General features: G+C 47.8%; 50 protein-coding genes, 3 tRNA genes and 1 pseudogene (2 of these 54 only partly in view). 20 read left to right on the top strand and 34 right to left on the bottom strand.

The window, feature by feature from the left end; translation table 11 throughout:
* On the top strand, window positions 1-377 hold the 3' end of the coding sequence (lipA, locus tag HMPREF2696_RS02595) for a lipoyl synthase (RefSeq protein ID WP_003683323.1). The gene continues 607 nt to the left of window position 1, outside the view; 377 of the gene's 984 nt are visible here — the last part of the coding sequence; its start codon lies beyond the left edge, outside the window; its stop codon occupies window positions 375-377.
* A gap of 191 nt (window positions 378-568) precedes the next feature.
* Here the strand turns inward: lipA and hemB are convergent, their stop codons facing one another.
* The 5 genes from hemB to ybaK all read right to left on the bottom strand — a co-directional run bounded on the left by hemB (window position 569) and on the right by ybaK (window position 4,438).
* The gene (gene hemB, locus HMPREF2696_RS02600; protein ID WP_003683488.1) at window positions 569-1,570 is read right to left on the bottom strand and encodes a porphobilinogen synthase; all 1,002 of its coding nucleotides are present in this window, start codon (window positions 1,568-1,570) and stop codon (window positions 569-571) included.
* A gap of 32 nt (window positions 1,571-1,602) precedes the next feature.
* Window positions 1,603-2,313, bottom strand: a complete 711-nt coding sequence (locus tag HMPREF2696_RS02605) for a DUF6973 domain-containing protein (RefSeq protein ID WP_004519713.1) — start codon at window positions 2,311-2,313, stop codon at window positions 1,603-1,605.
* Between the two features lie 160 nt (window positions 2,314-2,473).
* On the bottom strand, window positions 2,474-3,346 hold the full coding sequence (locus tag HMPREF2696_RS02610; RefSeq protein ID WP_049344792.1) for a DMT family transporter: 873 nt from the start codon (window positions 3,344-3,346) through the stop codon (window positions 2,474-2,476).
* A 3-nt stretch (window positions 3,347-3,349) separates the two neighbouring features.
* A complete protein-coding gene (locus HMPREF2696_RS02615) occupies window positions 3,350-3,937 on the bottom strand; it encodes a DnaJ domain-containing protein (protein WP_004519715.1) in 588 nt (195 codons plus the stop codon).
* Window positions 3,938-3,952: 15 nt separating this feature from the next.
* The gene (gene ybaK / locus HMPREF2696_RS02620; protein WP_004519716.1) at window positions 3,953-4,438 is read right to left on the bottom strand and encodes a Cys-tRNA(Pro) deacylase; all 486 of its coding nucleotides are present in this window, start codon (window positions 4,436-4,438) and stop codon (window positions 3,953-3,955) included.
* A gap of 99 nt (window positions 4,439-4,537) precedes the next feature.
* Between ybaK and HMPREF2696_RS02625 the strand changes: the two genes are divergently transcribed.
* Together HMPREF2696_RS02625 and ttcA are read left to right on the top strand one after the other, a co-directional pair.
* Window positions 4,538-4,891 carry a RidA family protein gene (locus HMPREF2696_RS02625; protein ID WP_070587699.1) on the top strand — a complete coding sequence of 118 codons (354 nt, stop codon included), beginning with the start codon at window positions 4,538-4,540 and terminating at the stop codon, window positions 4,889-4,891.
* Between the two features lie 128 nt (window positions 4,892-5,019).
* A complete protein-coding gene (ttcA, locus tag HMPREF2696_RS02630) occupies window positions 5,020-5,979 on the top strand; it encodes a tRNA 2-thiocytidine(32) synthetase TtcA (protein ID WP_004519719.1) in 960 nt (319 codons plus the stop codon).
* A 91-nt stretch (window positions 5,980-6,070) separates the two neighbouring features.
* On the opposite strand, the gene HMPREF2696_RS02635 is transcribed toward ttcA, so the two are convergent.
* Window positions 6,071-6,691 (bottom strand): TetR/AcrR family transcriptional regulator, encoded by a 621-nt coding sequence (locus HMPREF2696_RS02635; protein ID WP_070587701.1) that lies wholly within the window; start codon window positions 6,689-6,691, stop codon window positions 6,071-6,073.
* A gap of 393 nt (window positions 6,692-7,084) precedes the next feature.
* Here HMPREF2696_RS02635 and HMPREF2696_RS02640 point away from each other — a divergent pair, with 393 nt between their 5' ends.
* From HMPREF2696_RS02640 to HMPREF2696_RS02655, 4 genes are all read left to right on the top strand, one after another.
* Complete coding sequence (locus tag HMPREF2696_RS02640) at window positions 7,085-9,127, top strand: TonB-dependent receptor (protein ID WP_070587703.1); 2,043 nt, start codon at window positions 7,085-7,087, stop codon at window positions 9,125-9,127.
* 96 nt (window positions 9,128-9,223) lie between these two features.
* Window positions 9,224-9,622, top strand: a complete 399-nt coding sequence (locus HMPREF2696_RS02645) for a hypothetical protein (protein WP_004519722.1) — start codon at window positions 9,224-9,226, stop codon at window positions 9,620-9,622.
* 100 nt (window positions 9,623-9,722) lie between these two features.
* Entirely contained in the window at window positions 9,723-10,958 is a 1,236-nt protein-coding gene (locus HMPREF2696_RS02650) for an MFS transporter (RefSeq protein WP_004519723.1), read from the top strand.
* Between the two features lie 143 nt (window positions 10,959-11,101).
* A complete protein-coding gene (locus HMPREF2696_RS02655) occupies window positions 11,102-11,590 on the top strand; it encodes a DUF456 domain-containing protein (protein ID WP_003746916.1) in 489 nt (162 codons plus the stop codon).
* A gap of 74 nt (window positions 11,591-11,664) precedes the next feature.
* On the opposite strand, the gene HMPREF2696_RS02660 is transcribed toward HMPREF2696_RS02655, so the two are convergent.
* From HMPREF2696_RS02660 to HMPREF2696_RS02685, 6 genes are all read right to left on the bottom strand, one after another.
* Window positions 11,665-12,324 carry a YecA family protein gene (locus HMPREF2696_RS02660; RefSeq protein WP_049348483.1) on the bottom strand — a complete coding sequence of 220 codons (660 nt, stop codon included), beginning with the start codon at window positions 12,322-12,324 and terminating at the stop codon, window positions 11,665-11,667.
* A 34-nt stretch (window positions 12,325-12,358) separates the two neighbouring features.
* Window positions 12,359-13,150: a TrmH family RNA methyltransferase gene (locus HMPREF2696_RS02665; protein WP_070587815.1), complete on the bottom strand. Its 792-nt coding sequence runs from the start codon at window positions 13,148-13,150 to the stop codon at window positions 12,359-12,361.
* A gap of 117 nt (window positions 13,151-13,267) precedes the next feature.
* Complete coding sequence (locus HMPREF2696_RS02670; RefSeq protein WP_070587706.1) at window positions 13,268-13,816, bottom strand: sigma-E factor negative regulatory protein; 549 nt, start codon at window positions 13,814-13,816, stop codon at window positions 13,268-13,270.
* A 5-nt stretch (window positions 13,817-13,821) separates the two neighbouring features.
* Window positions 13,822-14,421, bottom strand: coding sequence for an RNA polymerase sigma factor RpoE (rpoE, locus tag HMPREF2696_RS02675; RefSeq protein ID WP_004519728.1), 600 nt, complete (start codon window positions 14,419-14,421; stop codon window positions 13,822-13,824).
* A 219-nt stretch (window positions 14,422-14,640) separates the two neighbouring features.
* Entirely contained in the window at window positions 14,641-15,966 is a 1,326-nt protein-coding gene (gene tilS, locus HMPREF2696_RS02680) for a tRNA lysidine(34) synthetase TilS (protein ID WP_004519729.1), read from the bottom strand.
* Window positions 15,967-16,054: 88 nt separating this feature from the next.
* Complete coding sequence (locus HMPREF2696_RS02685; protein ID WP_004519730.1) at window positions 16,055-17,014, bottom strand: acetyl-CoA carboxylase carboxyltransferase subunit alpha; 960 nt, start codon at window positions 17,012-17,014, stop codon at window positions 16,055-16,057.
* Between the two features lie 204 nt (window positions 17,015-17,218).
* On the opposite strand from HMPREF2696_RS02685, the gene HMPREF2696_RS02690 reads away from it, so the two are divergent.
* On the top strand, window positions 17,219-17,620 hold the full coding sequence (locus tag HMPREF2696_RS02690) for an RNA-binding S4 domain-containing protein (RefSeq protein ID WP_003679090.1): 402 nt from the start codon (window positions 17,219-17,221) through the stop codon (window positions 17,618-17,620).
* Between the two features lie 93 nt (window positions 17,621-17,713).
* On the opposite strand, the gene HMPREF2696_RS02695 is transcribed toward HMPREF2696_RS02690, so the two are convergent.
* The 4 genes from HMPREF2696_RS02695 to HMPREF2696_RS02710 form a co-directional block, all read right to left on the bottom strand.
* The gene (locus HMPREF2696_RS02695; RefSeq protein WP_070587708.1) at window positions 17,714-18,913 is read right to left on the bottom strand and encodes a hypothetical protein; all 1,200 of its coding nucleotides are present in this window, start codon (window positions 18,911-18,913) and stop codon (window positions 17,714-17,716) included.
* A gap of 96 nt (window positions 18,914-19,009) precedes the next feature.
* Window positions 19,010-20,773: an exodeoxyribonuclease V subunit alpha gene (recD, locus tag HMPREF2696_RS02700; RefSeq protein ID WP_004519732.1), complete on the bottom strand. Its 1,764-nt coding sequence runs from the start codon at window positions 20,771-20,773 to the stop codon at window positions 19,010-19,012.
* 131 nt (window positions 20,774-20,904) lie between these two features.
* Window positions 20,905-21,588: a lipoprotein-releasing ABC transporter ATP-binding protein LolD gene (gene lolD / locus HMPREF2696_RS02705; protein ID WP_004519733.1), complete on the bottom strand. Its 684-nt coding sequence runs from the start codon at window positions 21,586-21,588 to the stop codon at window positions 20,905-20,907.
* The gene (locus tag HMPREF2696_RS02710; RefSeq protein ID WP_004519734.1) at window positions 21,581-22,831 is read right to left on the bottom strand and encodes a lipoprotein-releasing ABC transporter permease subunit; all 1,251 of its coding nucleotides are present in this window, start codon (window positions 22,829-22,831) and stop codon (window positions 21,581-21,583) included. Before HMPREF2696_RS02710 ends, lolD begins: the two co-directional genes overlap by 8 nt.
* Window positions 22,832-23,045: 214 nt before the next feature.
* Here HMPREF2696_RS02710 and HMPREF2696_RS02715 point away from each other — a divergent pair, with 214 nt between their 5' ends.
* Window positions 23,046-23,333, top strand: coding sequence for a hypothetical protein (locus HMPREF2696_RS02715; RefSeq protein WP_003683377.1), 288 nt, complete (start codon window positions 23,046-23,048; stop codon window positions 23,331-23,333).
* Between the two features lie 62 nt (window positions 23,334-23,395).
* Here the strand turns inward: HMPREF2696_RS02715 and recR are convergent, their stop codons facing one another.
* The 4 genes from recR to rnr form a co-directional block, all read right to left on the bottom strand.
* The gene (gene recR, locus HMPREF2696_RS02720; protein ID WP_070587710.1) at window positions 23,396-24,001 is read right to left on the bottom strand and encodes a recombination mediator RecR; all 606 of its coding nucleotides are present in this window, start codon (window positions 23,999-24,001) and stop codon (window positions 23,396-23,398) included.
* An 82-nt stretch (window positions 24,002-24,083) separates the two neighbouring features.
* Complete coding sequence (locus HMPREF2696_RS02725) at window positions 24,084-25,937, bottom strand: SurA N-terminal domain-containing protein (protein WP_070587713.1); 1,854 nt, start codon at window positions 25,935-25,937, stop codon at window positions 24,084-24,086.
* 145 nt (window positions 25,938-26,082) lie between these two features.
* A complete protein-coding gene (locus tag HMPREF2696_RS02730; protein ID WP_004519737.1) occupies window positions 26,083-26,430 on the bottom strand; it encodes an ArsC family reductase in 348 nt (115 codons plus the stop codon).
* 82 nt (window positions 26,431-26,512) lie between these two features.
* The gene (gene rnr, locus HMPREF2696_RS02735) at window positions 26,513-29,008 is read right to left on the bottom strand and encodes a ribonuclease R (protein WP_004519738.1); all 2,496 of its coding nucleotides are present in this window, start codon (window positions 29,006-29,008) and stop codon (window positions 26,513-26,515) included.
* Window positions 29,009-29,087: 79 nt separating this feature from the next.
* On the opposite strand from rnr, the gene HMPREF2696_RS02740 reads away from it, so the two are divergent.
* From HMPREF2696_RS02740 to HMPREF2696_RS02750, 3 genes are all read left to right on the top strand, one after another.
* Window positions 29,088-29,174 (top strand) — tRNA-Leu (locus tag HMPREF2696_RS02740).
* A gap of 38 nt (window positions 29,175-29,212) precedes the next feature.
* Window positions 29,213-29,299 (top strand) — tRNA-Leu (locus tag HMPREF2696_RS02745).
* A gap of 62 nt (window positions 29,300-29,361) precedes the next feature.
* Window positions 29,362-29,452: transfer RNA gene (locus HMPREF2696_RS02750), tRNA-Ser, on the top strand.
* 179 nt (window positions 29,453-29,631) lie between these two features.
* Here the strand turns inward: HMPREF2696_RS02750 and HMPREF2696_RS02755 are convergent.
* The 5 genes from HMPREF2696_RS02755 to dnaQ all read right to left on the bottom strand — a co-directional run bounded on the left by HMPREF2696_RS02755 (window position 29,632) and on the right by dnaQ (window position 33,089).
* Window positions 29,632-30,369 (bottom strand): thermonuclease family protein, encoded by a 738-nt coding sequence (locus tag HMPREF2696_RS02755; RefSeq protein WP_004519739.1) that lies wholly within the window; start codon window positions 30,367-30,369, stop codon window positions 29,632-29,634.
* A gap of 73 nt (window positions 30,370-30,442) precedes the next feature.
* Complete coding sequence (rpiA, locus tag HMPREF2696_RS02760) at window positions 30,443-31,114, bottom strand: ribose-5-phosphate isomerase RpiA (protein WP_003679072.1); 672 nt, start codon at window positions 31,112-31,114, stop codon at window positions 30,443-30,445.
* A gap of 43 nt (window positions 31,115-31,157) precedes the next feature.
* Complete coding sequence (ispF, locus tag HMPREF2696_RS02765) at window positions 31,158-31,637, bottom strand: 2-C-methyl-D-erythritol 2,4-cyclodiphosphate synthase (RefSeq protein WP_004519740.1); 480 nt, start codon at window positions 31,635-31,637, stop codon at window positions 31,158-31,160.
* A 31-nt stretch (window positions 31,638-31,668) separates the two neighbouring features.
* Window positions 31,669-32,355, bottom strand: a complete 687-nt coding sequence (ispD, locus tag HMPREF2696_RS02770) for a 2-C-methyl-D-erythritol 4-phosphate cytidylyltransferase (RefSeq protein WP_004519741.1) — start codon at window positions 32,353-32,355, stop codon at window positions 31,669-31,671.
* Entirely contained in the window at window positions 32,352-33,089 is a 738-nt protein-coding gene (dnaQ, locus tag HMPREF2696_RS02775; protein WP_004519742.1) for a DNA polymerase III subunit epsilon, read from the bottom strand. Before dnaQ ends, ispD begins: the two co-directional genes overlap by 4 nt.
* 340 nt (window positions 33,090-33,429) lie before the next feature.
* Between dnaQ and HMPREF2696_RS02780 the strand changes: the two genes are divergently transcribed.
* The 3 genes from HMPREF2696_RS02780 (at window position 33,430) to HMPREF2696_RS02790 (ending at window position 36,883) form a co-directional block, all read left to right on the top strand.
* Window positions 33,430-33,906: an NGO0322 family iron-responsive protein gene (locus tag HMPREF2696_RS02780; protein ID WP_004519743.1), complete on the top strand. Its 477-nt coding sequence runs from the start codon at window positions 33,430-33,432 to the stop codon at window positions 33,904-33,906.
* A 146-nt stretch (window positions 33,907-34,052) separates the two neighbouring features.
* Window positions 34,053-34,736, top strand: a complete 684-nt coding sequence (locus HMPREF2696_RS02785) for a pseudouridine synthase (RefSeq protein WP_004519744.1) — start codon at window positions 34,053-34,055, stop codon at window positions 34,734-34,736.
* A 782-nt stretch (window positions 34,737-35,518) separates the two neighbouring features.
* The gene (locus tag HMPREF2696_RS02790) at window positions 35,519-36,883 is read left to right on the top strand and encodes a sodium-dependent transporter (protein WP_004519747.1); all 1,365 of its coding nucleotides are present in this window, start codon (window positions 35,519-35,521) and stop codon (window positions 36,881-36,883) included.
* A 60-nt stretch (window positions 36,884-36,943) separates the two neighbouring features.
* Here HMPREF2696_RS02790 and dld read toward each other — a convergent pair whose 3' ends face one another.
* The 4 genes from dld to HMPREF2696_RS02810 form a co-directional block, all read right to left on the bottom strand.
* The gene (gene dld, locus HMPREF2696_RS02795; RefSeq protein WP_070587717.1) at window positions 36,944-38,635 is read right to left on the bottom strand and encodes a D-lactate dehydrogenase; all 1,692 of its coding nucleotides are present in this window, start codon (window positions 38,633-38,635) and stop codon (window positions 36,944-36,946) included.
* A gap of 165 nt (window positions 38,636-38,800) precedes the next feature.
* Complete coding sequence (gene pnp, locus HMPREF2696_RS02800) at window positions 38,801-40,924, bottom strand: polyribonucleotide nucleotidyltransferase (protein ID WP_107697060.1); 2,124 nt, start codon at window positions 40,922-40,924, stop codon at window positions 38,801-38,803.
* A 233-nt stretch (window positions 40,925-41,157) separates the two neighbouring features.
* Window positions 41,158-42,021, bottom strand: a complete 864-nt coding sequence (locus HMPREF2696_RS02805; protein WP_070587720.1) for a phosphoribosylaminoimidazolesuccinocarboxamide synthase — start codon at window positions 42,019-42,021, stop codon at window positions 41,158-41,160.
* 163 nt (window positions 42,022-42,184) lie between these two features.
* Window positions 42,185-43,639, bottom strand: coding sequence for a calcium-binding protein (locus HMPREF2696_RS02810; RefSeq protein ID WP_371444204.1), 1,455 nt, complete (start codon window positions 43,637-43,639; stop codon window positions 42,185-42,187).
* 441 nt (window positions 43,640-44,080) lie between these two features.
* Between HMPREF2696_RS02810 and rfbD the strand changes: the two genes are divergently transcribed.
* The 3 genes and pseudogenes from rfbD to HMPREF2696_RS11980 all read left to right on the top strand — a co-directional run bounded on the left by rfbD (window position 44,081) and on the right by HMPREF2696_RS11980 (window position 49,390).
* Window positions 44,081-44,944: a dTDP-4-dehydrorhamnose reductase gene (gene rfbD, locus HMPREF2696_RS02815; RefSeq protein WP_070587723.1), complete on the top strand. Its 864-nt coding sequence runs from the start codon at window positions 44,081-44,083 to the stop codon at window positions 44,942-44,944.
* Window positions 44,945-45,094: 150 nt separating this feature from the next.
* Complete coding sequence (gene uvrA / locus HMPREF2696_RS02820) at window positions 45,095-47,941, top strand: excinuclease ABC subunit UvrA (RefSeq protein WP_070587725.1); 2,847 nt, start codon at window positions 45,095-45,097, stop codon at window positions 47,939-47,941.
* Window positions 47,942-47,966: 25 nt separating this feature from the next.
* Window positions 47,967-49,390, top strand: a pseudogene (locus HMPREF2696_RS11980) (P-loop ATPase, Sll1717 family).
* A gap of 301 nt (window positions 49,391-49,691) precedes the next feature.
* On the opposite strand, the gene HMPREF2696_RS02835 reads toward HMPREF2696_RS11980, so the two are convergent.
* The 5 genes from HMPREF2696_RS02835 to HMPREF2696_RS02855 all read right to left on the bottom strand — a co-directional run bounded on the left by HMPREF2696_RS02835 (window position 49,692) and on the right by HMPREF2696_RS02855 (window position 55,616).
* The gene (locus HMPREF2696_RS02835; protein ID WP_063068131.1) at window positions 49,692-50,081 is read right to left on the bottom strand and encodes a DUF5339 family protein; all 390 of its coding nucleotides are present in this window, start codon (window positions 50,079-50,081) and stop codon (window positions 49,692-49,694) included.
* A gap of 187 nt (window positions 50,082-50,268) precedes the next feature.
* Complete coding sequence (gene nrdD / locus HMPREF2696_RS02840; RefSeq protein ID WP_083296586.1) at window positions 50,269-52,113, bottom strand: anaerobic ribonucleoside-triphosphate reductase; 1,845 nt, start codon at window positions 52,111-52,113, stop codon at window positions 50,269-50,271.
* A 54-nt stretch (window positions 52,114-52,167) separates the two neighbouring features.
* Window positions 52,168-52,677 carry an anaerobic ribonucleoside-triphosphate reductase activating protein gene (gene nrdG, locus HMPREF2696_RS02845; RefSeq protein WP_004519765.1) on the bottom strand — a complete coding sequence of 170 codons (510 nt, stop codon included), beginning with the start codon at window positions 52,675-52,677 and terminating at the stop codon, window positions 52,168-52,170.
* A 288-nt stretch (window positions 52,678-52,965) separates the two neighbouring features.
* Window positions 52,966-54,108 carry a THUMP domain-containing class I SAM-dependent RNA methyltransferase gene (locus tag HMPREF2696_RS02850; RefSeq protein ID WP_070587728.1) on the bottom strand — a complete coding sequence of 381 codons (1,143 nt, stop codon included), beginning with the start codon at window positions 54,106-54,108 and terminating at the stop codon, window positions 52,966-52,968.
* Window positions 54,109-54,224: 116 nt separating this feature from the next.
* Window positions 54,225-55,616: a nucleobase:cation symporter-2 family protein gene (locus HMPREF2696_RS02855; protein WP_004519768.1), complete on the bottom strand. Its 1,392-nt coding sequence runs from the start codon at window positions 55,614-55,616 to the stop codon at window positions 54,225-54,227.
* A gap of 336 nt (window positions 55,617-55,952) precedes the next feature.
* On the opposite strand from HMPREF2696_RS02855, the gene dapA reads away from it, so the two are divergent.
* Together dapA and bamC are read left to right on the top strand one after the other, a co-directional pair.
* A complete protein-coding gene (gene dapA / locus HMPREF2696_RS02860; protein ID WP_004519769.1) occupies window positions 55,953-56,828 on the top strand; it encodes a 4-hydroxy-tetrahydrodipicolinate synthase in 876 nt (291 codons plus the stop codon).
* A gap of 127 nt (window positions 56,829-56,955) precedes the next feature.
* Window positions 56,956-57,671 carry the 5' portion of an outer membrane protein assembly factor BamC gene (gene bamC, locus HMPREF2696_RS02865; protein ID WP_371444233.1) on the top strand. The gene runs 370 nt beyond the window's last position, so only the first 716 of its 1,086 coding nucleotides appear in the window; its start codon is at window positions 56,956-56,958; its stop codon lies off the right edge, out of view.

Consider the following 57,671-nt stretch of genomic DNA (forward strand, 5'->3'; position numbering starts at 1 on the left):
CCCGTCCGGGTGCCAATTACCAACACTCCCTCGAGCTTCTGCGCCGTTACAAAGAAATGATGCCCCATATCCCGACAAAGTCCGGCATCATGGTCGGCTTGGGCGAAACAGACGAGGACGTACGCGAAATAATGCGCGATATGCGTGCCAACAATATCGAGATGATTACCATCGGCCAATATCTGCAACCTTCAGACGGCCACCTGCCCGTCCTACGCTATGTAACGCCTGACCAATTTAAAGTTTTTGAAAAAGAAGCATACGAATTGGGCTTTACTAATGCCGCGATCGGCGCAATGGTTCGCTCCAGCTACCACGCAGACGAACAAGCAGCCGAAGCTTTGCGTGAAACCCACGGCGGTTGCAGCCACCACTAAGGTTTAAATCATATAAGGCCGTCTGAAAAATCAGGGGACTATTTTTTCAGACGGCCTTTGTTTATGCAAAACTCTTTAGATTTTCAAAAAATAAACCTTAGTCGGGCCCTATTGAGCCAATCTTAAGTAATACAAAAAAGCGGCTAAACAGGATAAACACTGTTTGCCGCTTTTTAATTTATTTCTTTATTTTACTTCTTCAACAATTTTGCCGCTTCAATCGCGTAGTAAGTCAAAATACCATCGGCGCCAGCACGTTTGAATGCCAATAAGCTTTCCAAAATGGTTTTTTCGCCATCCAGCCAACCGTTTTGAATGGCAGCCTGAAGCATGGCATATTCGCCGGAAACTTGGTAAGCATACGTCGGTACGCCGAATTCGTCTTTGACTCGGCGGACGACATCCAGATACGGCAGACCCGGTTTTACCATAACCATGTCTGCGCCCTCTTGAATATCCAATGCTACTTCGTGCAAGGCTTCGTTAGTATTTGCAGGATCCATTTGGTAGGTTTTCTTGTCTGCCTTACCCAGATTGCCGGAACTACCGACGGCATCGCGGAACGGGCCATAGAACGCTGAAGCATATTTTGCCGAATACGCCATAATGCGCGTATGGATATGTCCGGCATCTTCTAAGGCTTCACGGATGGCAAGAATACGTCCGTCCATCATGTCTGACGGGGCAATGACTTGTGCGCCTGCATCGGCATGACACAAAGCCTGTTTTACCAAAACTTCAATGGTTTCATCGTTGAGGACATAGCCATTTTCATCGGTTAAACCGTCTTGACCGTGAATGGTGTAGGGATCCAAGGCAACGTCGGTCATGATACCCAGCTCTGGGAATTTCTCGCGCAGGGTTCGTACTACTGTCGGCACCAAGCCTTCAGGATTATAAGCTTCCTCCGCAAACTCGGTTTTGTTTTGCGTTACCACGGGAAACAAAGCCAGCATAGGAATGCCGAGCTTCAGTGCTTCTTCAGCAGTGAACAACAATTTGTCCAAACTTTGGCGTTTGACACCCGGCATGGATGGGACTGCCTCTTCCTGATTCTGGCCTTCCAATACAAAAACCGGATAGATCAAATCATCTGCCGTCAAAGTATGCTCGCGCATCAGACGACGTGAAAAATCATCTTTACGCATACGGCGCATACGGGTGTTTGAGACATAACGCGGAGGGAAATTCATAACAATTGCCTTTCAATAATGAAGTCTTAAAATCAGTCTTCGACTTGACGTATGGCTTTGACCGAACGTTTGATTTCGCTGAACGTACCGGTTTTATAACTATTACGTTCCTGTTCGGTCATACCGTTTTGATCCAATTTGGCGATATTTTTCAATGCCTCGGCATACTGGCCGTCTGAAAGTTTTTCCTGTTTGATGCGCCAACGGTTGTTCACTTCGGAAGCCGTCCATAAGCCTACTTTGTTGTAGTAGAACAAAATGCTTGCCGCCAGCGTCTTCATATCGCTGTCGGGTTTGGCACTGCCGATACTGCGGCCGATACGGTTATTACGTTGATCGACTGCCTGGTCGGCAAGGTAGCGGCTGAAGTAGTCGTCTTTACCTTCTCGCAACTCCATATCCGTCAGACGCGCATTACCTGCTTTTTCTGCAATAATGCTGTCGAATTTAGAAGCAATCGCCGCCTGCCACAATGCTTGGCGTACGGCATTGACCTGTGTTCCCCTGCTGTCGCCGTTTGCTTTGTCGTCCAAACCTGTACGCTCGGCAAAGCGTGTGGCATTACTGGTCATATTGATTAAGCCTTCGTCTTCCATCCCGATAACTTGGGCGGCCACGGGATGGTTAAGCGCGAATTGAGCCATTTTACTGCGGCGGCTTTGATCTTCCTGATACGATTGGCAACCGGACAATACCAGCATGCCGAAAACGGCGCATTGAATGTGTTTTTTAATATGTTTCATGATGTAACTATCGATATTATTGTGTGAGTTCAACTTCTTTGTTTAACATAGAAACGCCCGTAAGCGCAAAATAATTTCCACACGGCCAAATCAGCGCATGAATGGCTATTTTATAATAAAAATAAGGCCGTCTGAAAACTTTCAGACGGCCTGAGTATTTTTAACCCAGTAAGCTGCGAATCTGCGGCCAATAAAACAGGCAGGCTATCGAGCAAATAGCAATACTGATACCGGCTGCATTAATGCTGCTGATTTTTTCCTTAAATATTGCCGCACCGATCAGCGTACCCAAAACAATCACGCCAATATTCATACCGGCAAAGACCAAGGTTGGATTATCCTTCATGATTTGGTGTGCCGAGATGTAGGTAACAATATTCAAAAAGTTCAGACAGCCCAAAATCATACCGCCCACTATGCCCTCTTTGGTCCATTTGCTTCCTTTGGCAAACAGGTAGCCAAACATCAAGATACCGGCCAAACAAAACGCCACCAGCAAATTACCGGCAAAAGCGGTACCGCTTTTCGCCACTTGTTTGAACAAAATATCGATGACGCCGTAGCCGCACCAGACGCTCAAAAGCAGCATTACTTGCGTGCTGAAGCCGCCGGATTTCTTGCCGCCATCGCTTTTCCAAAGCAAGAAAAACAGTGCCGTAAATGCCAATACCAAACCGATCAGACGGCCTTCGGTCAACTGCTCATGGAAAAGCGTGAATGAAGCGACAATCGGCAGAAACAGCGATAAGCGTTGTGCCGCGTCCGATTTGACGATACCTGCCGCATCTACGGATTTGCCCATAATGACAAACACGCTTGGCAGCAATATGCCCAAGGCCGCAAAAAGCCACCACGTCGGTAAAAATACCTGCGGATTGCTCAAATCGGGTTTTAACACCAGCATGGTCAAAGTGACGGCAACGATATAATTCACCGCCACCGCCTGCTCGATATTGATTTTTTGCTTGCGCGCCACTTTCAGCAAGACAGACACCAACACGCTGCAAACGATACTTGCCAATAAATATGCCATGCTTTAAAACCATCCTTGATTGGAAACAGGCTTATCTTCATTCAGTTTAATCAGTCCGACGACTACACGGTAAATAAACCAAATGGCAGTTACCAATAAAATCAGCCAACCAATTAAGATCAGTGTAGTAAAAGTTCCCAAAACCGTACCCACTAAAGACACCCAAAATGTCTTAATCAAATAATCGATATGACTGGCGTAAATACTGCCTTGAGCCTCATCGCGTTTAACATACGCCATAATCACACCGACAACGGGGGTAAACAAAATCAATAAGCCCACAGCATATGTAACATAAGCAATAAAAACATAGTTTTTTACGTCAGAGCTGGGCGTGTTGACCACATTTGTCGCCGTATTATTGAAGCTGTTGTCTTTGGCTTCCTGACGCTCGTACTGCATAGCCGCATCATAAGCCAAACGTTTTTCCGGATGAGACAATACTTCAAACGCCTGTCCGATGGCTTTGAAACGCTCCGCATCTTTCTGAATATCCGGATTGGCCACCAATTTGCCGTAAGCTTCGCGGATAACGTTGATATCCGCATCCTGAGATACACCCAAGATTTCGTATAAATTCACTTGTTCCATCTGTATTCCCCTCCTTTACGCGTCCACTGCAACATGAACATCTTGCGGATTAAGCGTCCGCAGGTTTTCAGGCTTCATGCCTACGATAAACCCACGTTTGCCGCCATTGATAAAAATCTCGTCCAAAGCCCAAATACTTTCTTCCACATAAACCGGCAACGCGGTTTTCATACCGAACGGCGACGTCCCGCCGACCAAATATCCTGTCCATTTCGCCGCCTGATCTGCCGTTGCCGGTTCGATGTGTTTCAAACCCAGTTCGCGCGCCAGATTGCGGGTGGAAATATGTTTGTCACCGTGCATTAAAACAACCAAACCTTTTTTATGCTCATCCTGCAAAACAATCGTTTTGATGACCTGATGCTCGGGCTTGCCCGTACATTCGGCAAAACGCGCCGTACCACCATGTTCTTCATATGCGTAAACATAAGGGACAAAATCGATTTTCTTACTGCGTAAAAAGCGTACTGCCTGCGTAACCGGATATTCTGCTTTACTCATGGGTTGTTTTCCGCCATCCTTTTCAGACAGCCCCTCTTAAATGTGGAACGTAAACAGTCGCAATGTTACCATACCTTCTTTTTGAAATCAGGAGACAACATGGACATCCGCTATCTTGGCACAAGCAAACGCTATTCGGAAGCCGTCGTGGCCAACGGCTTGGTTTTCCTCTCCGGCATGGTTCCCGAAAATCCTGAAGCCGATGCCAAAGCGCAAACTGAAAATGTTTTGGCGCAAATCGATTCATGGCTCACCCAATGCCAATCCAACAAAGCCCACATTTTAGAAGCCACCATCTATCTGCCCGATATGAACGACTACGCCGCTATGAATGAAGCCTGGGACGCATGGACAGCGCCCGAACGCGCTCCGGCCCGCGCCTGCGTGGAGGCGAAACTGGCTTCGCCCGACTGGAAGGTTGAAATCAAAATCAACGCCCTTCAAATCAAATAAAGCACAAATATCAGGCCGTCTGAAAACGCCGCTTCAACCAAGCAGGCGCAGTTTTTCAGACGACCTTTATTCTTTTGCGGTACAATACCGCCCTTAAATTTTTCTATTATTTCAAAGCACAAACAGCCATGTCCAAAAAAACCAAGCAAGAATTAGAAAACAACAAACTCAGCAAACGCCTGCGCCACGCTGTCGGCGATGCGATTAACGATTTCAACATGATCGAACCGGGCGACAAAATCATGGTCTGCCTCTCAGGCGGCAAAGACAGCTACGCCCTTTTAGACATTCTGCGCCAGCTTCAAGCCAGCGCGCCGATTGATTTCGAACTGGTCGCCGTCAATCTCGACCAAAAGCAGCCGGGCTTCCCCGAAGAAGTATTGCCAACCTATCTCGAAAGCATCGGCGTTCCCTATAAAATCGTTGAAGAAGACACTTATTCCACCGTCAAACGCGTGTTGGACGAAGGCAAAACGACTTGTTCGCTGTGCAGCCGCCTGCGCCGCGGCATCCTCTACCGCACCGCAAAAGAATTGGGCTGCACCAAAATTGCCTTAGGACACCACCGCGACGACATTCTTGCCACTATGTTCCTGAATATGTTCTACGGCGGCAAACTCAAAGCCATGCCTCCCAAACTAGTCAGCGACAACGGCGAACACATTGTCATCCGTCCTCTGGCGTATGTCAAAGAGAAGGACTTGATCAAATACGCCGAGCTGAAGCAATTCCCAATTATTCCATGCAACCTCTGCGGCTCTCAGCCCAACCTGCAACGCCAAGTCATCGGTGACATGCTGCGCGATTGGGACAAACGTTTCCCCGGCCGTATTGAGTCTATGTTCTCCGCGCTACAAAACGTCGTTCCATCACATTTGGCCGATACCGAACTTTTCGACTTTGTCGGCTTGGAACGCGGTCAAAGCCTGAAACACGGCGGCGACTTGGCATTTGACAGCGAAAAAATGCCGGAACGTTTCTCCGACGGCAGCGAAGAAGACGAAAGCGAAATCAAAATCGAGCCGCAAAAAGCTGAACGTAAAGTCATCAATATTTTGGCAAACAAACCCAAAACCTGCGGTTTATAATTCCATTTAATTTTCAGACGGCCTTTTGGTAGCTATTTACCGAAAGGCCGTCTGAATATTCATATTTGAAATTTTTTCTATTCTTTTTTATCTATTCTTTCCCTGACAAACCGTGCAGCAGCAACCCCAATATATCCTGCGGCAGCTTTTGTGGTGCAGCGGTATAAAGTGCAGTCAGTTGCGGATGGTGCATCAATATATCTGCCTGACGGATGAACAAGTCAATGAGCTCCACCGGCAAATCGGGCTGAATCAGGCGGCGTTGTTGTAGAGTATGGAAGAAGCCGCGCATAAAAGCGTATTTTTCTTCGTTCAATTCGTGGAAAAATCGCTCCAGCTCCAAATCGGTGTTCTCTTCAATGTCGCGCAGGAAAGCGGCGGAATAAAGTTCTTCAAACGATTGTTTTTGCAAGACAAACACAGCCTCGGCGGCTTCGCGCAGGCTGCATTGCCGTTCAAGCAGATTTTCAAATTCGGCACGGACGCGGTTTTTCTGCTCGGTAACAATTTCCTGCAAGAGTGCGTTTTTACCGCTGTAATATTTGTAAAAAGTGACGCGGCTGACGCTGGCCTCGGCGCAGATACTGCCTACGAATACGGCGGAAAAGCCATGTTCGCGGAACAGGCGGCGGGCGGTGTCGGCGATGGTTTGTTGTTTGCTGGCGGTCATGATGGTAAGAAGATTTTGATTTTGTTCATAAAGGTTTTTCATTAAAGTTATCCGCAAGTCGGATGCTTATCATATTTCCCCACGGCGGCAATGGCAATACGGCGGCGTTTCAGACGGCCTCTTTCCTTATTCCTTCACTGCCCTACTGATAGAGGCTGTCGGATGCTTAGCAGGCTAAATTCATGAAGATTACAGAATTTCCCTCCTCTAACCTTCTCCCCAAAATAGGAGAGGGATTTTTTTGGACAATTCACGATAAGAGGGGAAACAGAGTGAATGATAAACACTTGCATTCCTGTTTCTTATTTCTTATACTTTACATTAATAGTTTGTTTTATGTAAATGTGTAAACACAAATATTTGCATACTGACGGAGCAATTGGATTACCTGATGTCCAATCCACCCCGACGTATGCCGTCTGAAAGGATAAGGAAATGCAGAAACACACCCTCCGCCGCCTGCTGCTGCTTGCCGCCGCTTTCGCCTCCGAATGGATTTATGCCGCCGATGCGGTGCAAGATGCGGAACAGGTGCAGTTGGAAGAAGTCGTCGTCACCGGCGAACGCACCAACCGCAGCGGCTTTGAAACCGCCACGTCCAACCGCGTTTTCACCGCGCCGAACATCGACCGCAGCGGCCACAACCTTTCCGCAACCGACCTGCTCAAACAGACTGTGAACACGGTGGACTTGGGTAGCGGCAACGATTTGCCGACCGTGCGCGGCGTGGACGGCTCCGGTCCTGCCGTCGGTGCGGTGGCATTTTTTGCGGGCACGCGGCCGCGCCTGAACCTGTCCATAGACGGCCGCTCTGCCACTTACAACGAATACGCTTTCGGCACGCAATCGCTGTGGGACATGCAGCAGGTGGAAGTCTTGCGCGGGCCGCAAAGCCATGTGCGCGGGCAGAACGCGGTGGCGGGCGCGGTGGTGATGCGTTCCAAAGACCCGACCGACGAATGGGAAGGCGCGCTGCGCTTGGGTTTGGGTAACCAGAAAACGCGCAACATCGCCGGCGTAGTGTCCGGCCCGATTGTGAAAAACAACCTTGCCTTCCGCTTGAGCGCGGAACGGCAGCAGCGCGAAAGCTACGAGCCGTTCGTGTCCTACGAGCCAACCGGCAATCCGCGCCGCGTGGAAAACACCAACGTGCGCTTCAAACTTCTGCTCACGCCCGAAAACCATCCCGATTTTTACAGCCGCCTGACGCTGAACCACATCCGTTCGCGCGCGCCGCAAAACGAAATCATGGGCAACACCGCCAGCCGCCGTTTTTTAAAAGAAAAACCCGTGTTCGTAACCGGCTCGACATCGGGTATCTGGGACGTATCGTGGCAACTTAACGACTATCTGAAACTGGAAAACAAACTGGTTTATGGCCGCTACCACAACGAGCGGCTGCACCTGCCGATGACCGTCAGCCCGCAAGGCGTGCCCGCCGAACTAAAAGGCCGCGAACTGCAATGGGAGCCAGTATTGCATTTTTCAAACAAAGGCCGTCTGAAAGGCCTTGCCGGGCTGCACTACATCCGCAGCAAACAAGACGAATGGGTAGATATCCGTAGCATCGGCGGCCGCAACACCTTTGACGACCGCAACAGCGTGCACGCCCTGTTTGCCGAAACCACATACAGCCCCAGCGAAAAATGGGACATCACGGCCGCCGCCCGCCTTGAAAAAGAAACGCACAAAAGAAGCGGCGGCAGCGGCGCACTGCACCTTGATTTAGACAAAGGCCAGACCGTGTTCCTGCCCAAAATCGACATTGCCTTCAAACCCACCGACCAATGGGTCAGCGGCATCAAAGCCGCACGCGGCTACAACCCCGGCGGCGCGGGCATCACCTTCGGCCGCCCCGTCGTAACCTACACTTATGAACCCGAATATGTGAACAACTACGAGTGGTACACCCGCTGGCGCAGCGCAGACCGCCGCCTGCAACTCTCCGGCAACCTGTTCCTGAACCACTACCGCGACATGCAGCTCCCCTTCTATCTCGGTACCAACTCCGTCGTCATCCGCAACGCCAAAAAAGTCCATACCTACGGCGCGGAACTTGCCGCCGACTGGCAGGCGACCGACAGCCTGAAACTCACCACCGGACTGGGGCTGCTCAACACCAAAATCAAAAGCTATCCCGACAGCGGCATCGAAGGCAACAAACTCGGCCGCGCGCCCAAATACACCGCCAACATCGGCGTGAAATACCTGAACGACAAAGGCTGGGAAGCCGGCGGCGACGTGCGCTTCTACGGCGGCTACTACTCCGCCGCCGATAATGCCGAATCGGGCAAAATCGGCGCATACAACCAAGTCAATCTCTACACCGCCTACAACTTCAAACAAGGCCGCGTCTCACTCTACGCCGACAACGTGCTCAACCGCCGCCAACCCATATTCATTTCCAGCGCCGACCGCCAAGACGCGCTCTACCAACGCCCCAGAAGCGTGGGCGTGAGTGCGGAATGGAAGTTTTAAATGAAGCTGAAATGATAGAGGCCGTCTGAAAAAACATAGGTCGGACATTTATGCCCGGCCTACCGTTTATTCCTCCAAAACACCCAAAGGAATCCCATGCACTACTTCACCCCCGCCAAAACCCTGCCCGAAGGCACCATCTACCTGACCGACCTGACCCACGTCGCCGACTTCGCCGGCTGGCTGACCGAATTCGAAACCCTGTTAAACCAAAACCCCCGCTTCGCCACCGTCTGCACCCCGATGCGGCGGCAGGTAAGCGACGAACAGCGCATTGCCGACCGTAAAACTTACATCGAATGGATAAAGGCACATCGGCCGCAACTGTCCGAACGCTGCGCCGCCATGCTCCTTATCGAACCCGACGCGGCACAACTGGCGTTATTCCGCGAACAATCGTCCAAACTCGGCCCCGCGCTGGGCGTGAACTACATCGTTGAAGCAGATGAAACAACCGCCCTACTTCGCGCAGAAGAAGCGTTGAAGGCCGTCTGAAAAGATACTAAACCTATTTAAATACAAATCAAGTATTACCACCCAATATGTTCAGACGGCCTTGTCCCTTTATTTGCCTCATCTTCAAAAGAATCATGTGATGTCCGACAATCAGACTTCCCCAAACTCACGCGACTGGCTGCTGCTTATCGGCGGCAGCACTTACAAATTCACGCTAACCGGTTTTTATCTGGTCGCACTGGTCGCTATTTTGAAAAATCACGGTTATAGCCTGAATCAACTGAGCTGGATTCATTTAATCGGCAGTATCGAAGCAGCGAAGGTATTGTTTGCCGCACTGATGGAACGGCGGCCGGCGGGGCGGTTCGGGCGGTTTCGCGGCTGGCTGCTGGCGGCGACGCTGGGACTTTCGGCAGTGTTCGGGCTGATGGCCTGTACCGACATAACGCAGAACTTCGCGCTGCTTTTGACCTGCTGCGTACTGCTCTCGGCGATGTCGGCGGTGTACGGCTGCGCGATGCTGGGTTTGTCATGCATCGTCCTGCCGCACCGCGAACGCGGTTTCGGCGGCGTGATTCAAACGATGGCCGCACGCGGCGGCAAAATGATCGGCGGCGCGCTGGTATTGTGGCTGTATCAGGAATACGGACAGACGGCGGCGGCTGGCTTTATGCTGGCGTTCAGCCTGCTGATGTTGCTGCAACTCTTGTACTACCGCGAGCCGGAAAGTCCGACTGCGCAAGGTAGTTGGACGGCGTTGGCAACGCGGCTAGTTTCTTTTTGGCAGCAACCTGAAACGGGCTGGCGGTGGCTGGTTTTGCTGTTTGCCGTTGCCGTACCGTATGCGTTTATGGCGGCAACCTTTGTGCCCAAGCTGGCGGATTTGGGCTTCAACCCGAAGCAGACGGGCGGGATTCTGGCGGTGGGCATTCCTGTTGCCTGCCTGATTGTAACGCCGCTGTCGGGCTGGTTTTCGCGCAATTATCCGCGCCGCAAACTCGTATTCCTGCTCTACGCGCTGCAACTGCCGCTTTTGGTGTCCATGACCGCCATCGATACGCTCGCACGTGCCCACCCTTGGCTGCCGCCCGCGCAAATCATCGCCCTGAGCCTGAGCTACACGCTGCTGCTGCCGGTGATACTGGCGTTGGTGATGGACAAATCAGACCGCGCCACCGCTGCACTCGACAGCAGCCTGCAATTTTCCGTCGTCCTGCTCGGCAGTTACGCAGCCGGTTTCGCCGCCCTACGGCTGGCAAAGGCTATTGGTTATACAGATGCGTATTGGGTTGCAGTGTACTTAGCCGTATTGGTAGGCCTGCTTTTATATTTGAATAGAAATTTATTCAATCATTCAGAACATGATTCACAATAATTCGCTTAGATATTTATCCATCAATTTTAATTGAGCGCGCCTCCGGATAATTTTTCATTTTATTGCACAATCCCTCATGAAAATATAACAAAACGTGCCCATAATACTGCCGTTATTACACTCTTAAATTCAAAAGGAACCTCATGACTGCTGTTCTCATCGTTCTCGGCTTGATTGCCATTGTTGTCGGCATCTTAGGCACTATTTATCCCGCCCTGCCCGGATTGGGTTTGATGTTTGGTGGCGCATGGTTGTTGGGTTATGCCGGCGATTATCAAGTGTTTGGCTCGGGTACGCTGACCTTTTTGGCCATCGTTGCCGTATTTGGTACTGCGATGGACTATGTGGCGGGCGCATTGGGTGCAAAATATACCGGCGCAAGTAAAACTGCGGTTTGGGGCGCGTTTATCGGCGGCATCGTCGGCGCATTCTTCTCTATTCCCGGCCTGTTGCTCGGCCCGTTGGCAGGCGCGGCCATCGGTGAATTTATCGCACGCAAAGACACTTGGCAGGCAGGCAAAGTCGGTATCGGTACGTTTATCGGCTTCATCATCGGCACCGTGGCCAAAATCGGCTGCGCCTTGACCATTGCACTGACCATCCTGTTTGTTTGGTTGGCCTCGTTGTTCTAAGACAAAACATTAAAGGCCGTCTGAATTTCAAGCATTCAGACGGCCTTTTTATTTTATTGCACTATTTATTTTTCTTATTTGCCGCAGCAGGCTTTGTATTTTTTACCGCTGCCACACGGGCAAGGATCGTTGCGCCCCACTTTTTCGCCTTCGCGGCGGACGGTTTGCGGTTTATTGATGATGGCCTGCCAGTACCAGTAAATATCCAGCAGGACATGCGGCAAATCAGATTCCAACTGGGTCAGCTCTTTTTCATTCAGATGCAAGATGACTTCGCCGTTTTCCTCATCGTCATAAATACCGCCCAAAGCCATAATCGGATAGAACAAATCTTCAAACTCTTCCTGATCGACTGCTTCAAACCAATCGGTAGGCACAATATCCAGTGCGTAAAGATAGGCGTTACACCAAGTGTAGAAATCCGGATTGCCGGCTTCATCTTCATAAAACCACAAATCAGGCAGGATTTTCTCGTTGAGCTTCATGCGCATATCGGCGGCCATTGCCATGACCAAACGCTCGATTTCAGTACGCTCTTTGGCATCAAACAAAGATTCTTCACCCAAAATCTCAGGCAGCCAGTTGGTCGGATTCAAAGCATCCGGACCGCTCAATAAAGCCATCATAAAACCCTGCACTTCATCACAACGCATGGTGTTGTGGGCTTCGGATTTGGCATCCAGCAATTCCATCAATCGGCTGCGTGCCGCTTCATCAAAAGTCAGTATTTGCATTTTCGTTCCTTAAAATAAACTCATATTATGGTTTTCAGACGGCCTGGGCATGGATACGCTGCCGCATTTGTTCAAACAGACAAACCGTTGCCGCCATCGCGACATTCAAGGATTCGGTTTGCCCCAACATGGGAATTTTGACACAGGCTTCAGCCTTCTCTTTTATTCGTTCACTCACGCCGCTGCCTTCGTTGCCAAATACCCAAGCGCAGGGTTGACTGAGGTTCATTTCATACAACCCGATATTGCGGCCACCCAAGGCGGTTGCCCAAATTGGATGCTGATACTTTTCCATCCAAGCGGATAATTCCACCCGGCTGAAAATAGACAGCAAAAAATGCGCGCCCATTCCCGCCCGCAACACCTTGGGCGACCAAATATCTACGGAATCATTGCTGCACACGATTTGCTTGACTCCGGCTGCCGCCGCGCTGCGCAAAATCGTGCCTGCATTGCCGGGGTCTTGTACTCGCTCCAATGCCACGCAATCGCCGTTTGAAGGCAAGCCTGCCTGTTTCGGAATATCAATCCAAGTCATCACATCATCGGCATCGGTCAGACTGGTGATTTTAGACAGCGCTTCGTTACCGACCCAAGTAATCAATCCCTCGTCCAACTGCGCCGTAATTTCTTGAATTTCAGAATGTTGCTGTTTCTTTTCAGGCAGATAAACCTGTTTGGGCGTACCGCCGCTTTGCAAATAAGTTTGCAGCAGATGTACGCCTTCCAATACGGTTTCACCGCTTTCGCGCCTTGCTTTGGCCTGTGTCAAAAGACGGAATAAATGTTTGAGCTGTTCGTTTTGAGCAGAGGTAATCAGTTTCATGGAACGCATTATAACTGTTTTGACTTCTTTGAAGCTATGCTTTCAGACGGCCTGACGGTTTTACTGCAAAAATAAAAACCCTTGCCATAAAGCAAGGGTTTTGCATGATTTCATTTTTTACTGCACAACAGTCTGCTGCTCATTTTTCTGCTCGGTACGGACAGTCGGACGGTTTTCAATTTTGCCGTCTTTTGCCGCATTCGGCACAACGGTTTCACCTGGTTCGGAAGCCACTTTATCGTCAGGCGTACCGCTTACCGGAATGATATCTTGTGCAGGCTGAACATTAGACTTCTCAGCAACCGGCATAGCGTCACGAGAAGTTTGCGGCGTAAACTGCCATGCCGTCACAGCAATGGCACACACGCTGGCAGCGGCTGCAAAGAATTTAAAGAAGCCGTTATTGGCCGCTTCGCGGTGAGTATATTTTTTCTGTTTGCCTTCAGCTTCGGCTTGAGGCACTGTAAATGCTTTGCTTTGCATACTTTCATCAGCCATCTTCACCGCCGCGCCCTGACGGATACAGTCGCCGATAATGTGGTACTCATGCCAAGCGCGCATAGCTTCCTCGTCTGCCAATACGGCATCCAGCATCTCATCAGTCAATGCTTCACCGTCCATCAATACAGACACATACTCCAATGCTTTATTTGTTTTTTCGTTCATTTTTATTACCACCTTTGATCTTCAGAAGTATCCAACAGCGGCCGCAAATCTTTTGCAATCAGTTCACGCGCTCTGAAAATACGCGAACGTACAGTACCTATCGGACAATCCACTACCCGAGCTATTTCTTCATAAGACAAGCCATCCATTTCCCTAAGCGTAATGGCTTGACGCATATCGTCTGGCAGTTGCGCAATGCTTGCTTCGACGGTCTGCAAGATTTCCCGATTCATCATTTCAGCTTCCGGCGTATGGTAATCCGCAATCTGATCGGTTAAATCAAGAACATCTCCCTCCTCATTGGCTGCTTCCGAGCTGACAAAAAACTGGCGACCCGAAGTGGTCAGAAAATTCTTTGCCGTATTGATACCGATACGGTACAGCCATGTATAAAACGCACTCTCACCGCGAAAATTAACCAGCGCACGATAAGCCCTAATCATTGCTTCTTGGGTTACATCGTGCACTTCATGCTCATCCTGAATAAAACGGGAAATCAGTCTGTTTAGCCGACGCTGATACTTGGACATCAGCATCTCGAATGCCTTATGGTCACCTTTCTGCGCGCGCTCCACCAAAACTTGATCTATTTGGCGATCGTTCATACCCAACCTTTAATCGTTTTACTGCTTTAAACCAAAAAATAGTAAAGCGTGCTGTGCACAATAAAGACAGCATCGCTTTGAAATAGTTCCACAAGATTACATTTAATCGCAAAAGTTTATTCGTGCAGATGCTCTAACATAAGCTGTATTGCTTATTATATATACACTTAGCACAAGTAGTTAAATTACTAATACTTACTAAATTTAAAGTTATTCTCTTTACTTTTCTGCTATATATTTGACCAACTTTTCATGAACAGGCAGATAGCCTTCGCCTATTTGAACATCGCTTCCCACCCGAAGATTAACAACAGCAAGGCACTTGTTGCCCATACTTAGGATAATCGGCCAATATTTACGGACGAGTGGCACAATATGACACTCTTGCAATAGTTTTTCGACTGATTTTTCCCTCTGTCCCGACTGAATCACATCACCTTTGACCACACTTCTAAGTACCGCCGGCTTCTCCAACTCCTCTTCCGACAAACCTCCCTTAAACGGTAATAAAACAAAACCATTTTCGAGCAAAATATCTTTCAGACGGCCTTGAACTTCCCTGCCATTACACCAAGGCAGTTTTTGAAACTCACTTTCCTGACAAACAAACAGCTTGTCCCGATATGCGACCAGTTCCCCATCTGGCAAATTCAACTGCGCCTGATCAGCGGTTTCCAATACTCGGGCAAAATCGGCAATACTGTGATAAGAAGGCAATGATTCCGTTTGCTTTCGCAAAAAATACCAAAGCAGTCGACGACGCAAAAGCGGCGTACATTGCCTCCACAGGCTGATGCTGAATATTCCGTTTGGACTAATGCGCTGGTATTCAGACTCAATCAATTCATCTAAAAGCTGCAAATCTTCCTGCAATAATCGAACATTGGCACAAATTTGCTGCTCAAAATTCGGAATACGCTGCTGCCATTGCGGTAAAGCCTGATTTCTCATCCAATTGCGTAAATAGCCGGAGTCTTCATTACTTTCGTCTTCAACAAAAGATAATCCCCACTGTTGCGCATACTCAGCCAATTCCTGACGAGAAAATGCCAAAAGTGGTCGCCAGATTTGAATTTCTTCATTTAAATTACGCCATACAGGCATGGCTGCCATACCGCGTAATCCGCCCCCGCGCACAGCCGACAACATAAATGTTTCGATTTGATCATTGTGGTGATGGGCCAAAACAATAATTTTCCTCAGGCCGTCTGAAAATGCCTGATATCGGGCAGCCCTAGCTGCCGCTTCCAAACCTTTTCCTTGGTTTTGCACATTAACGCGGCACACCCGCAAGGCAACATCCAGACGCTGACAATAATCCTGACAAAATTTTGCCCAACTGTCGGCATTGGTGCTTAAACCGTGATGAACATGAACGGCACGCAAATCAAAATGGCGAAATTCGCGCATCCGATGCAAAAGATGCAGCAGGACGACAGAATCTAATCCGCCACTCAAGCCAACTTCAAAAACAGTATGGTTCGGCAAATCAGGAAAAGCTGTTTGAAAACTTTTAAATAGGGAATCAGGGGATACTTGCGACATTTCAGACGGCCTGAAATTGTGAATGACTCAAAAATAGAACACAAAAAAAGCAAGCAGCGACATCTGCTTGCTTTTTCAGCAGTCAAACTTATTTATCGGTAAATTTACCGTAAGCCATGATGCGGTCAAAACGGCGAGAAAGCAAGTCAGGCATGGTCATACTTTGCGCTTCGCTTAATTGCTGCTCCAAAACGGTTTTAACGTTTTTCATCGTGGTTTCAAAATCACGGTGTGCGCCGCCCAAAGGCTCATCAATCACTTTGTCGATGACATCCAATTCTTGCAGGCGTTTGGCGGTAATACCCAATGCTTGCGCGGCATCTGCTGCTTTTTCAGCAGTTTTCCAAAGAATAGAGGCGCAACCTTCGGGAGAAATCACCGAATAAGTCGAGTATTGCAGCATATTAACATAGTCGCCGACAGCCACTGCCAACGCGCCACCCGAACCACCTTCGCCAATGATGGTGCACAATACCGGCACATGCAGGCGGGTCAGTTCGTACAAATTACGGCCGATGGCTTCAGACTGGCCGCGTTCTTCTGCACCAATGCCCGGATACGCGCCTGGTGTATCGACAAAGGTCATAACTGGAATATTGAATTTTTCGGCAGTCTTCATCAAGCGCAATGCCTTACGGTAACCCTCAGGACGCGGCATACCGAAATTACGGCGGATTTTTTCTTTGGTATCGCGACCTTTTTGATGGCCGATAACCATCACGCTTTGGCCGTTGAAACGCGCCAAACCGCCGACAATGGCATGATCGTCAGAATAATGGCGGTCGCCATGCAACTCTTCAAAATCGGTAAAAATACCGTTGATGTAGTCCAAAGTATAAGGACGTTGCGGATGGCGGGACACTTGTGAAATTTGAGCCGGAGTCAGCTTGCTGAAAATTGACTTGGTCAACTCGCTGCTTTTCTTTTGCAGTCTGGCAATCTCGTCGGAAATATCAACGGCAGATTCGTCTTGTACGAATCGCAACTCGTCAATTTTATTGGTTAATTCGGCGATGGGTTGTTCGAAGTCCAAAAAAACGGGTTTCATAAAACAAAGCTCTCGGTAACGGTTGCTGACATGATACGCTAATCAGACGTATTTGACAGCATTTCTCAAAGGGAAACTGCCATCTTTTGCAATAAAAAATCTTTCAGACGGCCTTTAACAAAGAAATAGTATATCTGCACTAAACTCATGAAGTGCCGTATCTTATGATAAACTTCAATTCAGTTCAATCATTTCAAACAGGCTATGAAAAACGATCATGACAATTCGTCCATGCGCTTGGACAAATGGCTTTGGGCCGCGCGCTTTTTCAAGACCCGCGCGCTGGCACAAAAACATATTGAGCTGGGCAGGGTTTTGGTAAACGGCTCAAAGGTGAAAAACAGCAAAAATATTTCTGCCGGCGACACCATCGACATGACTTTGAACTCCCTTCCCTACAAATTCAAAGTTGCCGCGCTCAATCATCAACGCCGACCGGCACCGGAAGCGCGTTTACTCTACGAAGAAGACATGAAAACGGCTGCCGAACGCGAAGCTCAAAAACAGCTCGACCAAGCCAGCCGCATCAGTGCCGCTTATCCGGACGGACGCCCAACCAAACGCGACCGCCGCCAGCTTGACCGTATGAAACGCGATAGCTGGTAAGCGTCGAATCCATTATTTCAGACGGCCCCATATCCATGCCGTCTGAAAACCAAAAACAGGCAGGACATCCTGCCTGTTTTTTATTTGTAATGATTAAAATTTATATTCTAACTGACCACGAATAACGTTTACATCCTGCTTATCCGTGCCGACAGTAGGTGTAACCTGTTTACCGGCCAAATAGAAGCCTTTGAGTTTCCAGTTTTTCCAAGGAATATAGGTCGCACCGATTTGCACGCCTTGGACGTTTTTGCTGTAATCCTCAACAGAAGAGACACCGGACAACAAACCGACACGGCGGTAGTTCAAGAATACGTCGTAAGAATTGCGGACGTTCCAGTCGGCCAATTTATAGCGTACTTCAGTTAACACGCCATCATTTTTAATTTTTTGTCCGGCATCATTATAGGCTTTGATATTGGACTTGCTGACTGCGGCCATCCAATGCCAATCGTCATTAAACTTGATATCCGTACCGATTTCTCCAAAGACCGCATTTTTCTTCGCACCGCGTACATCGATGTCTTTCATGTAGCTGACCGTTGCGCCGACGTTGATATTCTCATTTACAGGCAACACGCTTTGAACTGCGGCAAAATGTCTGCGACGGCCACCAATGCCCCATGTGTTGTCGTTTAGATTGCCAGTACGGCGGCCCGCATAGATTTTGGTAGGCAGGGTTTTATTGTCGAAGAAGATTTCGCCGCCGGTTACTTCGGTATCCCATACGCGGCCGTATGAAGAGAACGCACCAAATTTACCGACACGCGCTTTAATATTGTTGTACAAAGTACCTTCGGCATACAGTTTATTCACCGGCACATCATGATCGCCGTTGAACTTACCGGTTTCCAAATCGATATTCGGCTCGATTTGGGCAACCAATTTCCAATCTTTATACAGTTTTGCGCGTAACCAAAACTCCGCATTAAAGTTGGCATTGGTATCTTCAGGCGTCGGATTAACGCTGCTGTTGTTGGCATTGATGTCTTTGGTATCCGCACGCACGCGCAAACCACCATTTATAGTCAATAAATCATTGAAAATACTGATTTTATCGTCATCTTTGCGAATAATACTGCCGGAATTGACGTAATCGTTGGTGGTGGACAAAGCCGCCGCATCACGTCCGCCATCAGCATTCTCTGCCAAAGAATAAGACGATGAAGCCAATAAAATACAGGTTACAATCAGTTTGGTTTGAAATTTCATGCCGACTCTCCAAAAGAAGGTATTGAAAGTGAAGTATTCGATAAAGCGTACAAAATTATGAATTTCGTATAAATTATTCATTTTATTTACTAATTATTTTTATCGTATGTAAATTAGTGTAATCAGTCAAGCAGATTTAAACGCTTTATCCTCTTTCAGACGGCCTCTTGATTCAGGTCAAACAGAATCCTGCTCATCAAGCTGTTCAAACTGCCATTCCAAGGCATCGGCCAATGCCGTCCTGCGTTTTTGATGGCATCCCACAGCCTGACATAATTCCTCCGCATTTCCCCAAAACACAAAACGTTCACGCGCACGGGTAATGGCTGTGTAAAGCAGAGCCTTATCCAAACCTCGGGCTTCTTCTTCGCTTTCCGTCGTTGCAGGCACTGACGGGGGCAACAGCCATACTTCCCGATATTCCGAACCTTGGCTCTTATGCACCGTCATGGCAAAAGCCGATTCAAAATCGGGCAAACGGCTGATGGCAATTTTTTTGAATCCATCTTTCTCAGGAAAATAGGCAGACAAGCCATTCAACGATTCTTCATCTTTCATAATCAGACCGATGTCGCCGTTAAACACTTCCAGCATGTAATCATTGTGGGTAATCATGATGATTTGTCCGGCAAACCAAGGCGTTTCGCCCGAAACCTTGCCTTGTCGTTGCAAGTATTCTTGATAAGCCTGATTCAAATCATCCGCATCCTGCCGCCAAGCCGCCAATACCACTACATCGGCAGCATGACCATAGGCGAGTGCAACATTATTCTCTGCCACGGCCTGCCAATAATCCTGTTGCTTTTGATACAGCAAGGCGACCTGCTCTTTCAGACGGCCTGATTTCATTTCCAATTCTTTGGGGAACTTGTCAAACTGTTCAACCGCAGTTTGCTTTTCCCCGGAAACCACCGCCCTTGCCAAACAGCCGATACCGCTGTCTGCACCAAACCGGTGGCTGAACGTCAATTTGGCATTGTTTTGCGATAAAGCCTGTGGCTGCCCTTTTATCTCAAAGCCATGATTGGGCAGGTACACTTCCAGCTTTTCAGCGGTTTCTTTATCCAAAGCCGTCGGACGCGACAATGCTGCCAACACGGCTCCCAAGCCAACCGACGGCAACTGGTTTTCATCGCCAAGCAACACAAGACGGCAGCCGGTAGGCACGGCGCGCAATAAATCCAACACCAGCGGCAAATCCAACATCGACGCCTCATCCACCACCAAAACATCCAAAGCAAGCGGATATTCATGATTGAACACAGGGCGCATTTGCGGCGGACGCAGTTTCAACAAACGATGGACAGTCTGCCCTTCCAAGTTTTCCAAATGCGCTTTAATGCTCGGAGACAAATCAAAACCGTCCAAAGCACGCTGCAAAGCCCGTGCCATATGTGCAGCCGCTTTACCTGTCGGCGCAGCCAACGCAATACGGGGCAGCTTCGTACTGTTATTGCAAATCAGACCCAAAAGCTTTGCGACGGTCGTCGTCTTCCCCGTACCCGGCCCGCCGGTAATCAGCATAAAGTTTTGCAGCAAGGCCAAAGCAGCAGCATCCCGTTGCTCTTTGCTGTCTTTAGTATCAAACCAGTCGCTCAGGCTTTTTGAAGCCACCATGAAATTCACTTCTTCCGCCTCGGCACTTGCCAGCCGTTTGATTTCAACAGCCAAATCATGCTCCAACTGCCACATCCGCCCTAAAAACAATTTCCGGCCTTGCAGGATAAGCGGTTTATCCGCATTACCGACCAAATTCGGCAAGTTGCTTAAGGCATCAACATCCGCTTTATCCAAATAAACAAACGAATGCCCGTTTTGCAAGGCTGCAAACAGTCGAACCACATAAGGCTCAATAACGGATGCACCCTGTACTTCGTGACGGCGGAAAAACGCTATGGCCGCATCTGCGGCAGAGGAAAGGATAGAGTTGGTTGGATTCATGGTTTATGCTTGATTGATACGGACAAAAGAAAGGCCGTCTGAAAAACAGCGTTTCCATAAATGAAAACCTATTTTCAGACGGCCTCTATTATACCGTTCAAAGCATAAAATATTTGCCTGAAATAATAACCTTATTGCAGCACTTGCAGGCTGCCGTCTTTCATGGTCATTACCCGGTCGAAACGCTCAGCCAGCTCATCATCATGGGTCACCACAATCAGGCTGGTGTTCAATTCGCGTTTCAAATCCAGCATCATGTCCAGCACATTTTGCGCATTTTTACGGTCAAGGTTTCCCGTCGGTTCATCCGCCAATAAGCATTTCGGCTCATTAACCAAAGCACGGGCAATCGCCGCACGCTGACGCTCGCCGCCGGAAAGTTCACTCGGACGGTGCAGCATACGCTTGTCCAAGCCAACCTTTTTCAGCATATTGACAGCCTTCTCCTCAGCCATCGCCTTGGGCATTTTGCCGATTAAAAGCGGCATCATGACATTTTCCAAAGCAGAAAACTCAGGCAATAGATGGTGGAATTGATACACAAAGCCCAAATAACGGTTGCGCAATTCACCCAACTGTTTTTGGCTCAAGCCGCCCAAATCCTGATCCATCAGTATCACCTTGCCTTCAGACGGCATATCCAAGCCACCAAGAAGGTGCAGCAATGTGGATTTACCGCTGCCTGACGAACCAATAATACTCACGCTTTCCGCTTCTGCAACTTCAAAATCCAAATGATTCAACACTTGTACATTCAATGCGCCATCATTATAGCTTTTGCCAACGCCGGTACATTTCAAAATTGTCTTACTCATAACGCAAAGCCTCCGCAGGTTGGGTTTTTGCAGCACGCCAGCTCGGATACAGTGTGGCGATAAATGCCAAGCCAAGCGAAATGCAGGCAATAACGGCGACATCCTTCAAGTTCACATCGCTAGGCAGGTAATCGATGAAATAAACCTGTGAGTTAATCAAATGTACGCCAAATAGGTCTTCAAAAAACGCGACAATCTTACCAACATTCCACCCCAACAATACACCGCATACCACGCCCACAAGCGTACCAAAGAACCCCGCAAATGCGCCCTGTACCAAGAAAATCTTCATGACCCCACCCGGGGACAAACCCAAAGTGCGCAAAATCGCAATATCGGCTTGTTTTTCCGTTACCGCCATTACCAAAGAAGAAACGAGGTTAAACGCAGCAACCGCGATAATCAGTGTCAAAATGATGAACATCATGCGTTTTTCCAACTCAACGGCTTCAAAATAGCTGCGGTTGTTAAACGTCCAGTCGCGCACCCATACTTCATCTTTTTTAGCATCAGGAATCAACTTGGCAATGAAAGACGGCGCATTCTGAGGATCAGCCAATCGTAAACGCAGCCCACCGACATTTTCTCCCAGTCGATACAAGACTTGCGCATCCTTGATATGCGTCATGGCCAATGTGTTATCGACTTCATATACACCGGTTTTTACCACACCGACCACATTAAACTGCTTCAAGCGCGGCACTACACCGGCAGGAGTAACATTCCCCTCAGGCGTAATCACTGTAACCTTGCCACCAATCTCCGTGCCCAATGCCTCAGCAAGCCCTTGACCCAAAATAATATCAAATTCGCCCGGCTTCAAATCGTCGAAACTGCCGGCCGGCATATCCTTGCCGTAATCAACGACATTTTTTTCTTCAGACGGCAAAATACCGCGTATTTGTACACCGCGCACTTCTCCTGCATTAGCAAGCAAAGCCTGATCGGAAACATAAGGCGCGCTGGCCAATACTTCCTTTTTGCCTTTTACAAATTCGCGCAAACTCTGCCAACCCGGCGCACTGCCGACATCGTAATAGCCGATTTCTGCATGAGGTGCGACGTTCAACAATTGACCTCGTATCTCTTTCTGAAATCCGTTCATTACCGATAACACCACAATCAGCGCCGTTACACCCAAGGCGATACCGACGATTGAAATCATGGTAATAAATGACATAAAGCCATTGCGTTTTTTCGCACGCAAATAGCGCAGGCCTATCCAAGTTTCTAAAGAAGCCATTCAAAAATGCCTCATTCGTTTGTCAAAAATGGCTTATTGTACCGTAAAACCGACAGGTCGTCCGATTGCCCGACTGATGTAGCATTCAGGGATAAAGTGTATGTAAAACCATGTATCTTCCCGTAAATTCCGCCGAAAAACTTGCACAATCGGCCAATCGCCCTTATTCTGAAGCTGTGACACACTTTGTCACCATCAAAAAGGAAATACACTAATGAACAGCAAAAAATTCTTGGCCCTCGTATCCGTAGCTGTAGGTTTGTCATTCAGCTTCAATGCATATGCCGCCAAAGAAATCAAAATCAGTTCAAACAATACCGCTTACTCCGACGCCGATGTTCAAAAACTGGCAGCCACTGCTGTCGGCATGGGCGTAAAAGAACCTGTCAGCCTCAACAGCGGAAACGGTGTTGTTACCGTATCCGGCAGCAGCGCAACCAAATGCGCATTTAAAGTCGGCAACGGTGATACGCCTCAAATTCAAGGCGTCAGCTGCAAATAATCTGATTTCATCAATGAAAAGGCCGTCTGAAAAACATTCAGACGGCCTTTTTATATTGGCATTTAAGATTGGATATTTCTTCTATCGTAAACAGCCTGTGCCAAAGTACCGGCATCCATATATTCCATCTCGCCGCCCAAAGGGATTCCCCTTGCCAACCGGCTGACTTTATAAGGAAGATTTTTAAACAATTCCGCCAATACATACGCTGTCGCGTCGCCTTCGGCTGTGAAGTTGGTTGCAATGATAATTTCCTCAATATCACTCGCCTGCAAACGGGCAACCAGCTTATCTAATGCCACTGCCGAAATATCCATGCCCTGCGCCGGACTGACTTGCCCCATCAAAACAAAATACAGGCCATCATGGCAATTAGCCGCCTCCATACTGGAAACATCCGCCGGCATATGCACAATCATCAAGCGGCTTTTCTCACGTTTTTCGTCGGCGCAAATTTCACACAAATCGCCTTCGCAAAATGTATTACACATCCGACAATGCTGCACCTGTCTTAAGGCAAACTGCAAAGCATCCACCAACTCCTGCGCTTCTTCGCGTTTGTACTGTAAAAGCTGGTAAGCCATGCGTTGAGCGGATTTCGGGCCGACATTAGGCAGGATTTTTAATGCATTAATCAAGCGGACAAAGGCATCAGGATTTTTACTCATGATTTCAGACGGCCTTTAAAAAGATAGCTAAAAATAAGAAAACAGCCGGAATTCATCCGGCTGCCCTACTCTAATATTCTGCTTATTCGGCAGCATTATTAACTTGTTGTGCACCTTGCGTACGATCGATTTTCTTATCCAAATACTGGAGCAAGGCATCGAAAACATTGGCGGAAAGCTGCTGAACCAAAGCCTGTTTAGCAGCCGGAATCTGTGAATCGGCATTTTCAGGAGCAGAAACGCTCTGAACTTCCATAATCACCGGCGCAGGCATACCTTCCAACAATGTATACGCAGGTTTGCCGCCGACAGGACGCGCTTTCAGCAAAGCTGCATAAGCCTCCGGAGACATGGTTTTACGTGCATCTTGTGCGCTCAATTGAGAAACAGGCGACCATTGAACATCAGCAGCTTTACCGGCTTTCAATGCGGCCAAAGTTTCCTGGGCTTTTTTCTCTGCCAGTTTGGCGGCTTCAGAGCGCTGATATGCTGCACGGACATTGTCTTTGACTTCCGCAAATGGTGCGATTTTCTCTTCGCGCACTTCTTTCGCACGAATGACCCAAACGGTTTCGTTGTTGATGGCAATTACTTCAGAATTGTGTTTTTTCTTCAGTACATCGTCGCTAAACGCAGCATTAATCAACGTTTCAGGCAAACCTGCCTCTTTCGCACCCGCTCTGGTCACCCATTCATCCAAGTTTTCCACTTTCAAACCTGAATTGGCGGCTGCTTTTGCCAAAGAAGATGGATCATTGAAGGCATCTTCACCCAATTTTTCTTTAGCAGCATTAAAGGCAGAAGCTGCTTTTTTCAGTTTCAAGGCTGCTTCGATACGCGCTTTGGCTTGTTCCAAAGTCGGCTCAGCTTCGACATTCAAAACTTTAATGACGTGATAACCCAAAGATGATTTTACGGTATCGCTGACTTCGCCTTTGCCCAATGCAAATGCCGCTTTATCGAATTCAGGTCCAAAGCCGCTGCCGCCACCTTTGCTCAGATAACCCAAGTTGCCGCCTTTATTGCTGCTGGACAAGTCTTTGGAATACTTGGCCGCCAGTTCGGCAAACGAATCCGGATGCTCTTTAAGCTCCGCAGCCATTTTGTCCACTTCTGCTTTAATTTCCGCATTACTTGCTTCATCTCCGTTAGGCATGACCGGAATGAAAATATGCGCAATTTCGGCTCTTGGCGACAAATCTACACTTTTGCTGTCGTAAGCTTTTTGTACTTCTTCCGCACTGACGGTTTGCTTGTCAGCCAAATCTTTGATGTTCAAAACCACATATTCCAGCTTAACGGCTTGAGGAATCAAGTAATCTTTTTTATGCGCTTCATAATACTTTTGCAAAGCCGCATCATCTACTTTTACTTGTGCCGCAAATGCTTCAGGGCTGAACGTAAATGAACGGATGGTACGTGTTGCTTGAGTCAGGTTAATCAACTGACGTGCTTGCGCATCGCTGACCAAAGCGCCGTTTTGCACTAAATTCAACAGATTTTGCAATTGGAACTGTTCGCGGATATCTTCAACGAACTGATCCTCGGTCATCCTGCGTTGATCCAAATATTTCTTGAGCAAATCCTGGCTGAATTTACCGGAAGCATCATGGAAATTCGGATCATCCACAATAACTTGCTTGATTTGCTCCTGAGACACAGCGATGCCCATCAGCTTGGCACCTTGCTTCAGATAAGCACGTTGCAATAACGATTGGAATACCGCATCACGCGAAGGTGCATTATTGCCGGCAGCCTGCTCGTTTTGTATCGCAATCTGTAAAGCATGCTCGCTGACCTTCTCATCCCCGACTTTGACAATGTAATCAGAACCCGGCGAAGACAAGTTATTGGCACCGAATCCGATAAAGGTCAGACCGATGATACCTAAAACAATCTGGGCGGGTGTTTTATATTTTTCAACAATATGGAACATATTTATCCGAAAGAAAAGTTTGGCGCGGCAGCCAGAAAATGCTGCCGCAAAAATCTTAAAATCCTGAAAACAGGCTCAAAGCGCGTATTGTAACGTATTTTTTCGAGGCTTGCTTTTTCAGACGGCCTAAAAACCTAAAAATACCTTATCCGAAAATTTCCTGATACGCTTCTACTGAAAATCCGACATGAACCTGTCCTTCTTTGACCAATACAGGCCGCTTGATGATGCTGGGATTCTCCACCATCAAAGCAATCGCACCTTCTTTTGTGGCGGCAGATTCTTGCGCATCTTTATCCAACTTGCGCCAAGTCGTACCTCTTTTATTGAGCAAAATTTCCAAAGCCGCCTGACCCAGCCAGCCATCAATCAATTCGGCAGTCGGGGCGTTTTTCTTAAAATCTACAAACTCAAACTCGATGCCGTTTTCCGCCAACCAACTGCGCGCTTTTTTAACCGTATCGCAATTGGGAATACCGTATAGTTTTATCATCTTAATTTATCCTTGGTTTTATTCATAAAATCACAAATTCAGGCCGTCTGAAACTTTTCAGACGGCCTGAATTGAATGCAGCTTATTTCTTAGCAGCTTTCTTTACTTTAATCTTCACGCTTTTGCCTTGCGCGTTATTTTTATGCCCGGCTTTGACGGAAGTTGTTTTCGCCTGCGTTTTTTTCTTGCCTGCGGCTTTAGGTTTGCTTGGCTTGGCAGGCTTGGAGGCAGGTTTACTTTTCACCTTGCTCTTCTTTGCCTTCATGGGAGCAGCCAACGCTTCATCAATTTCTTTAGCCGACAGTTTACGCTTACGCTTTTCGACAGACTTGTCAGCAGCTATTGGCTTGCTTACAGGTTTTGCTTTTCTACCTCCGCGTTTCTTACCGACTGAACCGCCGCTGATTAAGGTCAAATCAATCTTGCTGGTATCCAAATCGGCTCGCGCGACTTTTACAGTAACCGTATCGCCCATGTTGAAACGGACACCACTACGCTCGCCCTCAATTGCCATAATTTCAGGACGGAAGTTGAAATAATCCTCTCCCAAATCGCTGATATGTACCAAGCCGTCGATATGAATATCGTCCAAGGTTACAAAAATACCGAAGCTGGTCATGCCCGAAATCTTGCCACTGAAAACTTCGCCGACTTTGTCGCGCATATAATAAGTTTTCAGCCAGTTTTCCACATCGCGGCTGGCATCATCGGCTCGGCGTTCGCAGAAAGAGGTATGCACGCCCAAAGCCTCCCAGGTTTTATTGGGTTGGTAAGTTTGTCCGTTCAATACAGCTTTAATGGCGCGATGTACCGTCAAATCGGGATAACGGCGGATAGGCGAAGTAAAGTGTGCATATGCGCCATAAGCCAGACCAAAGTGACCGTCGCAATGAGGCTCATAAACCGCCTGCTGCATAGAACGCAGCATCATCACTTGTAACAATTCCGCGTCCGGACGGTTTTTAAATTGCTCGGCAAGCGTAGCATAGTCTTTCGGCGTCGGATTATCGCCGCCACCCAAACTCAGCCCCAGCAAACCAAGCTGCTCGCGTAAGGTGGCCAGTTTTTCAGGAGTCGGGCCCAAGTGATTACGGAACAAAGCCGTATGTTTGTTTTTCAGCAAAAATTCTGCCGCGCAAACATTCGCCGCTAACATACATTCTTCAATCAGCTTGTGCGCATCGTTGCGGACAACGGGAACAATCTTGTCAATCTTACCGTTGTCATCAAAAATCATCTGAGTCTCAACGCTCTCAAACTCAACCGCGCCACGCTCGAAACGTTTTTTCTGCAAGATTTTAAATAACTTATACAGAGTATCGATTTGCTGCTTAAACGGATAATCCTGGCCGTCTGAAATCCAATCCCAAACTTGATTGTAAGTCAGTCGCGCATGAGAACGCATTACTGCCGGATAGAAACGGTATTCCTTGATATTGCCGGCATAGGTAATCACCATATCGCACACCATACACAGGCGTTCAACATCAGGATTGAGAGAGCAGATGCCGTTGGACAAATTCTCCGGCAGCATTGGAATCACACGGCGCGGGAAATACACGCTGGTACTGCGTTCTTGAGCATCTACATCAATCGCGTCATCAGGGCGGACATAATGACTGACATCAGCTATCGCCACCACCAAGCGGTAGTTGCGGCCAATTTTTTCGGCAAAAACCGCATCGTCAAAGTCCCGCGCAGTTTCGCCGTCAATGGTTACCAGAGGCAAATCGCGTAAGTCCACGCGCCCTTTCAAGTCGGTTTTACGCACATGATCGGGAATTTTCTTCGCGGCTTTGACACACGCTTCGCTGAATTGATGAGGCAAATGGTGCTTGCGTACAGCAATTTCAATTTCCATACCGCTGTCGGCATAATCGCCCAACACTTCAATCAGCTTAGCCACAGCAGGACGATGCGCTTCAGGATACGTCTCAATTTCAGCCACAATCACTTGGCCGGATTGCGGTTTAAAGTTCGCCACGCTTTCAGGCTCTAACACGATACTTTGGCTCAAACGCTTGTCTTCTGCCTCCAAAATAGCCACGCCACGATCCATATAAAAACGACCGACCACTTTAGACTGCGCACGCTCCACCACATCTAAAACCGTTCCTTCACGACGGCCTCTGCGGTCGATACCGGCAGGACGAACGGTAACAATATCCCCGTGCATCACGCCGCGCATCTGACGCTCATACAAAACGAAATCACCTTCGCCCGTCGGCGTTAGCGGCACAGCAAAACCAAAACCGTCTTTATGCGCTTCGACACGACATTTAACCAATGCCAATTTTTCTGCCGCGCATACCGCGCCACGTCGGTTGATCAACACCTGACCATCACGTGCCATCGCTTTCAAACGGCGTTCGAAGAATTCATATTCATCTTCTGTAATCGACAATTCATGTGCCAACGCTTCGATTTTTGTCGGCACACCTTTTTGTTCCAATAATTCAATGACCCATTCACGGCTGGGCAACGGATGAGCGTAACGTTGTTTCTCCCGCTCCAAATACGGGTCTTTTTCTCGTAAATTTAAAGATTTAGTATTTTTGTTCATTTTGATAGTTGACATTCTTTTTTTAAAATATATAATAGCTGCTTCTTCGCAGTTCAGGTAGTCAACTCTACCTTAAATTGAAGAATAAAGCAAAGCCCAGGTGGCGGAATTGGTAGACGCGCTAGCTTCAGGTGCTAGTGTCCTCACGGGCGTGGAAGTTCGAGTCTTCTCCTGGGCACCAAATAATTTGGTGCTTCTTTGCTTAAGAAAATTTAAATTGCCCAGGTGGCGGAATTGGTAGACGCGCTAGCTTCAGGTGCTAGTATCCTCACGGGTGTGGAAGTTCGAGTCTTCTCCTGGGCACCACTGATAAATCAATCAGTCAATTTTTCACATTATTCTGATAACAAGTCAGGATAATAGTCCACAGAGAGGTGGATGAGTGGTTTAAGTCGCACGCCTGGAAAGCGTGTATACGTGAATAGCGTATCGAGGGTTCGAATCCCTTCCTCTCTGCCAGATACTAAAGACACCAGCTAACGGTGTCTTTTTTCATATCCGCCCTTCTTAAAAATATTACACCACACTTTTATTTCTATTACCCTCCAATCATAAACCTGCCACTCATTCTTATCTTATACTAAACCTTAATGATTAAAGGCCGTCTGAAAGTTTTCAGACAGTCTCTTTCTTAAAACCTACCAAATCCCGAACCATTGTTTATCAGACTGCTTTTTATCACCGCTCTGCTGCTCATAATTTTGACGGCGAAATTGCCAAGGTGCTTGCGGATTGTCTTTTTTCCATAAGCCTTTTCGTTTTTCCTTGGCTTGTTTTTGTGCGGCCGAATAGTCAGTGTAAGCGGTTTTACTTTGTTGTTTTTTGGCATAACTTTCATAATGCCATGCGGCGCCATCCCGTATCTGCATTAAATTCAAGTCAATCGTGCCGACAGATACTTGGGCAACTTCGCGCTGGTAGCGGTCAGCTTCAAACACACGGACTTTGACTTTTTTATTCAATGCGGCATCAATCAGATTATCTCGTGATTGCGTACCATAAGCCTGATTGATTTCCGGTGCATCAATATAGGCCATACGGATTTTGTGTTTCCGGCCGTCGCTATCGATAATATGCACGGTATCGCCATCATGGATTTTGATGATTTTTCCGTTGTATGTGTAGGATTGTCGCAATGACTTTTGTTTTTGTTCCGGTTTGGGTTCAGCTTCGGCTTTGGTGTCAGATGTGGCTTTGACGACATTTTCACCCAGCCATTCATTGACCTTTTCCAAACCGATATTGTCGCTTTGTGCCAATGTTGCGGCAACGCTTACCCCTGTACGAATCAACTCGGTATCGCGTGAGCTGTAACCAAGCGCGCCCAAAACGGATAAAACAACGGGCAACCATTTTATAATTTTACTAATTTGCATATTTTGCCAAATTGAAGGCCGTCTGAAAGACCTAATACACTTTCAGACGGCCTTTAAGATTGATTAATCTTCATTAATCCTGACAAGGCAGGATGACTTTTGCGCCTTCTGCCGTACCCAAAACCAACACATCGGCGGCATCGCGGGCAAAAATACCGTTTTCGAGTACGCCGGTGATTTTGTTGATTTCGTCTTCCATTTTCAGGGCTTGGTCGATATTGAGGCCGTGAACATCGACGATTTGGTTGCCATAGAAAGTAGTATAGCCGACACGCAACTCAGGCTGTCCGCCCATGGCAAGCAGTTTGCGCGACACCAGCGAACGGGCATTTTCAACCACTTCTACCGGCAACGGGAATTTACCCAAACGGGAAACATATTTGCTTTCATCGGCAATACAGACAAATTTATCGGATGCACTGGCCACGATTTTTTCGTTCAAATGCGCACCGCCGCCACCTTTAATCATTTGCAGCGCGTGGTTGACTTCGTCTGCGCCGTCAACATAAACCGCCAAACCCATCACTTCATTCAGTGAAACTTCTGGAATTTCATATTTCGCCAAAAGCTCGCTGGATTTTTTAGAAGTAGACACGGCACCCTTAATTTTCTTACCGCTTTTACCCAAAGCTTCGATAAAGAAGTTGATGGTAGAGCCGGTACCGATACCGATGTATTCGTTTTCAGGAACAAATTCCACCGCTTTTTCGGCGGCAATACGTTTGAGTTCGTCTTGAGTTGCCATGTTGTCAGTCCTTCAGTTTGAATAATAAAGTAATTTTAAGCTCTTAGGCTTTAATCAGCAATACTGCCGCTTGCGCTTCAATGGCTTCCATACGCCCCAGATAGCCAAGTTTTTCGTTGGTTTTACCCTTGATGTTCACGCAGTTTTCAGGCAAACCCAAATCTACGGCAATATTGGCGCGCATTGCTGGAATATGCGGCGCAAGTTTTGGCTTTTGCGCAATCACAGTCGTATCGACATTAACCACCTTCCAACCCAATACCTGCACGCTTTGATAAGCCTCGCGCAACAGCACACGGCTGTCTGCATCTTTGAATTCGGCGGCAGTATCAGGAAAATGGCTGCCGATATCGCCCAAACCGGCCGCGCCCAACAGGGCATCGGTAATCGCATGCAAAAGCGCATCGGCATCGGAATGGCCCAGCAAGCCTTTTTCAAACGGAATGTTGACGCCGCCGAGTATCAAATCTCGCCCTTCAACCAACTGATGGACATCGTAGCCCTGTCCGACACGGATATTCATATTGTTTCCTTAAATAATGGGTTTTAATTGTTCAGACGGCCTTGAGCAACAATCTGACAATGTATTCGTCTTGCGGCAGCGTCAATTTTAAATTGCGCGTATCACCCTGCACCAAGCGCGGTCGGATACCCAGTTTTTCAACCGCTGATGCTTCATCCGTAATTTCACTCAAATCATCAACCGATAAGGCTCGATTTAATAAGGCCGTCTGAAAAAGCTGCGGCGTTTGCGCCTGCCATAATCCTGCGCGTGCAACGGTTTCATCAATATGATGACTGCCGTCTGCCCGCTTGAGCGTATCGGCCACCGGTATGGCCAGAATGCCGCCTTCGTCATTCTCGCCTGCCTCATCAAGCAAACGCGTTAACGCTTCGGCAGGCAGGCAACAGCGCGCGGCATCATGAACCAAGATATTGTCTTGCGCCTCGGCTAAACCTTGTTCTAATAAAGTAGATACGCCGTTGCGTACCGTTTCAGCACGACTTGCGCCTCCTACTCGAAAGACACGCACTTTCTCAGACAGGGCTGTCTGAAAAACCGAATCTTCCGGCGAAAGAATAACGGCAATTAAATCTATGCGGGGGTGTTGCTCAAAAATTTCTATGGTATGTTGCAATACGGTTTTACCATTGATTTCAACATATTGTTTTGGTTTTCCTGCACCAAATCGCGCACCGACACCGGCAGCAGGAATCAAAGCGATATTGCGGCGCATCATGCTGACGCTCCGGCATTGGCCTCATCCGGTGTTTCTGCCTTGCGCCATACACACGCTTCGCCCAAATCGTCCAAATATTTTTCATGTGCCGCCAGCTCGTCCGCATTGGCTTTGATGACTTTCAACTGCGACGTACGTTTGGTTTCCGCAATAACGGTTTGTTTGACTTCACCCTCTTCTTCCGCCTCGCCGCCCATCAGGTCGAACTGCTGACGCGTCATGGCAAGATAGACTTCACCCAAAAGCTCACAGTCGATTAACGCGCCGTGCAAAACCCGTTTGCTGCGGTCAACGGAAAAGCGGTTACACAACGCATCCAAACTCGCCTTTTGCCCCGGGAACATTTCACGCGCCATAGCCAGCGTATCGGTCACTTTACAACCGAGTTCCTCGATAGAAGGCAAACCCATGCGGCGGAATTCCATATTCAGGAAGCCGACGTCAAACTTAGCATTATGGATAATCAGCTCTGCGCCACGTATAAAGTCGGCAATCTGTTTACCCACTTGGGCAAACGGCGGCGCATTCTTCGCTTCCAATACTTCAATCGTCAAACCATGCACCTTCGCCGCCTCCTCCGGCATATCGCGTTCGGGGTGAACATATAAATGAAGGTTGGAGTCGGTCATTTGGCGGTTGATCATTTCCAAGCCGGCAAATTCGACCAGACGGTCGCCGTTTTCAGGATAAAGACCCGTGGTCTCCGTATCGAGGATAATCTGACGTTGGCTCATGGTTGGTGGTTTCTACAATTATCAAAACGTCCTGAATCATACTGAAGGCCGTCTGAAATGTATAGTCAGCAAAACTTTAGCTGCTGTTTAAATGCCTTTTTACGGCTGGATTTTTTCAGACGGCCTTTATTCTTTTTTCATTTAATGGCCATCTATTACGTCATTTTTGAGTAGAAAACCCAATTTCTAAAAAATTTTTAAATTTAATTTATTTAATAATCAATACTTTACTTACAAATTAAATAATAGGAACAATTATCATTTGCAAATTTAAAAAATCGCCGTATAATACAACCCATCGAAACAAAACAACCGCACAACAGAATGAAAGGAGAAGAAAATGCCCGAAAGTATTTTTAAGCAAGTCTCCCTCGACATTCTGAGACTGCACCAGCAAGCCATCCGCTCTTTGATCGCCACCAAATGTTGCGATGAGTGCGAAGTACACGACGCAGTATTCATTACTTTAGATGGCCGATATTATGTTTGGCTCCCTTGTATGGGCAAATCGCCCCAATCAGAAACCGGCATCCTGCTGATTGAAGATGAAGACGGCAATACACGCTTGAGCTGGGTTACTGGTACACGCGAAGTCAAACAAAAAGACAGTCTGTACAACCGCGTTGTTTCCGCCCTGCAAAGAAAAATGCAGCGCACGAAAAACAAGTTTATCCAGTCGGCAAACGCTCGATTGCTTGAACTTACGCCTCAGCAAGGCCGTCTGACGACAAACAGCAAAGATTTCTCGCTTTCACCACATGACTTGATGAAAGCACTTTATCCGGCAACACATCAAATAGGAGAATTTGCCCTGTAACAGTTTTTGGTAGTGGTTTGTGTTCCTTTTGCGCCCCTTAAAATTTTAAAGGGGCGATTTTTTTGCCCCTACTTTTCAGACGGCCTAAACACCGGTTTTCCAGTACAATAAAGGCCGTCTGAACATTTCCTACTTTTCAACCAACCATGCAACTGCTCAAATACATCCAATCACAAGGCCTCGGCAGCCGCAAGCAATGCCAATGGCTGATAGACAATGACTGCATTGCCATCAACGGCGAAATCCATAATCGTGCCAAAGACGATATCGACCCGTCTCAAGTGCACACCCTGTCTGTTGACGGCGAAGAAATTGCCGCCGTCCCCATGCCCCATTTCTACATTCTGCTTCATAAGCCTGCAGATTACGAGACTTCGCACAAACCTCAGCAATATCCAAGCATCTTCAGTCTGTTTCCCGACCACATGCGCAATATCGATATGCAGGCAGTCGGCCGCTTGGATGCAGACACAACCGGCATTATTCTTATTACCAACGACGGGCAATTTAACCACCGAGTTACCTCGCCCAAGCACAAAGTTCCGAAGCTCTACCGCGTCACTTTGAAACATCCTGCCGACGATACCCTTTGCACCACACTGAAAAACGGCGTTCTCCTGCATGACGATAATGAAACCGTCGCCGCAGCCGAAGCAGTATTAGCCGCCCCAACCACATTGATGATGACCATTACCGAGGGTAAATACCATCAGGTCAAACGCATGGTTGCAGCCGCAGGCAACCGTGTCGAACAGCTCCACCGTGAGAAATTCGGCGACTGGAATGTCGATGATTTGGCCACAGGAGAATGGAAATTTATCCAAATCTAAAAAAATTCCAAATTTTTTCGATAATTTTTTAAACAATATGGATTTTTTATACATTTAAAATCAAACATCTAAACCTTATCATTTTTATTTAACAGAATTTAACACTGTAAAGACTGAACTATTGTATAATTCGCCTGTCTGAGTAACACTTGCTTCGAAAGAAGTGAGTAAGTGAGTAAGACGTTTTCCCCGTAATGTGTTTGGCCATCTATACTTTCCCCTTAGTATAGATGGTTTTTTTTATCTAAAATTTGGCAACCAAACAGGCGTACTTTCAGACGGCCCTTCTTATCTAAAGAAGCCATCATTTCTAAACCCCATCTCCACTCATTAAATTGCCATTACTCCTTTTCTCTTTCTCGTCTCTTCCGCATCAATCTGTGCTGTTTCAATTTCAGACAAATCGTTTTATAGAAAGAAAACCGATTGGTAACTATCCAAACTAAGGTTACAGGATGTTATTTAGACGGCCTTAGATAAATACCATCTTTGTTGCCGACATACTTGAAAACACACCTTAGTGCTATCCAATATCCTCACAACAACCTTTTTCCCATATCCCACTTTTCAGACGGCCTTTATCGTTACGGCTCTTTCAATCATTCATATCGCTTCAGACAAATTCTCTGTTTGCAGGTTTCAATACCAAGCAAACCAGAGAAACCCACTAAAAATTCTCCATTACATGGTTTTTTTAACTAATATTCTTTTCAGACTTTAGTCAAGATTCGTTAAATCTTTGCGGTAAAATGTTGTCTTTATTTTTATGCATCTGAGTATTTATGTCTTCCAATCAACCCCGTCAAACCTGGTCCAACCGTTTGACTTACATCCTTACCGTTGCCGGCGCGACTGTCGGCTTTGGCGCGACATGGCGTTTCCCGTATCTGGTTGGTGAAAACGGCGGTGGCGCGTATGTGTTTCTGTTCTGTATCGCCATGCTGGTCATCGGTATTCCGATGATCTTGGTGGAAAACGTCATCGGTCGCCGTAAAGGCGTGAACGCGCTGGATACGTTTGGCGGCACAATGAATGGCAAACCCGTTGCCAAAGTTTGGAAATTGGTCGGTTGGATGGGCCTGCTCGGCGCATTCGGCATCATGGCCTATTACATGGTGCTCGGCGGTTGGGTCATCAGTTACATCGTCAATATCATCGGCGGCAATTTGGATATTTCCAGCCCGGTTTCCGGCGAAGTTACCAAAAGCTTCTTTACCGAACACATCGAAAACAGCCCTTGGGAAATTGCCTTTTACACCTTCCTATTTGTGGTCGTAAACCAATGGATCTTGGTCAAAGGCGTGATCGGCGGTATTGAAAAAGCGGCAAAATACCTGATGCCTTTGCTGTTTTTATTCCTGATTGCCATGGTCGTGCGCAACGTTACTCTGCCGGGCGCTATGGAAGGCATTACCTTCTATCTGAAACCTGACTTCAGCAAAATTACGGCCGAACTGTTCGTCTTCGTTTTGGGCCAAGTATTCTTCGCCTTGAGCTTGGGTTTCGGCGTGATGATTACGTTATCCAGCTATCTGGATAAAAACGAAAATCTGGTTCAGACGGCCGTAATTACCGCGATTACCAATACTTTGATTGCCGTGTTGGCTGGCTTTATGATTTTCCCATCCCTCTTCAGCTTTGGCGTTGCCCCTAACTCCGGCCCGACGCTGGTGTTCCAAAGCCTGCCGATCGTGTTCTCCAATATGTGGGCAGGCCCTGTATTTGCAGTGATTTTCTTCTCACTGCTTCTGATTGCCGCGCTGACCACTTCTCTGACCATTTATGAAGTGTTGATTACGACCATTCAGGAGAAAACCAAAATCCGCCGCGCAGCGGCTATTACCATCGTACTGACAGGTATTTTTATCTTCGGCAATATCCCTTCCATCTTGAGCTACGGCCCATGGAAAGATATTTCCGTGTTTGGTAAAAACATTTTCGATGCTTTTGACTATATCAGCGGCAACATCCTGTTTATGCTGACCGCGCTCGGCTCTGCCTTGTTCGTCGGTTTCGTGATGAAAGATGAAGCGAAGGACGAATTGCTCTACAAAGGCAACCATACTACGGTCAATATCTGGTTTGCCTATGTGAAATACCTCGTGCCGTTGGTGATTCTGCTGATTTTCATCAGTAATCTGTTCTGATAAGCAAACATATAAAAAGGCCGTCTGAAATATTCAGACGGCCTTTATTTTAACTACGCTTTATTCTGCCCAGTTTTTCTTCTTACTGGTTTTACCGATACCGGTGTTGAAGCTGTTGGTTGGGTCGAGTTTTTTATAGAACTGTTTCAGCTCGGGCTTGGCTTCATACAGATGACCGACATTATGCTCGGCAGGATATTGCGCACCGCGTTGGTCAAGCAGATGGAGCATTTCATGTTCCAAAGCCATACAGTCGTTGCCTTTTTTAATGATGTAGTCCTGATGGAACACATGACACATAAAATGTCCGTAATACAATTTATGGATGATTTTATTGTCGATTTCGGGCGGCAGTGTTTCAAACCAATCACGATCATCACGACGCAAGGCGATATCGAGTGCAACCAAATCCTCTACTTCATCATCATGTACAGAACGGTAACGGATCGCGGCAGAAGCCACAGCAAAGCGATGCAGCATAGCCGCCTGCGTTTCTTCGGCATTACATTCAAAGAATGCGCCGCCATGGGTTGCAAAATATTCCTTCAAGAAAGCACGCGCTTCTTCTACCCCCTCGCCACCCATTTTTAAAATCAGGTGATGTTCATATTTATCCCGATAGTTGCGCATAGATTTCGGCAAGTGATCGGGCAAAATCTTACTGATCAGTTGCATGAATTTATCAGAGAAGTGTTTTGGTAAGAAACTTATCTTTTTGCTGAATCTATCCACACGGGCCTTCAGATCAAACAGTTTCGGAAGTTGGTGGGTACCGAACGTCTTAATGATATAAAAAGTATCTTTACCATAAACGGCAGCAATATCAAAAGCATGACGATGGATATACTCACCAGAAATAGGCAGGTTTTTAAACTCGCTCAAAGCAGCACGACGAATATCGGTCAGCTCATTAATATCATTTGTACCGATATAGAAAACGGCAGTCTGTTTTTCTTGTGGGAACGTATCCAAGCGTACGGCAAACACCATCAGCTTGCCCGCGCAACCTGATGCTTCGTAGTGACGTGCAGGGTCGGCATTAAAACGGGCGGCAGTCGGTTCATTCACTTGGCGGACATGATCGCAATAAGCATGGTCATGCCCTTTGCCTGCATTTTGAACAATGTCTTTTTTCTGATAATGGAAACCTTGCAGATTGGTCAGAATTTCTTCAGGGGTTTCGCCCAAATCAATGCCCAAATGGTTGACCAGCTCCAGCTTACCCTCTTCGTTGATTTGTGCAAACAGGGCCATTTCCGTATAAGCCGGACCACGCTGTACCAATGCACCGCCGGAGTTATTACATACGCCACCCAATACAGATGCGCCGATACAGGACGAACCAATTACAGAGTGCGGCTCACGGCCTAAAGGTTTCAGCAGCAGCTCCAATTGATTCAAGGTAGAACCGGGCAGGCAGACAACCTGTTCGTTATTGTTAATCGGCTGAATGATGTTCAGACGCATGGTATTCACAATCACAATATCTCGGTCGTAATCATTGCCGTCAGGAGTCGAGCCGCCAGTCAGGCCGGTATTGGCAGCCTGCGTAATCACGATAACATCAGCCTCAACACATGCCTGCAAGATTTGCCACATTTCCAACACCGTACCCGGGCGGACAACTGCCAGCGCCTTGCCTTCGCCAAAACGATAGCCTTGACGGTATTGTTCGGTTTTCGCCGGGTCTGTGATGATGTATTTTTCACCGACGGTTTGCGTCAGCCGGCTGATTAATTGTGTAGCATTCATTGCATACTCCTTGAGAGATTAAAATATTTATTAGATTGCAAGCATTGTAGTAATCCGTTCAATCAAAGTAAAGGCGAAACCCGTTTTTTAAACTCATCTTTTAAATAAACAAAAGGCCGTCTGAAAATTTCAGACGGCCTTTTGTTTTAAGCCTGAATAATCAGATTATTCGGCTGCTTTCTCTTCGCGAGCAGGTGCTTCCAGCAAAGCTTTGATAGACAGGCGTACGCGGCCGCGATCGTCTACTTCCAATGCTTTCACGTTCACAACCTGACCTACTTGCAGATAGTCGCTGACATTGCGTACGCGCTCGTGGGCGATTTGGCTGATGTGTACCAAACCGTCTTTGCCCGGCATCACGCTGACAATCGCACCAACGTTGTTGTCGAGGATTTTAACCACAGTACCTTCGTACACTTTGCCCACTTCCACTTCGGCAGTGATTTCTTCGATACGTTTTTTCGCTGCATCGCCTGCTTCTTGAGTAGTCGCAGCGATAGTGATGGTACCGTCTTCAGCGATGTTGATTTCAGTACCGGTTTCAGCAGTAATCGAACGAATAGTTTCACCGCCTTTACCAATCACATCACGGATTTTGTCTTGGTTGATTTTCATGGTGAACAAACGTGGCGCGTGTGCAGACAGTTCTTGCGGGCCTGCAACGGCGGCTTTCATCTGATCCAAGATGTGCAAACGTGCTTCTTTGGCTTGAGCCAAAGCGATTTGCATGATTTCTTTGGTAATACCTTGGATTTTGATGTCCATTTGCAGCGCGGTCACACCTTCTGTTGTACCGGCTACTTTAAAGTCCATATCGCCCAAATGGTCTTCATCACCCAAGATGTCGGTCAGGACGGCAAATTTGTTGTTGTCCAAAATCAGGCCCATAGCGATACCGGCAACGTGTGCTTTCAAAGGCACACCGGCAGACAACAGGCTCAAGCAGCCGCCGCAGACGGAAGCCATAGAGGAAGAGCCGTTGGATTCGGTAATTTCAGAAACCACGCGCATGGTGTAGCTGAAATCTTCAGGTTCTGGCAATACGGCCAACAACGCACGTTTAGCCAAGCGGCCGTGACCGATTTCACGACGCTTTGGCGCGCCTACGCGACCCACTTCACCGGTAGAGTATGGAGGGAAGTTGTAGTGCAGCATGAAGCGGTCGGTATATTCGCCGGACAGCGCATCAATGATTTGCTCGTCGCGTGAAGTACCCAAAGTTGCAACCGCCAAAGCTTGGGTTTCGCCACGGGTAAACAGTGCAGAACCGTGAGTGCGCGGCAATACGCCGGTTTGAATGTTCAGCGGACGAACAGTGCGGGTGTCGCGACCGTCGATGCGCGGTTGTCCGTCCAAAATTTGGCTGCGGACAACATCGGCTTCCAAATGTTTGAAAATACCTTTGATTTCGTTGGCTGCCAAAGTGTCGGTTTCTTCGGTAATCAACGCTTCTTTCACGGCATTCCAAGCTTCGTCCAATTTGGCAGAACGCGCTTGTTTTTGACGGATTTTGAACGCTTCTTTAATGGTTTCGCCGGCAATTTCGCGTACTTTTGCAACCAATTCTTCATTGGTTTCAGGTGCTTTCCAATCCCAAACTTCCGGGTTAACTTCGTCGGCAAACTCATTGATGGCGTTAATGGCCACTTGCATTTGATCGTGACCGTAAACAACCGCACCCAGCATCACTTCTTCAGACAAGATGTCGGCTTCGGATTCCACCATCAACACGGCTTTAGAAGTACCGGCAACAACCAAGTCCAATTGTGATTTAGCCAATTCGGCTTTAGTCGGGTTCAGAACGTACACGCCGTTTACATAACCCACGCGTGCCGCACCAATCGGACCGGCAAACGGTACACCGCTCAACACCAGCGCGGCAGATGCACCCAGCATTGCAGGAATGTCAGAATCGATTTCAGGGTCAACAGACACCACCATCGCTACGATTTGGATGTCGTGGTAGAAACCTTCAGGGAACAGAGGACGAATCGGACGGTCGATCAGACGGCTGGTCAGGATTTCTTTTTCGCTTTGTTTGCCTTCGCGTTTGAAGAAACCGCCGGGGATTTTACCTGCTGCGTAAGTACGCTCGAGGTAATCGACAGTCAGAGGGAAGAAGTCTTGGCCTTCTTTCACTTCTTTGTTGGTAGTAACGGCAACCAAAACAACAGTGTCGCCCATAGATACTTTAACGGCAGCAGCGGCTTGGCGAGCGATTTCGCCGGTTTCCAAAGTAACGGTTTGATTACCGTATTGGAAGGTCTTAACGTGTTTATTGAACATCATTGTTCCTTTCAAAATACCGCACTGCTAAAACACTAATAATGCACACTAAAATCCGAATGTGCATAGTTAGGGTTTCAGACCGTGCGGCAGGTTATAAACAAGCTTTCAGACGGCCTTTCAGTCGCTGAAAACAACTCTCGATTATAAAGGCAACTATCCTTAAAATCCAGTATTTATACAATAAAAAGGCCGTCTGAAACATATCTCTTTCAGACGGCCTTCAAACTTAAAAATTAATCCTGAGTCAGCAAAGTCAATGCTTCCTGATATTTTTCGACTGTTTTCTGAATTACATCGGCAGGCACTTTAGGCGCAGGCGCTTTTTTGTTCCAACCGCTTTGCTCCAGCCAGTCGCGGACAAATTGTTTGTCAAAAGATGGCGGATTGGTGCCGACTTTGTATTGGTCTGCAGGCCAAAAACGGCTGGAGTCTGGCGTCAATACTTCATCCATCAAAGTCAGCGTACCTTCTTCATCCAAACCAAATTCAAACTTGGTATCGCAAATAATAATACCGCGGAATTTGGCATATTCGGCCGCTTCCGTGTAAAGCTGAATCGCCTTGGCGCGTACTTCCGCCGCCAGCTCTTTGCCGATGATGCGTTCGCATTCTTCAAAGCTGATGTTTTCATCATGATCTCCGACTGCGGCTTTGGTCGACGGCGTAAAAATCACTTCAGGCAACTGCTGCGCTTCCTGCATACCTTCAGGCAGTTGAATGCCGCAGACAGAACCGGTTTTTTGATAATCTTTCCAACCGCTGCCTGCCAGATAACCGCGCACAATGGCCTCCACTTTCACCGGAGTGAGTTTTTTAGCCACAACGGCGCGTTTTTCTAGAACTTTGGCTTCGTTTTCAGGCAAAACATCGTAAACCGTCTGGCCGGTAAAATGGTTAGGCATGATATGAGCCAGTTTTTTAAACCAAAAATTGGAAATCTGCGTCAGAATCTCCCCTTTACCCGGAATCGGATCATCCAAAATCACATCGAATGCAGACAGACGGTCGGAAGCAACCATCAACATACATTTATCGTCAATTTCGTACAAATCGCGGACTTTGCCGGAGTAGATTTTTTTCAAGCTGATTTCAGACATTTCGGGTATCTCTTTGGTAAACAGAAGAATTTGATATTTTAGCCCAATTTGGCATCTTTCGTCAGATTGTTTACAAAATAAAGGCCATCTGAAACCTTATAGCTCGGTTTCAGACGGCCTTAGACTTTGATTTTAGGGACAAACCCTAAAAACCATCATCCTATCAGATGGCAGGAGCCTGAGTCTGATCTTGGATTTGGTTCACAGCAGACAGAGAGTAGTAGTCGCCGTGGCCGGTTACTTGGTAAGTGCTACCGTCAGCAAACTTGAAGTTTTCAACTTTGTGATCGTTACCGGTGAACCAGTCATCGATGGTGATGCTGTCGTTAGTACCAACAGAAACAGTCAGGTTAGCACCAGATTTGCTCAGCAATACGTCAGAAGCTGCAACGCCTTTACCGAACAACAAGGTGTCATTACCGCTTTCCTCACGGATAGTGTCGTGACCGTAACCTTTGTCGAAGAAGTAAGTGTCGTTACCGGTACCACCGATCAGGATGTCGTTGCCGACACCGCCGTCTAGGTAGTCGTTACCGTCTTTACCAACCAGGCAGTCGTCGCCGGCCAAACCGTACAGATGGTTGTTGCCGCCGTTACCTTCGATGTTGTTGTTCAAAGAGTTACCAGTACCGTTCAGGTTTTGCATACCTTGCAAAATCAGGTTTTCAACGTGATCGGTCAGCGTGTAGTCGATAACGGTACGGACAGTATCGATACCGGCGTGTGCATTACCGTACTCGATAACTTGGTCATTGGCATTGTCAACGAAGTAAACGTCGTTACCGTCGCCACCGCGCATGATGTCCGCGCCGGAACCACCGTTCAGGTAGTCGTTACCGGCACCACCTTGCAGGTAGTCTTTACCTTCTTCACCGTACAGAGAGTCACCGTCGGCATCGCCGTAAATGGTGTCGTTACCAGCACCGGCGTAGATTACGTCTGTGCCGTTGCCACCGTAGATGATGTCTTCGCAAGCAGTACCATAAATGGTATCTTTAGCATCAGTACCGCGGATAACGTTGCCGTCTTTGCAGTCTTCAGCTCTGATGACATTACCTGGGTTTTTGTCTTCGTGACCGTATGAGTTGTTTTGGTTATGGTCGTCAACACAGTCTTTGCAGTCTGGCTCTGGCTTAGGCTCAGGTTTTGGTTCTGGCTTAGGCTCAGGTTTTGGCTCTGGCTTAGGTTCTGGTTTAGGCTCAGGTTTTGGTTCTGGCTTAGGCTCAGGTTTTGGTTGTGGTTTTGGTTCTGGTTGCGGTTCTGGCTGTGGCTCAGGCTTAGGCTCAGGTTTTGGTTGAGGCTTAGGCTGAGGTTTAGGTTGTGGTTTTGGACATGGGATCGGTTTGATTGGATCGCAGTTGTAAGGTGGGCAAACCGGAACACATTTGTAGTTAGGAGTTTTTGCCGGTGGGCAGAAAGCCGCAATAGCAGAAACCAGACCGGTTACCGCGTTAACTACTGACACGCCGACGCTGGCAATGCTAGCGATGCTGCCGATAGAAACAGAAGATTTTGCTGCAGGAGCGCAGTAGTAAGAAGAGTAGGAAGCCTTAGGCGCGGGTGCGCAGTAAGAACTAACCAGGGGTCTAGTATAATACCCCCCGTAACAGTATGCCATAATAATTACTCCCAAAAGTTAATAAAATATTGGGTTGACGGAACGAGCAAATCCGCCCTTGCCCAATTATTATTTTAGTAATATTTTGCAAAATATTTACTCAAAAATATCAAACGGTAGAATTTGCCGATAAAAGGACGGAGTTTGGCCTATTTTTAAATTCCATTCTCCTAGCAACAATAAAAACATTAACATTGATTCACACTCTCTCAAACAGCATAGATCCTTTATCTATCTTGTTAAAAGCTGAATTTTAACTATAGTTATAGTAAACAAACATAATACCGATAAGTAGTTATTATTATGGATAGATAATATCGACAATTTACCCAAATACAGCTACATCCGCATTTTGTTCTACGCCAATAATGTGAATTTGTCGTATTTACACTATAATGACACGAACACCTATTTAACAGCTATCAGAGGAGATACTCAACCATGCGTACTTTATTGACCGGAGCCAAAGGCCAGCTTGCCCGTTGTCTGCGCGACCGCCTGCCCGAAGATTGGGAACTGATTGCTACCGATTCGACTTCGCTGGACATTACCGATACCGAAGCCGTGCATCACATGATCAAAAACTTCCAACCAGATGCCATCGTTAATGCCGCAGCTTACACTGCCGTCGATAAAGCAGAAGAAAACGCTGAAGCTGCTTTTGCCGTCAACGCAACCGCTGTTCACAACCTGGCCGCAGCCGCCCGCGCCGCACACGCCCGCTTTATCCATATTTCCACTGATTATGTATTCGACGGCGAAGGCAAATGCCCTTACCGCGAAACCGACTACACCAATCCGCGCAGCACTTACGGTCAATCCAAAGTAGCGGGCGAGCTTTTGGCTTTAGCCGCGCATCCGGAAAGTACAATCGTCCGTACTTCATGGCTGTTTAGCGAATACGGCAACAATTTCGTTAAAACCATGCTGCACCTTGCCAAAGAACGCGATTCCCTCTCCATTGTCCACGACCAAACCGGCTGCCCGACTTATGCAGGCGACTTGGCTCATGCCATCATCAGTTTATTGCAACAGCCCACTTCCCCACGCGGTATCTTCCATTACTGTGGCAATAAATCGGCAACATGGTACGAATTTACCAAAGCCATCTTTCAGACCGCCCACCAATTAGACGACAGCTTCCGCATTCCGGAACTGAACGCAATCACCACCGAACAATACCCCCTACCCGCTCCGCGTCCGGCATACAGCATTATGGATTGCTCACGCCTAGAGACCGAATTCGGTATCAAACCGTCCGACTGGCAAAAAGCCCTACGCGAAATTCTCCGCAAAATCGACTGATAAGCTGATCCACCTATATCAAGGCCGTCTGAAAACATATTTTCAGACGGCCTCTTTGTTTCTTTTATATCAAATGCTTTATCTATCCAGTCTGTCATTTGAAAAGTGCTACAATAGCCGTTTATTTTATTTTTCAGACGGCCTGACAATATGTGCAACCATCATCCTAAACATTCACACGATAATGACACCATCCGCATCCGCGGCGCACGCACGCATAATTTGAAAAATGTCGATTTGGACATTCCGCGCCACAAGCTCGTGGTGGTAACAGGATTGTCCGGCAGCGGCAAATCGTCGCTGGCATTTGATACTTTGTATGCCGAAGGCCAACGCCGTTATGTTGAGAGCCTTTCCGCCTATGCCCGTCAATTTTTGCAGATGATGGACAAACCCGATGTCGATTTGATCGAAGGCCTGTCGCCCGCGATTTCCATCGAGCAGAAATCCACCAGCCACAACCCGCGCTCCACCGTCGGCACGGTTACGGAAATCCACGATTACCTGCGTCTTTTGTACGCACGCGTCGGTACGCCGTATTGCCCCGAACACAACCTGCCGCTATCCAGTCAAACCGTATCGCAGATGGTCGATGCCGTATTGAAACTGCCGGAAGACACGCGCGTGATGATTCTTGCGCCGGCGGTGCGTGAGCGTAAGGGCGAGTTTGTCGATTTCTTTGCCGACTTGCAGGCTCAGGGCTTTGCGCGTGTACGCGTGGACGGCGAGGTCTATCAGCTTGACGAAGTACCGAAGCTGGAAAAAAACATCAAGCACAACATCGACGTGGTCATCGACCGCGTTAAAGTAAAAGCCGACATCAAACAACGGCTGGCAGAAAGTTTTGAAACCGCGCTGCGCCACGGCAACGAGCGCGCGCTGGCGATGGAAATGGACAGCGGAGAAGAACATTGGTTCTCCGCGCGTTTCGCCTGCCCCGTATGTTCGTACAGTCTGCCCGAATTAGAGCCGCGTCTGTTTTCGTTCAACAACCCGATGGGCTCTTGCCCGACTTGCGACGGTTTAGGCAATACCAACTTCTTCGATCCCGAAAAAGTGGTCGCCCATCCGGAATTATCCTTAGCCGCAGGCGCGATTGACGGCTGGGACAAACGCAACCAATTCTATTTCCAAATGATTCAATCGCTGGCGCATCATTATAAATTTGATGTCAATGCTGCTTGGGAAACGTTACCTGAAAAAGTCAAAAAAGTCGTGTTGCACGGATCGGGCAAAGAAGTCATCGACTTCACCTACCTGTCCGAACGCGGCACCACCTTCAACCGCAGCCATGCCTTCGAAGGTATCATCCCCAATCTCGAACGCCGCTACCGCGAAACTGACAGCGAAACCGTGCGCGAAAAACTGCGTGAATACCAAAACCACCGCGCCTGCCCGAGCTGCGGCGGCGCACGTTTGCGCAAAGAAGCGCGCTACGTTTACGTCGGTGGCGAACCGTTGCACGAAGTCTCCGCCTGGCCGCTGACTAAAACCCACCAATTCTTTGAAACGCTGGATTTGGACGGCAACAAAAAACAAATCGCCGAAAAAATCCTCAAAGAAATCACCGAGCGGCTCGGCTTTCTGATTAATGTCGGGCTGGATTACCTGAATTTAAGCCGCTCCGCCGAAACCCTCTCTGGCGGCGAAGCCCAGCGCATCCGCCTCGCCAGCCAAATCGGCAGCGGCCTGACCGGCGTGATGTACGTTTTGGACGAACCCTCCATCGGTTTGCACCAGCGCGACAACGACCGCCTGCTCGCCACCCTCAAACGCCTGCGCGATTTGGGCAACAGCGTGATTGTGGTCGAACACGACGAAGACGCCATCCGCGAAGCCGATTTCGTCGTCGATATGGGCCCCGGCGCAGGTGAACACGGCGGCAACGTACTGATTGCCGACACCCCCGAAAACGTTGCAAAATGCGAAAAATCCGTTACCGGGCAATACCTCAGCGGCAAAAAAACCATTGCCGTGCCGTCTGAACGCACGCCCGTCAATCCCGAGCGGATGCTTGTCCTCAAAGGCGCGCGCGGCAACAACCTCAAAAACGTTACCCTCGAACTGCCGCTCGGGTTAATTACCTGTATCACCGGCGTATCCGGCAGCGGCAAATCCACCCTGATTAACGACACCCTCGCCAAAATCACCGCCCGCGAACTCAACCGCGCCCAAGAAGAACCCGCCCCATACGACGACATCCGCGGCCTCGAACACCTCGACAAAGTCATCAACGTCGACCAATCCCCCATCGGCCGCACCCCGCGCTCTAACCCAGCCACCTACACCGGCCTGTTCACCCCCATCCGCGAACTCTTCGCCGGTGTCCCCCTCTCGCGCGAACGCGGCTACAACGTCGGCAGATTCTCCTTCAACGTCAAAGGCGGCCGCTGCGAAGCCTGCCAAGGCGACGGCGTGATTAAAGTCGAAATGCACTTCCTGCCCGACGTGTACGTCCCCTGCGAAGTCTGCCACGGCAAACGCTACAACCGCGAAACCCTCGAAATCCAATACAAAGGCAAAAACATCAGCCAAGTCCTCGACATGACCGTCGAAGAAGCCCGCGAATTTTTCGACGCCGTCCCCACCGTATCGCGCAAACTGCAAACCCTGATGGACGTAGGCCTCGGCTACATCCGCCTCGGCCAATCCGCCACCACCCTCTCCGGCGGCGAAGCCCAGCGCGTCAAACTCGCCTTGGAACTCTCCAAACGCGACACCGGCAGAACGCTCTACATCCTCGACGAACCCACCACCGGCCTGCACTTCGCCGATATCGCCTTACTGCTGGAAGTCATAGGCCGTCTGAAAGGTAAAGGCAACTCGATAGTGATTATCGAGCATAATCTTGACGTTATAAAAACAGCTGATTATATTGTCGACTTAGGGCCGGAAGGCGGCAATGGAGGGGGAAGAATTATTGCTTCAGGTAGCCCTGAACAGGTGGCAAAGGTTAAGGGGAGTTATACTGGGAAGTATTTGAAAGTGGTTTTATAATTTCAATATTGATAAGGAAACATAAATGGAATTTAAGGATATCGAATTTGGCAAAGCATCAGGAGAAACAGAGGGATCTCGTTATCCAGAATTGCTAAAAAAAGCCTATTTAGATTATAAAAACATATACCAAGAAATTGAATCTGGTAACAATTTCCTTGTATTAGGTCATAAAGGATGCGGTAAATCAGCCATTGCAGAAAAACTACGTTTAGAAGCAAAAGAAAAACGAGTTTCTGTCATTAGATTGCAAGAATTCCCTTTTAAATCTTTTGGAAAGATTTTTTCAGGTCAAGCTGAACCAGAAGCCAAATACCCAACATCTTGGTCTTGGCTACTTCTATTGGCAATAATTGATGAACTAAGACATGATCATGGGGCAAGAGATGCAGTAAATATTGAGTACAATAAAGCTATTGATAAACTTGATGAGTTTGGACTTCTTTCATCATCAGATTTAAAAAGTGTTGCGGTAAAATCTAGTAAAAAAGAATTTAAAATTCAAATCCCTAAAATTTTAGAGTATTCTACCGCTGGTTCAACTCAAAGCAACTCATATGAAACAATTTTTACGGATTTAGTTTCTTTTTTAAAAGAATTAGTTATCAGTTATTCTACTGAGGGTGGTCTAATTCTAATAATTGATGGTTTAGATGATATTCTAACTTCTAGAGAAGTACAATATCAAGCTCTATCAGCACTAATTTTTGAAGCTGAGAAGCTTAATTTATTATTTTTTTCTAACAAAAAAAAATTCATATCGTTATCCTTTGTCGAACTGAACTATATGAAAAACTACCAAACCCAAATAAAAATAAATTAAGAAAAGACTTTGGATTTGAATTAAACTGGTATCAAGATACTGATTATGCCGAAGGGTCTAACTTAGTAAAACTAGTAAACTTAAGAGCAAAATTATCTTTTAATAAAGAAATTGATATTTTTAAGAATTTTTTTCCTGATACTATTAAAGGAAAGCCATCTCTGCAATATTTACTAGAGATGACAAGACATACACCTCGAGACTTTATTAGCATGATGAACTGCTTAAAAGAAATTGAGACAAATGGAAAATTCACAGAAAACCTTATCATGCAAGGACTAAAAAGATATTCAATAGACTATTTTGAACCTGAGATACGTGATGAAATTGTTGGTTACATCGATATTCATGATTATGAAAGGTTCTATGAAATAATAAGCAAAATTAAACAAAGAGAATTTCCCTATAGTAAATTAAAAGAAATAAGTGAAGTTTCCAAATTAACTGAAGATAATCTGAAAAAGTTGATGAATGTTTTATACGATTGTGGGGCAATCGGAAATAAGTGGAGCAATGGAACATCTAATAGATATGAATTTAAATTTAGAAATAAAAATTCACACTTTAATTCTACTTATACAGTTGTTTTACACAAAGGATTATGGAAGGCATTAAATTTAATATAACTCCTTAGCAGACCGTAGCCTGTAACCCCCCCCGCGTGCGTGGCTGCGCCACACCCTACGCATAAATTTCAAATTCTTTGTGATTCATTTGTAGGGTGTGTGCGGTACGCACGCACGCGGTTATTCGATTGATGGCTTTCTGTTGTCAATTCCACTTAGTTAAAACTAACGCTTTCAGACGGCATAAGAAATGGCCGTCTGAAAATTGAAAATGTTCTATCTAAAACAACCACCTTGATTCACACAACAAAAAACGGATTCCAAATCATTGGAATCCGTTTTTCTGTAAAGCTTAGCCGTATTATTTAGCTTCTTCTTTAGCGTCTTCAGCAGCTTCTTTGGCATCTTCCGCTGCGTCTTTTGCTTCTTCTTTAGCCTCTTCAGCGGCATCTTTGGCTTCTTCGGCTTTTTCTTCAGGAGTTTCTGCAGCAGGAACGCCTTTCAAAGCGTCCAAAGAAGTTTTACAGGTTGCATCGCGTTGGTCTGCTGGCAGGTTTTTCAACGCTTCTTTGGTTTGTTCGAAAGATTTTTGCATCATGTCTTTGGTTGCGGCATCTACGTCTTTAGTTGCTTCGGCAAATGCTTTTTCGTACTCATCACAAACGGCAGAAGAAGATGAGCCTGAACCGTCGCCACATGCTGACAGGGACAGGGCTGCCAATAAAGCTGCCAATAAAGCTGATGTTTTCATGTGTCTCTCGCTTTTTTAAATTTAGGTTAAAGGATGTTATATGTTAATTCATTATATGAAGACGTCAAGAGTTTTTGTTTATTTTAATCAAAACTATATCATTGAAAGAGCCTGCCTATCTCAACATAATCAAGGCCGTCTGAAGTTTCAGACGGCCTTATGCTTGAAGTAATCTTTTTTTCAACGATTACGCCGCTTTACGGTGATAATGTCTGAGCGCATGCTCTTTGCGCCGTCCGCTACTGAATGCGGATACGCGTTTCAGATAGCCGATGACACGGGTGCCGTAGTCGATGTCGTGGCTGCCACAGGCAGAGCAGGCGTGCAGGGTGCGTTTGTCGATATGGCCGCATTCGTTGCAAATGGTGATGCGCACGTTCACGCAGAAGTAGTTGCAGCCGGTTTGCGCGGCGATGTCCAAGAGCGAACGGTAGCCGGATTCGGGCAGGGCTTCGTCGAGGTTTAGATGCAGCGCGGAGCCGCCGTCGAGCCAGTCCACCAGTTCCTTGCCGTGCAGCAGGAATTTGTCGAGCGCGTTGATTTCTTCGTCTTCGACGACGTAGAAATAGGAGTTGTAGCATTCGCGGCTGACTTTGTAGCCATCGGCTTTGTCCCATTTGGCGTTTTTCACGCCGAGGTTTTCGGCAGGGACAAACTCGGTGTTGAATTTCACGCCGTAGTGTTTGCTGGCGGCTTGGTTGGCTTCGAATATGGTTTTCAGACGGCCTTGGACGAAGTTGATGTAGTCGTCGTTGTAGCCGACTTTGATGCCTTGCGATTCGGCGGCTTCCGCCATGCCGTTGATGCCGATGGTGAGGAACTGTTTGTCCAGTGTGATAAAGCCTGCATCGTAAACGGGCAGCATTCCGGCGGCTTGGTATTCTTCCATCAGTTTGCGGTAGGCGTATTGGTATTTGTGGATTTTGGCTACTTCGGCGGCAAGGTCACGCCCGTCTTGTTCCAGCCGGTTCATATTGATGGTGATGACGTTGATGGAACCGGTCGCCACGCCACCCGCGCCGAGTGTGTAGCTGAAGGTGCGGTCTTCAATGGCGTTGCGCAGGCGGCAGCAGGAAGCCAAGGAGTCAGGGTTGTCGGAAAGATAGACGAAGAAGGAATTGCCCTCCTCCAACTCTTTCGCCATTTCGTCGGCAAACACGGTGTCTTTGCATTTGCCGCCGTCGGTCAGCATTGCGGCGGTCACGACGGGGAAAGTCAAAACGGCTTTGGTGCGCTCCTGATTGAACCATTTGAGGAAGAAGTTTTGCAGCTTCGCCACGCTCGCCCACACCGGTTTGCTGAAATCGGGAAAAACAAAATCGCCGAACATCGCATCGAAATAGTATTGATCGTAAACAGAAATATTCCAAAACACGCTCTGATAGCCGCGCGCGGCGGCGGGCTGATTGATGCTGTACACCACCTGCTGCATGTGGTTGGCGATTTCTTTGCCGTGGGTTTCCAAATAATCGTCGCCGTAGTCTTTGCGTGCGAAGTAGTCGAAATAAGTCAGAAATTCCACCGTCGCCACCGCGCCGGCAAACTGCGCGCTGATGGCAAACACTAGGTTGATAAACGAACCGCAAAACGAAGCCAGATGCTGCGGCGCCTTGGATTCGCCGCCGAGTTTGCTTAAGCCGTCGAGCAGGAAGGGATACAGCGTAACCGACACACAATAAGGCTTGAGGCTGGTTTCGTCGTGCACATAAATCTCATGCGCCTCAATCTGGCGGATGTATTCGGCGGCAACAGATTGGTCGAAAATTTCGGCGATTTTGCGCGACACTTGGGCGCGGTTAATCTGCACGAAAAAGTCTTTCATGATTTCCGCTTCCATCGTGGCGATGTTTTTTTGCGTTACGTTGGCGTTGGCGTCCATTTTCGAGCCGTCCGCCGCGTTTTGCGCGCTGATGTAGTCGCGCATGAATTGTAGTTTTCCGTTTAACTGTTCGGGATGCAGCCGAATCATGTTAATTCTCCTGTATGGTTTGGATGATTTATTAAACAATGACGGTTGGGCCGTCTGAAACATCGCTGTCAGCGAATACAATAAATTCAATTTAAATCAGTGCAATACAACATTGAGCTAAATTGAAGCCACTGGAAAAACTTTAGGCGTAGGTTTGTCTTTGATAAACAATCGGTTCAACACTTCGCCCGTACGCAAATCAATAAACTTCTGATTGGTGGTCGGGCTGTCCAAGCCGCCCAGCTCCATCTGCCAGCGGCCGGTTTTCAGATACGTCAGATAAGGCAGGATGCCGTCTGAAACCGCCTCCAGCTCTTCACGCTCCAGGCCGGTGTACAAACAGGCTTTCAAACCTTCCTCGGCAACAATAGCCAGCATTTTCTGCAAAGCTTCCGGCTGCCATTCTCCGCCCATAAACAACACGCAGCTGATTAATCCGCGATAGCGTTTCAGACGGCCTTTCAAATAATCCTCGGTCAATTCCGTGCCGATGCCCTCTTTCCATGTATCGGCACTGTGACAGCCTTTGCAACGCAACGGACAGCCTGAAAACAGAAACGCCAACGATACTTCGCCCGGCACTTCCTGCCATACAATTTGCTCGATTGTGAATTTCAAACCGCTCATTGCAATGCCATAAAACACAAGATATGGTGTGAATTAAAACACAATACTACTAGATATGGTATTTTATTTAACAATCCATCTTTATTTTGTAATAGGTTTTTATAATTTGATAGATTGTAAATTTCAATAATTACATCTACACGGCTCCCTTGATAAAGGCCGTCTGAAAACAATTTCAGTGCATTAATATAAAAAAAGAAAAGCAAACTCCGTTATAACAAAGACGGTTTTAACAAATCAAAAAAAGGCCGTCTGAAATCATCTTTCAGACGGCCTTAATTTCAGGTTTTACCCCCGATTCGAGCCTTTAACCATATCCATCAAAAACAATCGGCAATCCAAGTTACCATTAAACAGCGGAATTTTACGCTTCGGAGAAAGGCGCATAAATTTCGGCATATCGCGATCGCCGGTAAACATTCCAACCAGCCAGCCTGCATAGTGTTGTTTCAACCATGTGCCCAGTTGCGGATAAAGCGCCTGCAAAGCCTGAACCTCCGCAAGGCGCACGCCATAAGGCGGATTGGAAATCATAATGCCGTGTTCGCCGTTCGGTCGCGCAGCCTGCGCATCTTGCACGTCAAAGCGGATGAAATTATCCACTTCGGCGGCTTGGGCATTGGCCAATGCGGCACGAATCATATAACGGTCGTTGTCGCTGCCGGAAATTGGCGCGGCGGCCGGTTTGATTTGTTTTTCAGCCTCACGGCGCAGGGCTTGCCATTTTTCTTGGTCGAAGTTTTGCAGTTTTTCAAAACCGAAACGACGCATCAAGCCCGGCGCACGGTGTGTCGCAATCCATGCTGCCTCAATGGCAATCGTGCCACTGCCGCAAAACGGGTCTTGGAAAGGCTGCGTACCGTCATAGCCTGCCAAAAGCAGCAAACCTGCCGCCAAGTTCTCTCTCAATGGCGCTTCGCCGGTATCCTGACGATAGCCGCGTTTGAAGAGTGCTTCGCCGGAAGTATCGATAAAGATTTCCACGTTGCGCTCATCGATAAAGGCATGAATGCGGATATCGGGGTTGATTTTACCCACGCTCGGACGCGCATCATAAATATCGCGGAATGCATCGCAGACGGCATCTTTGATTTTCAAACCGACAAAATCCAAGCTTTTCACATTGGCGCGCTTGCCTTCGACTTTGACTTTAAAGGTCTGCTCCAGCTTAAACCAACCCGTCCAATGCAGATTTCGTGCGAGTTTGTAGATATCGTGTTCGTTGCGATAACCGCCTTTAGTCAAACGCAGTAAAACACGGCTGGCAACGCGCGAATGCAGGTTGATGCAATACACCTGCTCCATCGTGCCTTTACATGCCACACCGCCGTCAACAGCACGTATATCCTGACATGCCATGCTTTCGAGTTCTTGCGTCAAAGGCGCTTCCAAACCGCGAGGACAAGTGATAAAAAGTGAATAAACCGTCATATAAAACCTTTCCGGGTAGGGCTATCCGAACCACTCGGATAACAAATAAAAACAATATTATAGCCGAAAACCAAAAGGCCGTCTGAAACTTCAGACGGCCTTTGAATAAAGCTTGCTTAGTGCTCCAAACTATCGGTTTCCACCTTAACCGCTTTATCGGTTTTATCCTCCGGCAAAACCAAGTTCAACAATACTGCCATAATACCGCCTGCGGAAATTGAGTTTTGGAACAATACCGGCAGGTTTTTGAACACTTCCGGCTCAAATGCCACGCCCAAACCCAAACCGACAGAAGTCGCCGCGATAACTGCTTCACGACGGCGAATACCGTGGCTGACCAAAATCCGCACGCCGGCAATCGCAATCAGGCCAAACATCAACACCATCGCGCCACCCAAAACAGGACTCGGAATCGTAGTAAACGCGCGGCCGATGACGGGGAACAAACCCAACAATACCAAAATCGCCGCAATATATTTGCCCACATGACGCGAAGCCACGCCGGTCATTTGAATCACGCCGTTATTTTGCGCAAACGTGGTTAAAGGCAAAGAGCCCAACGCAGTCGCAATTACAGAAACCAAACCATCTGCCAATACGCCACCGCGCAGACGTTTGGTGTATTCCTCACCCTCAATCGGCTGCTCGGAGACCATCGCAGTCGCCGTCAAATCGCCCACTGCTTCAAATACGCTCAACAGGAAAATCGCACCGGCAACGATAAACGCGTGCCAATCAAATGCGAAACCATATTTAAACGGAACAGGCAGGGTAATCAGCGGCAGGTTTTGCAGGGCGGAAAAATCTACTTTGCCCAAAAACAGCGCAACAATATAACCGACAATCAAACCCACCGCGATGCCGCTCATACGCAGCAATGGGTTTTTCAAGCAGTTGAAAACCAATACAATCAGCAACACCAGCGATGCCAGACCTAAGTTTTCCATCGAACCGAACGTACCGTCTGCTTTCGCACCGAAGCCGCCGCCAAAGTCAGTAATGCCGACATGCACCAAGCTCAAGCCGATCAACATGACGACCACGCCGCTTACAGTCGGCGTAATCACTTTTTTCAGATAAGGCAAAAGCCAAGCGGAGAAGCACACCAAAAACGCGCCAACAAAGGACACGCCCAAGAGCGTTGAAATCATCACATCTTTAGTCAAGCCGCCCTCTTTCATACCGGTACCGAGCGCAATCATCACGGTAACAAAAGAGAAGTTGACCGACTGAATCGACAACATACCCGAACCGACCGGCCCGAAACGGTTAACCTGCAAATAAGTGCCGACACCTGAAGCCACCATCGCCATCGACACCAAATAAGCCGTCATTTCAACCGGCAGCTCCAACGCCCCGCCGACAATCAATGCCGGAGTAATCATCGGGACAAAAATCGCCAGAAGGTGCGTAACCGCACTCAACAACGCATTCCCAAACGGCGGCTTGTCTTCCAAACCATAAACCAAATCAAGCGATTCCGCCTGTTTTTCAGTCATTCCGGCCATGTTGAACCTTCTCTCAAGAATCGTTAAAAAATATTAAGATGCGTATTTTAACCAATTTGAAATGTATCAGCAAATTCAAAACCATCAGGCCGTCTGAAAGTTCCGCCCAGCCGTTTTCAGACGGCCTCAAACCGCCTTAACACATTTTAATTCTTGACATCATTTTTCTACCTAAAAACAAACAAACCAATGATTTAAAAATGTATTATTCATTAAGATAATGACAAGTCACCATTAAACAGCAAAGCCTCATAGCGGATATGTTTCACACAAACAACAAAGTAAGCTACAATCCACTGCATAATTCACCCACACCATAAAATTAAAGGTTTCCGTATGTTAAAAGGCAGTCTGGTTGCCCTGATTACTCCGATGAATCAAGACGGCAGCATCAACTACGAACAACTTCACGACTTAATCGACTGGCACATTGAAAACGGCACCGACGGTATCGTCGCAGTCGGCACCACCGGCGAGTCAGCCACCCTGCCTGTCGAAGAACATTTGGCCGTTATTGAAGCCACTGTCAAACACGTCAACAAGCGCGTTCCCGTTATCGCCGGTACAGGCGCCAACAATACTGTCGAAGCCATCGCCCTTTCCAAAGCCGCCGAGCAAGCCGGTGCGGACTACACCTTATCTGTTGTTCCCTACTACAACAAACCTTCGCAAGAAGGCATTTACCAACATTTCAAAGCCATCGCCGAAGCCACTTCGATTCCGATGGTTATCTATAATGTTCCCGGCCGTACCGTCGTCAGCATGAGCAACGACACTATTTTGCGTTTGGCCGAGATTCCGAATATCGTCGGCGTGAAAGAAGCCAGCGGCAATATCGGTAACAACATCGAATTGATCAACAGCGTTCCTGAAGGTTTTGCAGTATTCTCCGGCGATGACCCTACCGGCCTGCCTTTCATGCTGTGTGGCGGTCATGGCGTGGTAACCGTTGCAGCCAACGTTGCACCGAAACTCTTTGCCGATATGTGCCGAGCCGCCCTTGAGGGCGATATTGCGACCGCCCGTCGTCTAAACGAGCAACTTATCCCAATTTATAACACCATGTTCTGCGAGCCCAGCCCGGCCGCGCCCAAATGGGGCCTGAGCTTATTGGGCAAATGCGAACCCCATGTTCGCCTGCCTTTGGTAGCACTGACCGAAGCCGGTCAAGCCAAAGTCCGAGCCGCTCTGGAAAAATCAGGACAAATCTGATCCGGAAATAAGGCCGTCTGAATCCCAAACACCCTTTTTCAGACGGCCTCCCTGTTAAGAACTCCATCCACAGGAAAACAAGATGACCTATATTAAACCCATCGTAGTAGCCCTCGCCCTGATTAGCATGACTGCCTGTTCCGGCAGCAAAAAAGAACAACCCAAACTCGACTATCAAAGTCAATCTCACCGCCTAGTCAAACTGGAAGTACCACCTGATTTGAACAACCCAGACCAAGGCAACCTCTATCAATTACCGGCAGGCAGCGGCGCCGTCCGCGCCAGCGATTTCAACAAACGCCGCACCCAAGCCGTACAGCAGCCTGCAAATGCAGAAGTCTTGAAATCCGTTAAAGGCGTACGCCTTGAGCGTGACGGCAACCAACGCTGGTTGGTTGTCGAAGGCAAATCGCCTCGCGAAATTTGGCCTTTGCTGAAAGTGTTCTGGCAAGAAAACGGTTTCGACATCAAATCTGAAGAACCGGCCATCGGCCAAATGGAAACCGAGTGGGCTGAAAACCGAGCCAAAATCCCTCAAGACAGCCTGCGCCGTCTGCTGGATAAAGTCGGCTTGGGCGGCATCTACTCTACCAGCGAACGCGACAAGTTCATCATCCGCATCGAACAAGGTAAAAACGGTTCGACCGACATCTTCTTCGCCCACAAAGGCATGAAAGAAGTTTATGCCGACCGTAAAAAAGACACTACGATGTGGCAGCCAAGCGAGAGCGACCCTAACCTCGAAGCCGCATTCCTCGCCCGCTTTATGCAATATTTGGGCGTTGACGGTCAGCAAGCCGAACAAGCTCTGACCCAAAGCGTTGCCGCCCGCAGCAATGCTTC

The organism is Neisseria sp. HMSC058F07 (assembly GCF_001810035.1).
Classification (GTDB): domain Bacteria; phylum Pseudomonadota; class Gammaproteobacteria; order Burkholderiales; family Neisseriaceae; genus Neisseria; species Neisseria perflava.

Bases quoted from the DNA above. Each gene is read 5' to 3' on its own strand.
- recD (WP_004519732.1), bottom strand. From the start codon at position 20,773: ATGAATCCAACCAACTCTATCCTTTCCTCTGCCGCAGATGCGGCCATA.
- dapA (WP_004519769.1), top strand. From the start codon at position 55,953: ATGTTAAAAGGCAGTCTGGTTGCCCTGATTACTCCGATGAATCAAGAC.
- HMPREF2696_RS02725 (WP_070587713.1), bottom strand. From the start codon at position 25,937: ATGTTCCATATTGTTGAAAAATATAAAACACCCGCCCAGATTGTTTTA.
- lolD (WP_004519733.1), bottom strand. From the start codon at position 21,588: ATGAGTAAGACAATTTTGAAATGTACCGGCGTTGGCAAAAGCTATAAT.
- HMPREF2696_RS02650 (WP_004519723.1), top strand. From the start codon at position 9,723: ATGTCCGACAATCAGACTTCCCCAAACTCACGCGACTGGCTGCTGCTT.
- HMPREF2696_RS02665 (WP_070587815.1), bottom strand. From the start codon at position 13,150: ATGAAACTGATTACCTCTGCTCAAAACGAACAGCTCAAACATTTATTC.
- HMPREF2696_RS02670 (WP_070587706.1), bottom strand. From the start codon at position 13,816: ATGAACGAAAAAACAAATAAAGCATTGGAGTATGTGTCTGTATTGATG.
- rpiA (WP_003679072.1), bottom strand. From the start codon at position 31,114: ATGGCAACTCAAGACGAACTCAAACGTATTGCCGCCGAAAAAGCGGTG.
- HMPREF2696_RS02835 (WP_063068131.1), bottom strand. From the start codon at position 50,081: ATGAAAACATCAGCTTTATTGGCAGCTTTATTGGCAGCCCTGTCCCTG.
- nrdG (WP_004519765.1), bottom strand. From the start codon at position 52,677: ATGAGCGGTTTGAAATTCACAATCGAGCAAATTGTATGGCAGGAAGTG.
- HMPREF2696_RS02695 (WP_070587708.1), bottom strand. From the start codon at position 18,913: ATGAATAATTTATACGAAATTCATAATTTTGTACGCTTTATCGAATAC.
- rnr (WP_004519738.1), bottom strand. From the start codon at position 29,008: ATGTCAACTATCAAAATGAACAAAAATACTAAATCTTTAAATTTACGA.
- HMPREF2696_RS02790 (WP_004519747.1), top strand. From the start codon at position 35,519: ATGTCTTCCAATCAACCCCGTCAAACCTGGTCCAACCGTTTGACTTAC.
- hemB (WP_003683488.1), bottom strand. From the start codon at position 1,570: ATGAATTTCCCTCCGCGTTATGTCTCAAACACCCGTATGCGCCGTATG.
- HMPREF2696_RS02755 (WP_004519739.1), bottom strand. From the start codon at position 30,369: ATGCAAATTAGTAAAATTATAAAATGGTTGCCCGTTGTTTTATCCGTT.
- ispF (WP_004519740.1), bottom strand. From the start codon at position 31,637: ATGAATATCCGTGTCGGACAGGGCTACGATGTCCATCAGTTGGTTGAA.
- HMPREF2696_RS02685 (WP_004519730.1), bottom strand. From the start codon at position 17,014: ATGAAACCCGTTTTTTTGGACTTCGAACAACCCATCGCCGAATTAACC.
- HMPREF2696_RS02660 (WP_049348483.1), bottom strand. From the start codon at position 12,324: ATGCAAATACTGACTTTTGATGAAGCGGCACGCAGCCGATTGATGGAA.
- HMPREF2696_RS02635 (WP_070587701.1), bottom strand. From the start codon at position 6,691: ATGAAAAACCTTTATGAACAAAATCAAAATCTTCTTACCATCATGACC.
- tilS (WP_004519729.1), bottom strand. From the start codon at position 15,966: ATGTCGCAAGTATCCCCTGATTCCCTATTTAAAAGTTTTCAAACAGCT.
- HMPREF2696_RS02615 (WP_004519715.1), bottom strand. From the start codon at position 3,937: ATGGAACAAGTGAATTTATACGAAATCTTGGGTGTATCTCAGGATGCG.
- rfbD (WP_070587723.1), top strand. From the start codon at position 44,081: ATGCGTACTTTATTGACCGGAGCCAAAGGCCAGCTTGCCCGTTGTCTG.
- HMPREF2696_RS02805 (WP_070587720.1), bottom strand. From the start codon at position 42,021: ATGTCTGAAATCAGCTTGAAAAAAATCTACTCCGGCAAAGTCCGCGAT.
- HMPREF2696_RS02780 (WP_004519743.1), top strand. From the start codon at position 33,430: ATGCCCGAAAGTATTTTTAAGCAAGTCTCCCTCGACATTCTGAGACTG.
- recR (WP_070587710.1), bottom strand. From the start codon at position 24,001: ATGAGTAAAAATCCTGATGCCTTTGTCCGCTTGATTAATGCATTAAAA.
- HMPREF2696_RS02715 (WP_003683377.1), top strand. From the start codon at position 23,046: ATGAACAGCAAAAAATTCTTGGCCCTCGTATCCGTAGCTGTAGGTTTG.
- ttcA (WP_004519719.1), top strand. From the start codon at position 5,020: ATGTCCAAAAAAACCAAGCAAGAATTAGAAAACAACAAACTCAGCAAA.
- rpoE (WP_004519728.1), bottom strand. From the start codon at position 14,421: ATGAACGATCGCCAAATAGATCAAGTTTTGGTGGAGCGCGCGCAGAAA.
- HMPREF2696_RS02645 (WP_004519722.1), top strand. From the start codon at position 9,224: ATGCACTACTTCACCCCCGCCAAAACCCTGCCCGAAGGCACCATCTAC.
- HMPREF2696_RS02605 (WP_004519713.1), bottom strand. From the start codon at position 2,313: ATGAAACATATTAAAAAACACATTCAATGCGCCGTTTTCGGCATGCTG.
- HMPREF2696_RS02640 (WP_070587703.1), top strand. From the start codon at position 7,085: ATGCAGAAACACACCCTCCGCCGCCTGCTGCTGCTTGCCGCCGCTTTC.
- HMPREF2696_RS02855 (WP_004519768.1), bottom strand. From the start codon at position 55,616: ATGGCCGGAATGACTGAAAAACAGGCGGAATCGCTTGATTTGGTTTAT.
- HMPREF2696_RS02625 (WP_070587699.1), top strand. From the start codon at position 4,538: ATGGACATCCGCTATCTTGGCACAAGCAAACGCTATTCGGAAGCCGTC.
- HMPREF2696_RS02730 (WP_004519737.1), bottom strand. From the start codon at position 26,430: ATGATAAAACTATACGGTATTCCCAATTGCGATACGGTTAAAAAAGCG.
- HMPREF2696_RS02690 (WP_003679090.1), top strand. From the start codon at position 17,219: ATGAAAAACGATCATGACAATTCGTCCATGCGCTTGGACAAATGGCTT.
- HMPREF2696_RS02610 (WP_049344792.1), bottom strand. From the start codon at position 3,346: ATGGCATATTTATTGGCAAGTATCGTTTGCAGCGTGTTGGTGTCTGTC.
- uvrA (WP_070587725.1), top strand. From the start codon at position 45,095: ATGTGCAACCATCATCCTAAACATTCACACGATAATGACACCATCCGC.
- nrdD (WP_083296586.1), bottom strand. From the start codon at position 52,113: ATGTTTCAGACGGCCCAACCGTCATTGTTTAATAAATCATCCAAACCA.
- ispD (WP_004519741.1), bottom strand. From the start codon at position 32,355: ATGATGCGCCGCAATATCGCTTTGATTCCTGCTGCCGGTGTCGGTGCG.
- dnaQ (WP_004519742.1), bottom strand. From the start codon at position 33,089: ATGAGCCAACGTCAGATTATCCTCGATACGGAGACCACGGGTCTTTAT.
- HMPREF2696_RS02655 (WP_003746916.1), top strand. From the start codon at position 11,102: ATGACTGCTGTTCTCATCGTTCTCGGCTTGATTGCCATTGTTGTCGGC.
- ybaK (WP_004519716.1), bottom strand. From the start codon at position 4,438: ATGAGTAAAGCAGAATATCCGGTTACGCAGGCAGTACGCTTTTTACGC.
- HMPREF2696_RS02810 (WP_371444204.1), bottom strand. From the start codon at position 43,639: ATGGCATACTGTTACGGGGGGTATTATACTAGACCCCTGGTTAGTTCT.
- HMPREF2696_RS02850 (WP_070587728.1), bottom strand. From the start codon at position 54,108: ATGACGGTTTATTCACTTTTTATCACTTGTCCTCGCGGTTTGGAAGCG.
- pnp (WP_107697060.1), bottom strand. From the start codon at position 40,924: ATGATGTTCAATAAACACGTTAAGACCTTCCAATACGGTAATCAAACC.
- HMPREF2696_RS02785 (WP_004519744.1), top strand. From the start codon at position 34,053: ATGCAACTGCTCAAATACATCCAATCACAAGGCCTCGGCAGCCGCAAG.
- HMPREF2696_RS02710 (WP_004519734.1), bottom strand. From the start codon at position 22,831: ATGGCTTCTTTAGAAACTTGGATAGGCCTGCGCTATTTGCGTGCGAAA.
- dld (WP_070587717.1), bottom strand. From the start codon at position 38,635: ATGAATGCTACACAATTAATCAGCCGGCTGACGCAAACCGTCGGTGAA.